Source organism: Psychrobacter sp. PAMC 21119 (genome assembly GCF_000247495.1).
Lineage (GTDB): Bacteria > Pseudomonadota > Gammaproteobacteria > Pseudomonadales > Moraxellaceae > Psychrobacter > Psychrobacter glaciei.
This window is the reverse complement of the sequence record NZ_AHVZ01000031.1, coordinates 1-47,033: the sequence shown is the minus strand read 5'-3', so window position 1 is coordinate 47,033 and position 47,033 is coordinate 1. Positions and strand designations below refer to the sequence as shown.

At 44.8% G+C, this 47,033-nt stretch carries 35 protein-coding genes; 17 read left to right on the top strand and 18 right to left on the bottom strand.

The window, feature by feature from the left end; all coding sequences use genetic code 11:
* Nucleotides 1-165: 165 nt before the first annotated feature.
* Nucleotides 166-1,305, bottom strand: a complete 1,140-nt coding sequence (locus RH96_RS11095; protein ID WP_010200936.1) for an alkene reductase — start codon at nucleotides 1,303-1,305, stop codon at nucleotides 166-168.
* A gap of 173 nt (nucleotides 1,306-1,478) precedes the next feature.
* On the opposite strand from RH96_RS11095, the gene RH96_RS11090 reads away from it, so the two are divergent.
* The gene (locus tag RH96_RS11090) at nucleotides 1,479-2,363 is read left to right on the top strand and encodes a LysR family transcriptional regulator (RefSeq protein WP_010200935.1); all 885 of its coding nucleotides are present in this window, start codon (nucleotides 1,479-1,481) and stop codon (nucleotides 2,361-2,363) included.
* A 201-nt stretch (nucleotides 2,364-2,564) separates the two neighbouring features.
* Here the strand turns inward: RH96_RS11090 and cobA are convergent, their stop codons facing one another.
* The 5 genes from cobA to RH96_RS11065 all read right to left on the bottom strand — a co-directional run bounded on the left by cobA (nucleotide 2,565) and on the right by RH96_RS11065 (nucleotide 12,129).
* Nucleotides 2,565-3,497, bottom strand: a complete 933-nt coding sequence (cobA, locus tag RH96_RS11085) for a uroporphyrinogen-III C-methyltransferase (RefSeq protein WP_010200934.1) — start codon at nucleotides 3,495-3,497, stop codon at nucleotides 2,565-2,567.
* Between the two features lie 137 nt (nucleotides 3,498-3,634).
* On the bottom strand, nucleotides 3,635-7,006 hold the full coding sequence (locus RH96_RS11080) for a molybdopterin-dependent oxidoreductase (RefSeq protein WP_010200933.1): 3,372 nt from the start codon (nucleotides 7,004-7,006) through the stop codon (nucleotides 3,635-3,637).
* Entirely contained in the window at nucleotides 7,003-8,463 is a 1,461-nt protein-coding gene (locus RH96_RS11075) for an NAD(P)/FAD-dependent oxidoreductase (RefSeq protein ID WP_010200932.1), read from the bottom strand. Before RH96_RS11075 ends, RH96_RS11080 begins: the two co-directional genes overlap by 4 nt.
* A gap of 76 nt (nucleotides 8,464-8,539) precedes the next feature.
* Nucleotides 8,540-10,615: a bifunctional protein-serine/threonine kinase/phosphatase gene (locus tag RH96_RS11070; protein ID WP_010200931.1), complete on the bottom strand. Its 2,076-nt coding sequence runs from the start codon at nucleotides 10,613-10,615 to the stop codon at nucleotides 8,540-8,542.
* A 2-nt stretch (nucleotides 10,616-10,617) separates the two neighbouring features.
* Nucleotides 10,618-12,129: a NarK family nitrate/nitrite MFS transporter gene (locus tag RH96_RS11065; RefSeq protein WP_010200930.1), complete on the bottom strand. Its 1,512-nt coding sequence runs from the start codon at nucleotides 12,127-12,129 to the stop codon at nucleotides 10,618-10,620.
* 594 nt (nucleotides 12,130-12,723) lie between these two features.
* On the opposite strand from RH96_RS11065, the gene nirB reads away from it, so the two are divergent.
* From nirB to RH96_RS11020, 9 genes are all read left to right on the top strand, one after another.
* Complete coding sequence (nirB, locus tag RH96_RS11060; RefSeq protein ID WP_010200929.1) at nucleotides 12,724-15,333, top strand: nitrite reductase large subunit NirB; 2,610 nt, start codon at nucleotides 12,724-12,726, stop codon at nucleotides 15,331-15,333.
* A 162-nt stretch (nucleotides 15,334-15,495) separates the two neighbouring features.
* Nucleotides 15,496-15,855: a nitrite reductase small subunit NirD gene (gene nirD / locus RH96_RS11055; protein WP_010200928.1), complete on the top strand. Its 360-nt coding sequence runs from the start codon at nucleotides 15,496-15,498 to the stop codon at nucleotides 15,853-15,855.
* Nucleotides 15,856-16,591: 736 nt separating this feature from the next.
* Nucleotides 16,592-17,002 (top strand): hypothetical protein, encoded by a 411-nt coding sequence (locus RH96_RS11050; protein WP_010200927.1) that lies wholly within the window; start codon nucleotides 16,592-16,594, stop codon nucleotides 17,000-17,002.
* Nucleotides 17,003-17,180: 178 nt separating this feature from the next.
* Nucleotides 17,181-19,367, top strand: coding sequence for an FAD-dependent oxidoreductase (locus RH96_RS11045; protein ID WP_010200926.1), 2,187 nt, complete (start codon nucleotides 17,181-17,183; stop codon nucleotides 19,365-19,367).
* Nucleotides 19,368-19,418: 51 nt separating this feature from the next.
* Nucleotides 19,419-20,726, top strand: a complete 1,308-nt coding sequence (locus RH96_RS11040) for an ABC transporter substrate-binding protein (protein WP_010200925.1) — start codon at nucleotides 19,419-19,421, stop codon at nucleotides 20,724-20,726.
* Nucleotides 20,723-22,492: an ABC transporter permease gene (locus RH96_RS11035; protein WP_010200924.1), complete on the top strand. Its 1,770-nt coding sequence runs from the start codon at nucleotides 20,723-20,725 to the stop codon at nucleotides 22,490-22,492. Before RH96_RS11040 ends, RH96_RS11035 begins: the two co-directional genes overlap by 4 nt.
* An 86-nt stretch (nucleotides 22,493-22,578) precedes the next feature.
* Nucleotides 22,579-23,223 carry an ATP-binding cassette domain-containing protein gene (locus tag RH96_RS11030; RefSeq protein ID WP_010200922.1) on the top strand — a complete coding sequence of 215 codons (645 nt, stop codon included), beginning with the start codon at nucleotides 22,579-22,581 and terminating at the stop codon, nucleotides 23,221-23,223.
* A gap of 36 nt (nucleotides 23,224-23,259) precedes the next feature.
* Nucleotides 23,260-23,901, top strand: coding sequence for a CDP-alcohol phosphatidyltransferase family protein (locus RH96_RS11025; RefSeq protein ID WP_010200921.1), 642 nt, complete (start codon nucleotides 23,260-23,262; stop codon nucleotides 23,899-23,901).
* Nucleotides 23,902-23,925: 24 nt separating this feature from the next.
* A complete protein-coding gene (locus RH96_RS11020; RefSeq protein WP_010200920.1) occupies nucleotides 23,926-24,807 on the top strand; it encodes a sterol desaturase family protein in 882 nt (293 codons plus the stop codon).
* A 342-nt stretch (nucleotides 24,808-25,149) separates the two neighbouring features.
* Here RH96_RS11020 and RH96_RS11015 read toward each other — a convergent pair whose 3' ends face one another.
* Together RH96_RS11015 and RH96_RS11010 are read right to left on the bottom strand one after the other, a co-directional pair.
* Nucleotides 25,150-26,358, bottom strand: a complete 1,209-nt coding sequence (locus RH96_RS11015; RefSeq protein WP_010200919.1) for a phosphohydrolase — start codon at nucleotides 26,356-26,358, stop codon at nucleotides 25,150-25,152.
* Between the two features lie 245 nt (nucleotides 26,359-26,603).
* A complete protein-coding gene (locus RH96_RS11010) occupies nucleotides 26,604-28,058 on the bottom strand; it encodes a Do family serine endopeptidase (RefSeq protein WP_051000747.1) in 1,455 nt (484 codons plus the stop codon).
* 659 nt (nucleotides 28,059-28,717) lie between these two features.
* Between RH96_RS11010 and RH96_RS11005 the strand changes: the two genes are divergently transcribed.
* Entirely contained in the window at nucleotides 28,718-30,949 is a 2,232-nt protein-coding gene (locus RH96_RS11005; protein WP_010200916.1) for a cation:proton antiporter, read from the top strand.
* Between the two features lie 378 nt (nucleotides 30,950-31,327).
* Here the strand turns inward: RH96_RS11005 and tmk are convergent, their stop codons facing one another.
* Nucleotides 31,328-31,960 carry a dTMP kinase gene (gene tmk, locus RH96_RS11000; RefSeq protein ID WP_026037305.1) on the bottom strand — a complete coding sequence of 211 codons (633 nt, stop codon included), beginning with the start codon at nucleotides 31,958-31,960 and terminating at the stop codon, nucleotides 31,328-31,330.
* Nucleotides 31,961-32,125: 165 nt separating this feature from the next.
* On the bottom strand, nucleotides 32,126-33,421 hold the full coding sequence (gene mltG, locus RH96_RS10995) for an endolytic transglycosylase MltG (protein ID WP_010200914.1): 1,296 nt from the start codon (nucleotides 33,419-33,421) through the stop codon (nucleotides 32,126-32,128).
* A 169-nt stretch (nucleotides 33,422-33,590) separates the two neighbouring features.
* Between mltG and RH96_RS10990 the strand changes: the two genes are divergently transcribed.
* Entirely contained in the window at nucleotides 33,591-34,355 is a 765-nt protein-coding gene (locus tag RH96_RS10990) for a DpnI domain-containing protein (protein WP_010200913.1), read from the top strand.
* Here the strand turns inward: RH96_RS10990 and RH96_RS10985 are convergent.
* Entirely contained in the window at nucleotides 34,352-34,846 is a 495-nt protein-coding gene (locus tag RH96_RS10985; RefSeq protein WP_010200912.1) for a hypothetical protein, read from the bottom strand. The two genes, RH96_RS10990 and RH96_RS10985, sit on opposite strands and share 4 nt — an antisense overlap.
* 59 nt (nucleotides 34,847-34,905) lie before the next feature.
* Nucleotides 34,906-35,472: a hypothetical protein gene (locus RH96_RS10980; protein ID WP_010200911.1), complete on the bottom strand. Its 567-nt coding sequence runs from the start codon at nucleotides 35,470-35,472 to the stop codon at nucleotides 34,906-34,908.
* Nucleotides 35,473-35,627: 155 nt separating this feature from the next.
* On the opposite strand from RH96_RS10980, the gene RH96_RS10975 reads away from it, so the two are divergent.
* The gene (locus RH96_RS10975) at nucleotides 35,628-35,825 is read left to right on the top strand and encodes a DpnD/PcfM family protein (RefSeq protein WP_141629748.1); all 198 of its coding nucleotides are present in this window, start codon (nucleotides 35,628-35,630) and stop codon (nucleotides 35,823-35,825) included.
* On the opposite strand, the gene RH96_RS10970 is transcribed toward RH96_RS10975, so the two are convergent.
* On the bottom strand, nucleotides 35,822-36,820 hold the full coding sequence (locus RH96_RS10970; RefSeq protein WP_010200908.1) for an aminotransferase class IV: 999 nt from the start codon (nucleotides 36,818-36,820) through the stop codon (nucleotides 35,822-35,824). The genes RH96_RS10975 and RH96_RS10970 overlap by 4 nt on opposite strands.
* A gap of 15 nt (nucleotides 36,821-36,835) precedes the next feature.
* Nucleotides 36,836-37,510 carry a hypothetical protein gene (locus RH96_RS10965; RefSeq protein WP_010200905.1) on the bottom strand — a complete coding sequence of 225 codons (675 nt, stop codon included), beginning with the start codon at nucleotides 37,508-37,510 and terminating at the stop codon, nucleotides 36,836-36,838.
* A 376-nt stretch (nucleotides 37,511-37,886) separates the two neighbouring features.
* On the opposite strand from RH96_RS10965, the gene aroE reads away from it, so the two are divergent.
* A complete protein-coding gene (gene aroE, locus RH96_RS10960) occupies nucleotides 37,887-38,747 on the top strand; it encodes a shikimate dehydrogenase (RefSeq protein ID WP_026037303.1) in 861 nt (286 codons plus the stop codon).
* Nucleotides 38,748-38,828: 81 nt separating this feature from the next.
* Here aroE and RH96_RS10955 read toward each other — a convergent pair whose 3' ends face one another.
* Complete coding sequence (locus tag RH96_RS10955) at nucleotides 38,829-39,968, bottom strand: FUSC family protein (protein ID WP_010200903.1); 1,140 nt, start codon at nucleotides 39,966-39,968, stop codon at nucleotides 38,829-38,831.
* A 405-nt stretch (nucleotides 39,969-40,373) separates the two neighbouring features.
* Here RH96_RS10955 and RH96_RS10950 point away from each other — a divergent pair, with 405 nt between their 5' ends.
* Both RH96_RS10950 and RH96_RS10945 read left to right on the top strand, forming a co-directional pair.
* Nucleotides 40,374-42,194 carry an acyl-CoA dehydrogenase C-terminal domain-containing protein gene (locus RH96_RS10950; RefSeq protein ID WP_010200902.1) on the top strand — a complete coding sequence of 607 codons (1,821 nt, stop codon included), beginning with the start codon at nucleotides 40,374-40,376 and terminating at the stop codon, nucleotides 42,192-42,194.
* Between the two features lie 151 nt (nucleotides 42,195-42,345).
* Nucleotides 42,346-42,813, top strand: coding sequence for a hypothetical protein (locus RH96_RS10945; protein WP_227500964.1), 468 nt, complete (start codon nucleotides 42,346-42,348; stop codon nucleotides 42,811-42,813).
* A 54-nt stretch (nucleotides 42,814-42,867) separates the two neighbouring features.
* On the opposite strand, the gene RH96_RS10940 is transcribed toward RH96_RS10945, so the two are convergent.
* Both RH96_RS10940 and ybaK read right to left on the bottom strand, forming a co-directional pair.
* The gene (locus RH96_RS10940; protein ID WP_010200900.1) at nucleotides 42,868-43,242 is read right to left on the bottom strand and encodes a 5-carboxymethyl-2-hydroxymuconate Delta-isomerase; all 375 of its coding nucleotides are present in this window, start codon (nucleotides 43,240-43,242) and stop codon (nucleotides 42,868-42,870) included.
* A 70-nt stretch (nucleotides 43,243-43,312) separates the two neighbouring features.
* The gene (ybaK, locus tag RH96_RS10935; RefSeq protein WP_010200899.1) at nucleotides 43,313-43,801 is read right to left on the bottom strand and encodes a Cys-tRNA(Pro) deacylase; all 489 of its coding nucleotides are present in this window, start codon (nucleotides 43,799-43,801) and stop codon (nucleotides 43,313-43,315) included.
* Between the two features lie 293 nt (nucleotides 43,802-44,094).
* Here ybaK and plsB point away from each other — a divergent pair, with 293 nt between their 5' ends.
* Complete coding sequence (gene plsB / locus RH96_RS10930) at nucleotides 44,095-46,872, top strand: glycerol-3-phosphate 1-O-acyltransferase PlsB (protein WP_010200898.1); 2,778 nt, start codon at nucleotides 44,095-44,097, stop codon at nucleotides 46,870-46,872.
* Between the two features lie 99 nt (nucleotides 46,873-46,971).
* Here plsB and RH96_RS15385 read toward each other — a convergent pair whose 3' ends face one another.
* On the bottom strand, nucleotides 46,972-47,031 hold the full coding sequence (locus tag RH96_RS15385; RefSeq protein ID WP_413540231.1) for an IS3 family transposase: 60 nt from the start codon (nucleotides 47,029-47,031) through the stop codon (nucleotides 46,972-46,974).
* Between the last annotated feature and the right edge of the window lie 2 nt (nucleotides 47,032-47,033).

Genomic DNA, 47,033 nt, shown 5'->3' with positions numbered 1-47,033 from the left:
ATAAACCTAGCTAAGGTCTCGACATTATCGTCGGTTTACGCCTAGTTTGATGCGATTTTAGCGAGCAGCAGTCCTAATATTTGAATGTTTAACAGACCCTAAATTTATAAATAGAAATAAGGCCAAAAATGGCCTTATTTCTATTTATTACTATTGTTTTTTTAACTATGCTTGATAATAAGGATAATCACTGTAGCCAACGTCAGTGCCACCATACATAGTGGCAGGGTCTGCCTCATTCAATGGCCAGTTATTGGCGATACGCTCAGGTAGATCTGGATTAGCGATAAAAGGACGACCAAACGCGAATAAATCACCGTAGCCTTTTTCTAAAATGTTCACGGCTTTTTGTACCGTGTACTTGCCAGCATAAATAATACGGCCTGAAAATTCTTCTCTGACCGCTTGATAAAAAGTGTCTGGTAAATCAGGCGCATTATCCCAATCGGCTTCTGCAATTGACAAGTAAGCAATGCCCGCTTGTTCTAGCAATTTGACCGCTTCGACATACGTATGATGAGGGTCTGACTCTACCAAGCCTAAATACACGCGCGTCTCATCCGTACTCGCAAACAAAGGCGCAAAGCGTACACCTAAACGATCCGCACCAACCACATCACTGACAGCAGCGACGATTTCTTTTAAGAAACGTAGACGATTGGTCAACGACCCACCATATTGGTCATCACGTGTGTTGCTATGCTCAGAAATAAACTGATTGACCAAATAACCATTGGCACAATGCAGCTCTACCCCATCAAAACCCGCCTCCAATGCATTGCGTGCGGCTGCCGCATACATCATTACCAGCTCACCAACTTCATCAGTGCTGAGAGCACGTGGCTCACTTGGATCGGCCAATGCACCTTCACCTGGGCCTGTTTCAATAAATACTTTTACGTTGTCAGCAGCAATCGCTGATGGGCCTACAGGCTGAGCACCTTGTGGCTGCAAGCTGGTATGAGACACACGCCCAACATGCCATAACTGAGCAAAAATAATACCACCTTTAGCATGTACTGCTTGCGTAACTTTTTTCCAACCTTCAACTTGGGCTGGTGAATGGATACCAGGTGTCCAAGCATAACCTTGGCCTCTTGGCTCAATCTGCGTACCTTCCGTCACCATAAAGCCTGCTGTCGCACGCTGTGCATAATAGCTTGCCATTAAGTCATTAGGAATATTGTCAGGCTGCGTGCTACGAGAGCGTGTCAATGGCGGCATTACGATACGGTTTTCGAGCGTATAAGGCCCTAGTTCTACAGAGGAAAATAGTGTACTTGTATTTAGAATGGTTTGTGTCATAAATATCTCTTTTAAAGCAGCTGATGGCTTATTATTGAATGTATTTGGCCTGTTTTGATGCTTAATAACCAATCTAATGATTACTTAAGCAATGTTGGTCAGCATAGCGTTTTGAGGGTACAATTAGAAACAACCACTTATTGTTTAAGATACAACTATTAATGGTATGAGTTATGAATGGTATGAATCGGCTCGACATTAAGCAACTTAGAGTATTACAGGCGCTGCTTGATCTAAAAAACCTCTCACAAGTCGCGCGAAAAATGGGGCTGACCCAACAAGCCATCAGTGAGCAGCTGCGTAAGTTACGTGAGGTGTTTGATGATCGCTTATTTATTCGTCAAGGAAATAGCATGGTGGCAACGCCAAAGGCGCTATCGATGCAGCAACCCATTGATCATATATTAAAGCAGTTGGAAGATTTGTTAGAGCCAGAGATTTTTACGCCGCAAACATATAAAGGCGTCTTTACGATTAGTGCGACCGACTATGCGACACAGGCGCTGTTACCGCAGTTGTTTAATATTACGCGCCGCGACGCACCGGATTTGAAGCTGATCGTGCGCGACTTTGCCTCAGACAATATTAACCAACTTATTGCAGCAGGCGAGCTTGATTTATTGATTACCTTTCCTGAATTCATCCCTGACAACTTATCGTATGTCACTCTATTTGAAGAGCAACATTTATGCGTGACGGGTTGTGAAAACACTTTTGCCACAGAGCCATTAACACTGACGCAAGTGGCTGCACACCCACAGCTGGTGGTGTCGCCTTCGCGTGCTAATTTGCGCGGCTCTCATGACCAATGGTTTTCAGAAAAAGGTCTAAAACGAAATATTGTGATGTCAGTTCCTAGCTTTTCGGCTGTACCTAATATTTTGCACACAACAGATATGATTGCGTTTTATCCTTCGCGGTTATTGCCGAGCAGTAAGGTCAAAGAGCTTGAGGTTGAAGCATTGCCGCCTACTTTTAAAGTCATAGCGGCATGGCACCCACGTACTACCGACAGTGGCATACATCGTTGGTTAATTGAGCAATTACGAAATCTATAATAAGTAACGTTAGCGATAGCCAACTTTGAAACGACATCGAACATTCTTAATCTGGTATAAGTAGGATTCTGACTGAGTACACACTGACACAGATTACTGAATTGGCTCACATAACCAAATCACCTTAATAACAATCTATTAAAATAACAGTTTCTTAAAATAACGGCCTCTTGAAATAACAATCTCTTAAACTTATTTGTCCTACGTCATACTTTCCAAATTGGGTATTAAGTCGTTACTGCTTATAACTTTATTAACATCAACAAATGCACCTTTACCCACAGCACCAAGATTATAGTCTGCAAACTCATGATATAAAGTGACCACATCACCCATAATCAATAATGCAGGTGTTGGCAATTTCGCTATCGCTTGCTGATTAGCGATACTACCAAGCGTACCGATGAGCAGCTGCTGCGTGGGTAAGCTTGCATGACTAATCACGGCAAAAGGAGTCTCGCTGTCGCGCCCCGCTGCTATCAACCCTTCGGTCAACTCACCTAGCCGATGTAGTCCCATATAAAACACTACCGTTTGTTTGCTGTCCAAGTGTTCGTCATAGTCATTATTGGCTGCGCCTGACTTTTTGCACGCTGTCACAAACTTGACGGCTTGCGCATGATCACGGTGCGTTAGCGGAATCCCTGCACGGCTAGCAGCGGCGCTGGCGGCTGTGATGCCAGGAATGGATTCAAAACGAATGCCATGGCGCACAACTTCTTGCAGCTCTTCGCCGCCGCGCCCAAAAATAAAGGGGTCGCCGCCTTTTAGACGAACCACTGTTTTGCCTGCCAGCGCGTGTTTGACTAACAGCTCATTGATGCCTTCTTGCGGCAGAGCATGATTGGCACGGCGCTTACCGACGAATATTTTCTCTGCTGTCAGCGCGCACATATCTAAGATATCCTCTGAGACTAAGCTGTCATACAGCACTATGTCTGCGCGCTGCATGACTCGTAACGCTTTTAGAGTCAACAACTCAGGATCGCCAGAACCAGCACCAACTAAATGCACAGTGCCTACTTTCTCACCTTCTGCTATCGTTGGTGGTGTGTTTAGCACATTGACGTTGCATTTTTTATTGGACAAGTCATTCGAAGGTAGGGTTGCGATAAAAGCAGATGAATCAGTCATAATGGTCACTCCTAATAACACTACTAGCGCCGTGCAGATCAGCACTTCATAATGGAATACATAAGAACAAAAGATAGTACAAGATACGGTGCAAGCCTCATGCCATATCAATAACTTAACCCTCTTTCAACAGGCGTTTAGGACGCATATTCCTCAATAAGTGCATTAATTTGACTCACGCATGAGCCGCAATTGGTGCCCGCTCGGCACGCTTTACCAATGGCATGTGCGCTGGTACATTGCTGTTTAGTGATGGCATTGATAATAATGTTTTCTCCCACCGCCATGCACGAACACACCAGCGGGCCTGGATCGATATAACCTGTGGCTGGACGACCTGCCAGCAACCATTTATAGCGCTGCTGTGCCGGTATCGCATCGGTATTGGTAAAGCAGCTATCAAGCCAATGACTGCTTGGCAGCTGCGTCACTTGCGGCGCGAAATAAATAGCTAATAGTAGCCGCTCACTCGGTATAGTAGAGATAGAAGTGCTTGACAACGTGCTATCGACCTCTTCATTATTTACATCACTTGCCTCATTCGCCTCCGACTGAGTCAAAATAAAGCGTAGTTGTTGCTCCGGTTTACTAAGGGTAAAAGCACTATGAACCTCTACAGTATTGGCAGCGTCATCAGTCAGCCCTTTATCCGATACAGAGCTTTGATAGGTATCGATAAACTGCTGCCAAAACTCAGGATCAAGCAATTGCTTAGCGATGCTATCGACTGGGCTAGCAAGAGTCATTAGAACGCTGTTGGTTTGGCGGCTAATACTCCATGTCAGTGCTGGTAGTGTTTGAGTCGACTGCTCACTAGCCACATCAAAGCTCGAAAAGGCTGCTTGCAACTCATTGTCTGTCATTTGCTCTTTAAAGCTAGCCGCCATAGCACGAAAGTGCACTAGTATGGTGTCTTGTAAATCAGGATGCACCAAAATCTTGCCAAACGTCTGCATGGGTACAGCGCTGATACTAATCGCTGAGTTTTTTAGCTCAGGCTGTCCTGAATGGGGATCGACAACCATCGGAATGAGCGTACCTACTCTTGCACTGCTGGCAAAGGCGTTACTCCAGTGCATGGGCATAAATGCATCACCAACACGCATGCCATCACTGATGGCAACTTGTGCTATCACTTTTTGCTCTAACACTTCAATGTTTGTATTTGAATGATCTGTATGTGAGTCATATGTATTTGAATCAACAGCCGCCTTATCATGTGGCTGACGCTGTTTTTGCTGCTGCTTGTTTGGTAGGTTTTGCTCATAGCGAGGACGTAGCTGCACATAGTCGCCTTTTTCAACACAGAGTTGTTCGGCGTCATCGGGATGGAGGGTCAGCATCGGCGCAGACTCATGTTGGTTAAGCTGCGGCGCAAGTCCTGTGCGGGTCATGGTATGCCATTGATCACGTAATCTACCGGTAATAAGGCGTAGATGCACGGTTGATGAGTGACCGTTATGTTGCTTATCGCTCTTATTATCCTTTTCTCTATTATCGCTCGCTATATTATCGCTTTCTGTATTGTCATTAGCTTTCGGTCTTGAGCGACGCTGATGCCTATTAGGTAAGCTGGCACTATCCGAGGGTGTAATAGCGATAAAGTTTGAGTGCGCCATCGTGATTCGCTGGTCGCCCCATTGAAAGGGGGTCATTACCTCATAGTCAGCACGGTTTAGGATTGGCATTGGTAGGTCTTTAGCCAAATTCAGATAGCGCGGTTGATTGCTAATAGAGGGCACTTGGCTAGGATCGTTTTTATAAGCGGTCAATGCCACATGCTCATTGAATATCTCACTAGGATGCTGGTAATCAAACCCAGCTAGCCCCATGCGGGTGGCAACTTGAGACAGTATCCACCAGTCAGGCTTAGCGAGTCCTAATGCAGGCTTCAACGCCCGTTGTCTTGAGATTCGCCGCTCAGAATTGGTGACTGTGCCTGACTTTTCGCCCCAACCTTGTGCTGGCAATACAATGTCTGCGCACTTAACCGTATCGCTGTCTACCGAGCAGTCAGAGACAATGACCAAGTCACAAGCCGCTAATGCGCGGCGAAATTTATCCGCTTCAGGTAAGCTCACGACTGGATTGGTCGCCATAATCCAAATGGCTTTGATCCGCCCATCTAAGATAGCATCGGCAGCATCACAAGCTTGGATGCCAACCTCTGGCGCAATAGACTGCGGTGCCTGCCAAAAGTCAGCCACCAGTTGACGATGAATACTATTATTCAAGTCTAAATGTGCCGCCAGCAAATTAGCCAGCGCCCCGACTTCACGGCCACCCATAGCGTTTGGCTGACCAGTGAGTGAAAACGGACTGGCGCCTACTTTTCCTACGCGTCCGGTGTACAGATGACTATTGATAATGGCATTGACCTTGTCGGTGCCACTCTTTGATTGGTTAACGCCCATACTAAACGCGGTCACTGTCTTGTCATTGGCAGCGACTAGCTCATAAAACTGGCGTATGAGATCAGCGCTGATTTTGCATACTTGAGCGACTTTGTCGATGCTCCACGTCTTGGCAGCCTCCAAAGCGAGATCGACATCATTACATTGCTTGAGATAACGCTCATCGCAACAACCTTGCTGCTTAAGATAGTGCAACAATCCATTGTATAAATGCGTATCGGTGCCGGCGGCTATTGGTAAGTGCAAATCCGCGAACTCACAAGAATCCGTACGACGCGGATCAATGACGATAAGCTTTTTACTGGGATCAATTTTTTTGGCGGCTAAAAAACGTCCAAACAAAATAGGATGGCACCATGCCATGTTTGAGCCCACCAGCACTAATAAATCGCAGGACTCTAAATCCTCATAACTACCAGGCACCAAATCAGCGCCAAAGGCACGTTTGTGCCCTGCTACTGCGGAAGACATACATAGGCGTGAGTTGGAATCGATATTATTATTACCGATAAAGCCTTTGATAAACTTATTGGCGACGTAATAATCCTCAGTGAGCAGCTGTCCTGAGACATAAAACATAATACTGTCGCGACCATGCTTGGCGATCGTGTCGTTTAAGCGCGTGGCAATATCATCTAAGACGTTATTCCAATCGGTAGGCTTTATAAGTGGCTCATCAGATATGTCGATAGCGTTAAAATCATTACCCAATTGCATGGGTCGATGCTGTTGCATTACCGCTTGCTTGTTTTGATAGTAAGGCTCAGTTAAGCGTCGCTCACTGCTTAATGTTTGTGCCAGCGCACTGCCCTTTGAGCATAGTTTACCAAAGTTCGCCGGATGCTCAGGATCTCCTTTTACGCTCACTACCCCTGTCGCATCGACACTGGCTAGGACGCCACACCCTACCCCGCAGTAAGGACAAGTGGTGCGTATGGTGGACGTCGTTTCTTCAGTATAAGTGGCAATAAGAGCCGTTTTTGAAGGATTGAATATATCATCAGATTTGTTATTAGATTTGTGATCGGATCGGCGTATACCACTTTCTAATGCTTGACTAGCATGCGGTTTATTACTCAATATCACTTCATTCATGACGCCGCTCCTACTATGTCTGCTGCGCTTAATAAATCCAGATCGCTATCGATATCCATGTCTCCGTTAGCCTCACTATCTGTCGTTATTTTCTCCAAATCACAGTAAGCCTCACCAAATATTAAATCCGCTTTTATAGGCGCGATATCACTATTGCTGTTGATCAGCTGGCTATAAAAACTGCCCTCATTGACCTCACCGTAGAGTACAGCGCCGATCAGTTTATTGTTTCTAAGATAGAGGCAATGATAGTGATTTATACTGGTCTGCTGATAAGTGATGGTTTCGATAGCTGCCGCTTCCTCCTCATCAAAGTCGACTTGCCCTGCTGAAAAAGCACTGATGCCAGATACTTTTAGCTTTAAAGACAGCGGTTTGCTAGTAAAGGGGTGCCAATTATTTCTGGATGCTAAGCCATCGTTTGATATCCTCGCATCTTTTAGGACAGAAACTAAGGTATCAACTTGCTGATTGACAGGCGCCACCATACCGAACAGCTCACCGTCTAGCTCCACACATTCGCCAATAGCGTATACGTTGGCAGCGCTGGTATGCATATAATTATCGACGATGATGCCACGGTTGACCGTCAGCCCGCTGTCTTTTGCCAATGTGATATTAGGTACCACTCCCACTGCCATGACCACGAAATCTGCTGGCAACGTGCGCCCATCTTTTAGCAACAATCCGCATACTTCATGCTGGTTGTTGACCGCTATACATTCAGTGATCGCTGATACCTCAAGTCCGACATTTCGACAGCTGAGCTCTGCTTGCAATAGCTCAGCGGCGGGCAAATCAAGCTGTCGGTTCAGTACATAGCTGTCCACATGAACAACCGTCATATCTGCTCCTTGAGAAGCCAAAGCACACGCGGCCTCTAACCCCAATACCCCGCCCCCAATCACCAAACCTTTTTTTCCTTGATGTGCATATGCGGTTAGTGCATTTACATCGGCTACTTCTCGAAACACGTGTACGCCTTTTGCATCGTAATTAGGAAAAGGAATGATTCGAGCACTGGAGCCCGTCGCAATAACCAGCTTGCTATAATCGATCGTTTGTCCATTGCTCAGCTCAATGGACTGCTGTTTGATGTCTATTGTGTCAACCGAAATTCCAGCCAATACAGTGATACCCAGCTGTTGATACTCTGATTGCTCGTATAGATAAGTATCTTCAAATGTAGAATCTCCTGACAGTACAGGCGATAGCATAATTCGGTTATAGCCGACCTCTGGCTCTTTGCTGATAAGCGTAATTGGCAGATGAATGTGAGGGTTTTCCGGTCTGCCTTGCTGTTGGGTACGAGCCAACTCAATAGCAAAACGGCTGCCTGCCATGCCAGCACCAATAATGACGATACCAACACTCGAAGGTAGCGTCGACGCTATTTTAGGATTTTGGCTATTGACTACTGTTGACTGTGCATTAAGGTGTGGTACAAAAGGCGACATAAGAAGAGCATCCCTTAGCCGCAACGTGCAGCATTAAATAAATGGCGTGTCATATCATGTTTTTGTTGAAGCAAACTTATAGAAAATAAGCCAGCAGTGATAAGATGATGACAAACTGAATGAAGCAAATGCTGTGCCACACCAGTAATGGATGGCGTATGATAAGCGGCTCAGGGTCGCGGATGTTGCTGGTGTTATCGGGGTTAAAATCTTGTAAAAACTCACCAATTGCTTGGTATCTAGCTTGGGTGTTGGAATGCAGCGCACGCATTAACGCTTGCTGGCTAGCAGTGGGTACGCGGTGCTGACGTAATGATTGAGTAGGCAGCGTCAACGTATGACTTGCTTGATGTGAACTCATCAAATCTTGCGAACTAAACGGCAACTCATTGGTTAGTAGCTCATAACCGATTACGGCTATGGAAAATAAATCAGAATAAACTCCTTTTGGTGCATCGCTGTAATATTCTGGTGCAGCGTAGTGCAAATCACCGTTCGGTGGTCGAGTGCTGTCTTTGAGTATTAAAGAGCTGGCCGAACCAAAATCAATCAATTTGACCGCGCCTGAGGTGGTCAATAGGATATTTTCCGGCTTGATGTCTTGATGCAATAGATAGTTGCGATGCATCACCCGAACCGCCATGCCTATTTTGGTTAACAAATCATATGTCTGCCATACATCGCAAGGGGCATGGCGATCCATAAAATCTCTGAGGCTCTCGCCCTCAATATATTCGGTTAGATGGTATAAATAAGTACTACTCGCTGGTACGGGGTAATAACGTAGCAATCCTGAAGAACTAAGCGCTGAGCTCGCGCTTTGATTGGTTTTGATGCTGATAAGGCTGTTATCGCTCGATAAATCATTAGGGTCCGCTTGATTGTAAGCAGGCTCACCAGCACGGCTGTGCTTAGATAAGCTCAATCCTATTTTTCGCTCTTTTAAAAACTCGCGCAGATAGTACCCATCGGTAATCGTGTCAAGGCTTGGCGACTTTATGACAAAGGCATGATGGTTGCTATCTTCTACCAAATACACTTCACTACGAGCAGTACGGGCTATAATGTTCTTGACAGTAAAACCGTCAATCTGCGCACCAATCTCCAAACCCGTTGGCAACTGATAACGATGAATATCGTGAGAGCTAGCATTGTCATCTGTCTTGTAAATTTGTGCCTTAAACGTTTGTTTATGGAGCATTGGCGTATTCATACCGAGCATCATCATACTTAAGTTGTCGTAACTGCCTTCGCTAAACGCTTGCTCGCATAAGCTTTTACTGATATCTAAGCTTTCACCGACACCTAAGCTTTCACCGATACCAACATCACTTCTCTGTTGGTCAACAGCACTTTGATCAATCATAGTCGTCGATTGGACTAGCGCGCTTGCGGCGGCACACAGTTCAAACTGAAGCTCTGAGGCGGTAATAGATTCATAGACGCCATCAGTCATTAGCGCTAAGCACTCGTTTTGATGCAATGTAAATACCGATTGCTGTAACTGAATTCTTGTATCAGCGCCGACAGCAGCCGACAGCGCACCTTTATCTTGCCCACGATGGATGCGGTGATCTTTAGTGAGCACCGCCATGCTATCCATACCTATACGGTAAATACGTGAATCGCCCGTATGAAACAGATGGATACGGTCACCGATACACAGTAAGCCTGATAAGGTCGATAACAGCGGTGGTACTCGCTCGTAGACTTGCGGGAAGTAGAGCACATCATTGGTTTTGTTTACCGCCTCCTTAATCAATATGGCAATTTGATTATCATCAAAGCTTATCGGTGCCTTTTGACCATTGGCTTGTGACTCATTTTCTGTCCTCACCAGATTTTCAAGCGCTAAAGTAAGGTGATGCGTGATGGTATTGACGACCAATTGACTGGCTTGTTTAGGGAACTGACAGGCACTGACACCATCCGCCATCAGCACTAATAAAGGCGCATGAGGACACTGAACGCCGCCGTTGATGGTTGCTGTGGACTGTCCATACGGCAAGCATGTTGTTATCAGCAAGCTGTCTTGATTTTCGGACTTGCGCCCTTGCATGGTATAAAAATCAAGCAACCATAGTGCATTATCCGCACTATGGTGACTGGTTTTTTCAGTGGTCTTAAAGTCTTGTGTACTGCCCTTTTTCATACTTAGCTCACTTTAATTTGGGCAAAACTGCCATCTGGCATCTCTTCGATGATAACGCCTTCAGGTTCTTTTAAAAAGAATAGTGCTAAGAAGCCAACCACTGCGGTGGCGGCGATCACAAAGAAAAATACCTGATAGGAGACGAGACTCAGTACGGTTAAATAAACGACCGAACCAACATTGCCATAAGCACCAGTCATGCCAGCGAATTGTCCAGTCATACTGCGCTTAATGAGTGGAATGACCGCAAACACTGCGCCCTCGCCTGCCTGTACAAAGAATGAGCAAAACATCGTGATTAACAATGCCAACGCAATCGGCCATGTTGAATCAACGATTCCCATCAATAAATAACCGACGGCTAAACCCGCAGTCAAAATCAGCAGCGTAATCTTGCGTCCATACTTGTCACTGAGCCAACCGCCGCCCGGACGTGACATCAAATTCATAAATGCATAGCTTGATGCCAATACCCCTGCCATCACAATCGATAGGCTAAATGTCTCTTGATAAAAAAGCGGCAACATAGACACCACCGCCAGCTCTGAGCCAAAGGTCGCAAAGTAGAGAATATTTAAGATACCGACTTGCTTAAAATCATACTGATGTGCTTTTGGAACTGGCGTAGTAAATATCTCTTTATTAAAGCGATAACTACTCACAAATTCATAAATATATAAAACGACCAGTCCGATATAGAGGATAGTCACGCTGTCCTGACTAAGTAAACTGACGCCAGCGGGCGATAATTTCCATCCCAAAAGAGCCAAGGCCAAATACATTGGCAGCTTAAACGCCATCATCAGCCAAAAATCACCTGCTGAAGTCACCATCATGGCACCAGATTTTTTGGGTTTAAAATACGTCGCACCCTTTGGCGTATCTCGCACCATCTTATAAAAAATCACACTATAAAGCATCATGACCACCCCTGAAGTAGCCGTCGCATAACGCCAGCCCTCATCACCACCAACTATAGCGGCAGCGATGATAGCCACTGTCGGTAATAGCAAGGCAGCAGCAGCGGAACCAAAATTGCCCCAACCGCCATAAATACCTTCAGCCGTACCCAGCTCATTTGCAGGGAACCAATCACTCATTAGACGAATACCCACCACAAAACCTGCACCCACAAAACCCAGTAAGAACCGAGACAACGCTAGCGTGTTGTAGTCTTGCGCAAAGGCAAAAGTAAAACAGGGAATGGCGCCAATCGCCAAAATGGCGGTATAGACGAGGCGCGGGCCAAAACGATCGGTTAGCATACCGATAATGACTCGAGCTGGAATCGTCAAGGCGACGTTTAGTATCAATAAGGTTTTGATTTGATCTTTAGTAAGATTAAGCGTCTCCCCAATCGCGGATAAAAAAGGCGCGTGGTTAAACCACACAAAAAAGGTCAGAAAAAAAGCCATCCAACCAAGATGGAGAATTTTATTTTTACCTGTAAAAGATAAGATATTAAGCTTGTTTTTAGTTGGCGCAGCGGGGTTCGATGGTGGCGATGACGACATAAGCGATTTCCTTAAATGGCAAACTTTAGGGCCAACATAAAAAGTTATAAGAACAAGTTATGTTAAACAGAATGATCAGTTAGAACAGTTAAGGGGGTGCAATGGCTGTGCCATTTGCCGTCATAAAAATCATTGTGGAGGCAAACCATTGTCTTTGGTGAAAGCGTCAATGCTTTGTAATGGCAGACTTACAGGCGACTATCACAAGCCGATTCATCTCTTAAAAAACATGATGCCCTTCTATCATTGAGAAACATAAAAAAATGCTACTCATTATGAATGTAATCAAATTGGTGCATGACTCTGTCCACTTTAGTGCATCAATACTTATCACCTCATTGCCAAATGATCGATTAATGTTTTATTTACCATCATCGTTAACCTCCTCATAAATGCCTTGCGACCTTGTAAATACGCGATGAGGGTCATACATATTCGTCTGAATTTTTTAGCAATCCCCTTTAATACAAAGCGCTATATAACAGTGCTTGGCACAGTTATTGAAGGTGTAATTGGTGTAGGCACTAAATATTGCTAACCATCATAACGTTTAGATCACGATATTTAGACAACCCCATTACTAAGGATAAGCGCATGAGCAGCACTATAGTGAGTACAACAAATAAAGCTAAGTTAGTGGTGATTGGTAACGGTATGGTCGGGCACCATTTCGTTGAGCGAGCCATAGAGCAAGGGCTACATGAGAGATTTGAGATTCATGTGTTTGCAGAAGAAGACCGTCCGGCTTATGATCGTGTGTATTTATCGAGCTATTTTGAGCATAAAGATATCAGTAAGCTAAATTTGGTTGATTTGAGCGCCTATGCCGCCGCCCAAATTCAATTGCATCTGAATCAGCGCATTGTAGATATCGATGCGACCAATCAATACATCATCACTGAAGCTGGCGAGCAGATTGAATATGGTGAGCTGGTGCTGGCGACAGGCTCCTATCCGTTTGTACCACCCATTCCAGGGCGTGAACATCCGCATTGCCACGTATACCGAACCATTGCCGATTTAGATGACATTCTTGCCATTGCTGAGCGCCCAACAGTCAGAAAGGGTGTGGTCGTGGGTGGTGGACTGCTGGGACTTGAGGCAGCAAAAGCACTGGTCACTTTAGGGTTAGAGACTTATGTTGTAGAGTTCGCCCCACAACTGATGGGTGTTCAGCTTGATGCTGCTGGCGGTGAGATTTTAAAACGAAAAATTGAAGCCCTCGGGGTCAAAGTATTAACTGGCAAGAATACCCAAGCCATTATTGACAATACCGATGCCCTGTCAAAAAACAGAAATAACACCAGTGAAGATCAATGCCATTTAACCATGCAATTCACCGATGATACCTCGCTTGATACCGATATGATCGTTTTTAGTGCGGGTATTCGTCCGCAAGATGGCATTATCAAAAACAATCCTGAGTGCGGCATTGAGATAGGTGCACGAGGTGGTATTTTAATTGACGAACAATGCCGCACCAATGCCGCGCATGTCTATGCTATCGGCGAATGCGCGGTGTGGGATAACAAGATATTTGGCTTAGTAGCACCAGGCTACAGCATGGCGAGTATCTGCGCGGCACAAATCACAGGAGATCATTCGCAAACCTTTACGGGCGCTGATATGAGCACCAAGCTCAAACTGATGGGCGTCGATGTTGGTAGTATTGGCGACGCCCATGGCAACAGCGCGAACAGCTTGAGCTATTTGTACCAAAACCCTGCTGAGGGCATTTATAAGAAATTGGTCACAACGCCTGATAATAAACGCTTGCTTGGCGCGGTATTGGTCGGTGATACCGAAGACTATAATAATCTATTACAGCTATATCTCAACGACATCGACCTACCTGCCCACCCTGAAAGCCTCATACTACCCAACGTTGAAAAACCGAAAATGGGTATAGAAAATTTACCAGATAGTGCAACGATTTGCTCATGCTACAACGTCACCAAAGGGGCTATTTGCGCGGCGGTTGAGAACGGTGCGTACTCCATTGCCGAAGTGAAGTCTTGTACCAGTGCAGGTACAGGATGTGGTGGCTGTGCGCCTATGGTGAAAGACACTTTAAGCTACCAGTTAACGACCCTTGGGTTTGAGGTCAATAACGACTTATGTGAGCACTTTGCTTATACTCGTCAAGAGCTCTATAGCTTGATTCGTGTCCATGGCATCAGAACCTTTGATGCTCTGTTGGATGAGCATGGTAACGGTCATGGCTGTGAGATTTGCAAACCTACGGTAGCCTCCATCTTGGCCTCATGCTGGAATGATTATGTGCTCAAGCCTGAATTGACACCGTTGCAAGATAGCAATGACTATTATCTGGGCAACATCCAAAAAGACGGCACCTATTCTGTCGTACCTCGTGTGCCAGGTGGTGAAATCACCGCCGATAAGCTAATTATCCTCGGACAAGTCGCCAAAGAGTTTAATTTGTATACCAAAATCACAGGTGGTCAACGCGTGGATCTATTTGGTGCACGTTTAGACCAGCTGCCTGATATCTGGACACAATTGGTGCAAGCTGGCTTTGAGACTGGTCACGCTTATGGTAAGTCGTTGCGTACTGTTAAATCGTGCGTGGGTAATAACTGGTGTCGCTACGGTGTCGATGACAGTGTCGGATTGGCACTCACCTTAGAAGATCGTTATAAAGGAGTACGTTCACCGCATAAGATAAAGATGGGCGTGTCCGGATGTACACGCGAGTGTGCAGAGGCACAAAGCAAGGACTTTGGCATTATCGCCACCGAAAATGGTTGGAATTTATTTGTCTGTGGTAATGGTGGTATGACCCCGCGTCATGGTGAGTTGTTTGCCACCGATCTTGATAGCGACACGGTCATCAAATACATCGACCGTATTATTATGTTTTATATAAAAACAGCAGATAAACTCCAACGAACTTCAAAATGGCGCGAGAGCTTAGAAGGTGGATTGGAATATCTACAAGCAGTCATTATTGAAGACAGCTTAGGCATCGCTGACGAGCTAGAAGCGCAGATGCAACTGCTAATCGACAACTATGTGTGTGAGTGGAAAGCCACCATCACCGATAGCGAAAAGCTCAAACGTTTCCGTCATTTCGTCAATAGTGAGCAAGGAGATGACAATGTGGTCTTTGTCACCGAGCGCGAGCAAATTCGCCCCGCAACCGATACTGAAAAAACTCAAATCCTAGTGACTGAGCTGGCTTAATCAACGCCCAAGATAGTCGGTTTAAGATAATGAAGAGACAATTAATAAACTAGGAAGGCGAATGACAGCACTATCAATAGTCGATCGAGCCAGCCTAACACCGTCTCTGATTTATCTAGGACTGCCTATACTCTCCGATAATATACGAATAAGGATAACCCAATGACTCAATATACGGTTTGTAGATTAGAAGACATTCTCCCTGAGACTGGTGTTTGTGCGCTCATAGATGGCAAACAAGTGGCTATCTTTCGCACCAAAGAAACTAAGCTGTTCGCGCTTGATAATTATGACCCTTTTAGTCAGGCCAATGTATTGTCTAGAGGTTTAATCGGTGGCACTACCATTACCAACGCGGCTGGCCTTAGTGAAGCAGTACTGTATGTAGCCTCGCCTATTTATAAGCAGCGCTTTAATCTGGTAACAGGCCAATGTTTAGATGATGAAAGTATCATACTCAACACTTATAAGGTTGATCATGATGGGAGCGATGTGACGGTCAAATATAATTTTCAGGGTTAGCTAGGTTAGCGCCGTAGCACTTTTATGGTGAGCCAGCTATATATCTTATCGTTCTCTCGATAGTCTTAAACAGCCTTTAGATCTAAGATTTAAAGGCTGTTTTGTTGTTTGTTATGTTTCGGGTCTGTTTGATGATTCAAATATTAGGACTGCTGATCGCTAAAATCGCATCAAACATTTTATCGAATCAGGCGTAAACCGACGATAATGTCGAGACCTTAACTAGGGCGTGTCATCAATTAGCACATGGATACATTTAGTGGTCTTAAGATGGTTAAATTGCCGTCAGACAAGAAAAATAGCGCCGATAATATCGGGATATTAATCAGCTGTTTGACGATGTTTGGTAAAATTTAGCCATTTTTAGCCCGTTTAGATAGGATCAATTGAATTGAGGACACGCCCTATATAGTCAATCCACTATAAAAGCGTTACAGCGTTAACCTCGCTTGAGGTATTAAATATACATCTACACTCGGTTGCCTTGTACCACTTTTAAATTGAACCGACTATATTATATAGATAAATTAAAACAAGCGTTCAAAAACCATCACAATGCGCCCTCGCATTATTTTGTAACATCTTACAGCTATAATTGAGCAATCACTCAACATAAAGCAAACACTTCTTACTCATGTCTGTCACATAAAAACCTTCTAATAACAGGCGTAAAAACCTCACTTTAACCCACCCTATTTTGAACTCGCTTTCAAACTTTATTAAAAAGAAATAACTTATGCCAAAACATTTTCCTTTGTCTTTACTGTTGCTTCGAATAGGCATTTTCATTGTCTTCTTATTTTGGACATTAGATAAGATTTTTCACCCCGATCACGCGGCAAATGTTTTCTCAAAATTTTACGGTCTCGAAGCGATGGGTGAGACCATATTTATTGCTATCGGTGTCGCTCAGTTGATTCTTATTCTAATGTTTGCTGTTGGTCTATTCAAAACCTGGACTTATGGTGCAATTTTATTGCTCCATGCCATGTCAACTTTTTCGACTTTTGGACTATACCTCACGCCTTTTGACAATTTGTTATTCTTTGCTGCTTGGCCGATGTTGGCAGCATGCATCGCCTTATTTTTGATGAGAGATTGGGATACTTTAAGCTTAGGCAAAAAGACGTCACCGACTTTATCCTAAGAAAGTTGATAATCAGTCTGAATATCACTATAGTTTACTAAAAACGAATATATCGCTACGAACAACGAAAAAGTAGATTATAGTAGGACTGATGACATCGCTATGTGTTTGTATATAAGACTTTTTTAGATCCTATCACTCACACACCCCTTTGCATTATTATTTAGCTGGATAATCCATGATTAAGAAAATAGTTTTAATATTAGCCGTATTGATGTTAGTCATTGGCTTTTTTTACTTTGACCTCAACCAATTATTGACACTTGAGGGTTTAAAGGGCTCGATGGATCAATTCGACCAATATAAAGCGCAGTCACCATGGTTGGTTATTGGTGGCTTCTTTTTAGTCTATATATTAGTCACGGCATTATCTTTACCTGGCGCTGCCATTATGACTTTGGCAGCTGGGGCGTTGTTTGGCTTGGTTCAAGGCTTATTGGTCGCCTCGTTTGCCTCAAGTATTGGTGCCACACTGGCCTTTTTGACCTCACGCTATTTACTGCGCGATTCCATCAAGCAGCGTTTCCCAGAGCGTCTCGACTCTATTGACGCAGGCGTAAAAAAAGAAGGGGCCTTTTATCTATTCACCTTACGCCTCGTTCCAATCTTCCCATTTTTCTTAATCAATCTGTTGATGGGTGTCACCGCGATTAAGGCAAGAACCTTCTATTGGGTCAGCCAAGTAGGTATGCTCGCTGGTACTTTCGTCTATGTCAATGCAGGTACGCAGTTGGCACAAATCGAGAGCTTGTCAGGCATCTTATCTTTCAATTTGATTGCCTCATTCGCGCTACTAGGGTTTTTCCCGTTGATAGCTAAAGGCATCTTAAATACGATAAAAAAACGCCGCGTCTATAAAAATTACACCAAACCAAATAAATTCGATCGCAATATGATTGTCATTGGTGCAGGTGCTGGCGGTCTAGTCACCAGTTATATCGCGGCCACCGTCAAAGCAAAAGTCACGCTGATTGAAGCGGGTGAGATGGGCGGCGACTGCTTAAACTACGGCTGCGTACCCAGTAAAGCCCTTATCAAAAGCGCGAAAGTCGCAGAACAGATGCGCAATGGCGAACGCTATGGTCTCAATAATATTCAACCAGAATTTTCATTCAAAAATATCATGACACGCATCCATAAAGTCATCGCTGACATCGCGCCAAATGACAGCGTCGAGCGTTATACGGAATTGGGTGTCGAAGTGTTAAAAGGTTATGCTAAATTTATCGACCCATGGACGGTAGAAATTGCGCTAAACGATGGCGGCACGCAGCGACTCACCGCACGTTCCATTGTTGTCGCCACTGGTGCACGTCCATTTATTCCAGACTTACCAGGTTTGGAAGAGACGGGTTATGTGACGAGCGATACGCTATGGAATAAGTTTACTGAATTGGAAGAAGCACCGAAAAATCTCGTCGTACTTGGCGGCGGGCCTATCGGCTCTGAGCTCGCACAAGCCTTTGCGCGCTTGGGTTCCAATGTGACTCAAATCGAAAGAGGCGCGCGTCTGATGAAAAAAGAAGACGTGGAAGTTTCAGAATTTGCGCAGCAAGTGCTCGTCGAGAGTGGCGTGAATGTCTTGACCTCGCATCAAGCGATTCGCTGTGAGACTCGCGATGGTAAAAAATTCATTATCGTTGAGCAATTAGACGACGATACAGATAAGCAAGACAGTCAAAATAAGCAAGAGATTGCTATTGAATATGATGAGTTGCTTTGTGCCGTTGGGCGTAGTGCTCGCCTCGAAGGCTACGGCCTCGAAGCGTTGGGCATCGAAACGGATCGTACTATCAATACCGATGATTACCTAGAAACTCTTTATCCTAATATCTACGCCGCAGGTGATGTCGTCGGCCCTTATCAATTTACCCATGTGGCTTCCCATCAGGCATGGTTCGCCGCGGTAAACGGTTTGTTTGGACATCTAAAGAAATTCAAGGTCGATTATCGCGTGATTCCGTGGACAACCTTTATCGATCCAGAAGTCGCACGTGTTGGCTTAAATGAGCAAGAGGCCATCGAAAAAGGCATCGATTTTGAGATTACCCGCTACGACTTTAAAGACTTAGATCGTGCGGTGACTGAGAGCGCCAATGTCGGCTTTATCAAAATCATTACGCCTAAAGGCAAAGATAAAATACTTGGCGTGACCATCGTCGCTGAGCATGCTGGTGATATAATGCCTGAGTTTATACTGGCCATGAAGCATGGTTTAGGGCTAAATAAAATACTCGGCACCATTCACATGTACCCGACATGGGCGGAAGGCAATAAATACGCGGCTGGTGAATGGAAACGCAATCATGCGCCTGAAAAAGTATTAAACTTGCTTGAAAAGTACCATACATGGCGTCGAGGTTAGTTGGGTTTTTATCAACTGTGCTGAGAATATATCATCATAACGGAAACTCAAATGCACGTTATCAAGTCCTTGCAAGCCTCATCAACCTTAAAAAACCTAAGCCGCTATAGCATCTATGCTATGGCGCTTGGCATTTGTATGGGTATTTCTGCCAGCACCGCCTCTACTACCAATGTATCAGATGATAAGAGTCTGTCGCACTGGCAACAAGTGCAAGAGAGTGGCAAAAACCAAGACGTTTATTTCTATGCGTGGGGCGGCGACCCACAGATCAACGCCTATCTACAGTGGGCAGCCGAGCAAGTAGATGATAAATATAATATCAATTTAGTCCATGTGAAATTAAGCGACACCAGTGAAGCGGTCAGTCGCGTGCTGGCGGAAAAATCAGCCAATAACAATGATGAAGGCAGTGTAGATCTCATCTGGATTAATGGCGCAAACTTTGCCACCATGAGTGAAAACTCATTATTGCTCAAGCAATGGGCGAATAAGTTACCTAACTTTGCCCTTACTGATCCAGACAACAACCCTACGGTGAACTTTGATTTTGGTGTACCCACCAATGGCATGGAAGCACCATGGGGACAAGCCTCGCTGACTTTCTATTACGACCGTTTATCGACTGATAAGCCACCGACAACTCTGAATGAGCTGGTCGATTGGATAGCACAAAATCCTGGACGTTTTAGCTACCCAAAGCCACCAGACTTTTTAGGAATGAGCTTTTTAAAATACGCCTTAGTCATGCTGCACGAACAACATGATGCTCAAACAGGTGAAAATACTAAGGCGCAGCTCAACCTGCCAGCCACTGAGCAAAATACCGATCTGGTATTAGATCCGCTATGGACATTTTTGGATGACTTGCATCCAACACTATGGCGCAAAGGCGAGCAATTTGTACAAACGGGCGCGCAGATGCGGCGTTTGGTCGATGATACCGAGCTGAGCTTGGCCTTTACTTTTTCTGCACCTGAAGTGCCAGCAGCCGTGCAGCGTTATGATTTACCCGAGAGTATTCGTAGCTATGCAATGAGTGATGGCAGCTTAAGTAACACGCATTTTGTGGCCATTCCTTATAATGCCAGCCATCCGCAAGCGGCGCAGTTAGTCGCAAACTTTTTGATGAGTCCAGAAGCACAGGCCGAAAAACAAACGCCTTCTATATGGGGTGATAAAACGGTACTCGTCCAGTCTACACTCGACCCTGAACAACAAGCTTTATTTAAAAACAAACAACCACACCCTAGCGCCCTGCCCTTTGATAGCATCAAACGCACTGTCAGTGAACCACATCCAAGCTGGGTTGATGCCATTATGCAAGGCTGGCAGACACGTTATGGGGTCAGCCCATGAGTGACGTTTCTAACGATAAAACCACTGATGCAAGCGCTAGAATGCCTGCATCTTATAGAACAGACCTCTTTACGCGTATCGTATCTTTTAGTCCAAAATTTTTGTTGCTGCTGCTGATATTGCCAGTACTCGGTGGTTTGGTCAGCGTACTGCTGCCTGCGTTTAGTTGGCTGCCTGCACTTGAGCAAACAACTTTTAGCCTACAAGGCTTTAACGATCTTTGGCAGACACCTGGTCTGACTCAAATGGCTGCGCTAAGCATCGCTACTGGATTGCTAAGCACGCTACTCGCTTTTGTCATGACCTTGATGATATTGGCAGCGTTTTTTAATAGCATTTGGCTCACTCGTATTGAGCGTTTGCTGAGTCCAATTTTGGTTATTCCTCATGCAGCGGCAGCCATTGCGGTGGGGTTTTTAATTGCGCCTTCTGGCATGTTTTCACGGCTCATCTCACCGTGGTTAAGCGGTTGGGAGTTGGCACCGGATGGTATGTTTCCACATGACCCTTATGGCATTAGTATCATTTTGGGTTTAACCTTAAAAGAGCTGCCGTTTTTATTATTAATGGCATTAGGTGCATTGGCACAACCAGAGCTGGGTAAAAAGCTGCATCAGCAATATAAAGTCGCGCTCAATCTCGGCTATTATCCCATCACTGCTTTTTTTAAAGCCGTCCTCCCTATCCTATACCCCGTATTACGTCTGCCTATTTTAGCCGTCCTTGCCTATGCCAGTGCCAGTGTTGAGATGCCATTGATATTGGGTCCAAATACACCGCCCACACTCGCGGTCACGATTATGCAATGGTTTAATGATGTTGATCTAAACCTACGTATACGGGCTTCGGCAGGCGCGTTATTACAGCTGGCTTTGACGGGCGGATTAATCGCTTTGTGGCTTGCTGCTGAGAGAGCCATAAAAATTTGCTGTAATCAGTCATTGATTAATGGCAAGCGCAACTATGCCGATGCCTTAATGCAAAAAATGACCGCAGTTTTGACCACTGTGGTCATTGGTTTTATATTACTGGCACTCATGGGTCTGTTTATGTGGTCAGTGGCGGGCTTTTGGCGCTTTCCAGCCGTATTGCCCGAGCAGTTTGTGTTGTTACATTTTCAAAGCGCCTTTATGCAAATGGGCACGCCACTATTTAACACCCTTACGATCGGTATCGTAAGTACCTTATTTGCTATCGTCCTTGCTTTATTATGCTTAGAAGCCGAACAACTAAGTAGCAAGCCTCTTTCAAAATTTACCAGTTTAATCATTTATTTACCGCTGTTAGTACCCAGCATTGCCTTTTTATTTGGCTTGGTATGGTTGCAACAATTGGTCAATAATCAAACAGCATTTTTTAATGTGGCGTTTACGCATTTATTGTTCGTGCTGCCCTATGTGTTTTTATCGCTTGCTAGCAGTTATCGACGTCTAGACCCTCGTTTTGCTCATGTGGCAGCCAGTCTTGGCGCGACGCCAGCCAAGGTATTTTTGCAGGTCAAACTACCGCAGCTGTTTGCGCCTCTTTTAATTGCTATCGCGCTTGGTCTAGCGATTAGCTTTGGACAATACTTACCGACGTTATTAGCGGGCGGCGGACGTATCGCCACTATCACCACAGAAGCTGTGACTCTCGCCAATGGTGCCAGTAGGCGCACCAGTGCGGTGTATGCCATCATTCAAATGGCGTTACCGTTAATTGGTTTTATATTGGCGTGGGTATTGCCAAAATATTTCTTTAAAAGTGGTAGAAATAGCAGTCGTTAAAATGGTTTATTTCAAATAAAAACAGTTTCAAAAAACGCTGGTTTTGAACAACAACTCACTATAAAAACGCAGATAAAGGGTTCTTGATGCCATCATCTTTACAGATAAAAAATTTGCAATTGTATCGAAAAGACGCGCTATTACTGAGCTTAGATGAGCAGATTGCAGGCGGTGAGATACTCACCATTATGGGCCCATCTGGCAGTGGTAAATCAAGCTTATTAAATTGGCTGACAGGCACATTACCACACGGCTTTACCGCGACTGGTGATGTCTGGTTAAATGAGCAAAACGTAAGCCATCTACCGACACACTTACGTCATATCGGCGTGCTCTATCAAGATGCGCTACTGTTTTCGCATTTATCAGTCGCAGGTAATATTGCCTTTGCGATGCCCAAAGACAATAAGCAGCGTAATAAAGGACAGCGTCTCGAAAAAATAGAACACGCCCTTGAGCAAGTGGGTTTAGCAGGTATGAGCAATCGCCATCCTGACAATCTGTCTGGCGGTCAGCAAGCACGTGTTGCCCTACTACGCACTCTATTGAGTGAGCCAAAAGCCATCCTACTCGATGAACCTTTTAGCAAGCTCGACACCCAGCTTAGAGCCGAGACCCAACAGTTAGTATTCAATCAAATCCGTACCCGCAAACTTCCGGCTATCATGGTCACCCACGATCATAGTGATGCTGAAGCAGCTGAAGGTAAAGTCATTACTCTTAGTTATTAACTTTAGTTTTTAGCGGTAACATAAAAAGGTGATTGCATGCTAGATAAGTTTATTACACCCGTCATCAAGCCTATATTAACGCCCATAGTCATCATGTTACATAAGCGCGGTGTTATTGCTGATCAATTAACAGTGGTCGGTTTTATTATCGGCATGCTAGCTTTACCACTACTGGCTAATCAGCTCTGGTTTGGCGCACTTATCGCTATTGCTCTGAATCGTATTTTTGATGGCTTAGATGGCGCACTCGCACGTCATGCCAATCAAAGCTCAAGCGCAGGAGGCTACTTAGACATTACCCTCGACTTTTTATTTTATGCTGCCGTGCCGCTTGGCTTTATCTTGGCAAATCCTGAACAAAACGCTATTGCAGGGGCATTATTACTCGCCGCCTTTATTGGCACTGGCTCTAGCTTTTTAGCGTTTGCCATTGCTGCTGAAAAATTTGCATTAGACAAACCGCAGTTTAAATACAAAAGCTTTTATTATTTGAATGGTCTCACAGAAGGCACTGAAACCATCGCATTGTTTGTCGCCTTTTGTATTTGGCCACAGCAGTTTGTTTTACTGGCCAGTATCTTTGCGGCTGCCTGCGCCATTACTATTTTTACCCGTATATATGGCGGTTACCAAACCCTCAAACGTCTAGAAGCAGACAGCCATTCAAACAGCATATAAACAGAATAAGCAAAGAGGTAGCCAATGACAAATGAGATATGGTGGCGACTGGGCTTCTTTTTCAGCATATTAATGATCATGATGCTGATTGAATGGCGCATGCCAGCACGTAAAGCCCCGATCAAAAGCAACAAGCGCTGGTTGGCTAACTTTGGCTTGGTGCTAGCATCATCAATTGTGGCGCGTTTGGCCGTACCAATAGGTCTAACGGCGGTTGCGCTGTATAATCAGCAGCACGGAATTGGCTTGTTCAATATGCTCGATTTATCCATTTTAGTGTCTATCGTATTGAGCTTGCTCGTGCTCGACATCATTATTTATTGGCAGCATCGATTGTTCCACCGAGTGCCTATTCTATGGCGCTTGCATAAAGTCCATCATGCTGATGCGCACGTAGATACCAGCACAGGGCTTAGGTTTCATCCTATTGAAATAGTCTTAAGTATATTGGTTAAACTCTTCGTCGTCAGTGCGCTGGGTGTGCCTGCCGTAGCCATACTAATATTTGAAATCGCCTTAAATGGCTTGGCGATGTTTAATCATGCCAATATTCGCTTGCCGCCTGCCATTGAAAAGCCTGCGCGTTTAATATTAATGACGCAAATTTTACATCGTATCCATCATAGCCAACGCGTGTCTGAAACCAATTCAAACTATGGGTTTAGCGTGATTTGGTGGGATAAGATCTTTGGTAGCTACAAGAGTGACGCTCAGAAGCCGGACAATGAGCTCGATATTGGGCTAAAAGAATATCCATCACCCAAACAAAACGCCTCGCTATGGGGATTGTTAGCGATGCCTTTCAGAGATAAATCACTTAAAAGTAAGTCACTTAAAAATAATTCACTTAAAAGTAAATCACTTAAAAATAATTCACTTAAAAGTAATTCACTTAAAAGTAAATGATTTACTTTATCAGTCGTTAGTGATCGTGGTAACGTCAATGACGAGGCAATATAATCAGTCTTTAATACCGTATTTATCAGACGTCAAATTTTAGAAGCGGTCTTTGTTGCCGCCCAAAAAATCACGGGAAATACACCAACTATCTGGCTAACACGCCAATAGATAGTATCTTTCAAACATATGCGTGGCGAAATTGTCTAACCTAGAACGACTAGGCGTCAAAAATTTCACTGCGTATTGTCTAAAAAATAGCCACTGCCAGTTCCACATTTGAATGTTCAACAGACCCTAATAGTTAGTTTAGCGTAATTATGAAACTGGGATAAATGCTTTTGAGTCGTTTTAACGAATCGTCAACACATCGATAGTCGGACGATACAAGCGAAAAGGCAATCCTCGAGTACCCACTCCGCTACTGACAAATATCTGCGCGCTACCATGCTGATATAAACCGCGCTGCTTACCCATCCGGCTGCTATCCAATAACGACGATTGATTGTCTATACGGCGAATATCTTGCTTTTTTTGCGCCTTTAATATGTTTTTCTGTATCGCTTTAGCAGCCCCCGTTATCAATAGTGGTCGCGGCTGTAGCGATTTTGGTAAGTCGCTAATACTATCAAATCGTGACGCAAGGATAATGACAGGTTTAGTCGCCTGCGCGATTTCGGCACTGAGCGCCACTTTACTGGGTACCTGCAAAGTTTTGGCATCGCTCGATTGTTTTGGAACATCTTGCCAACCACAAAGCACCGCCACGACTGGATTATCCTTTGGGTTTGTTTGTGTACGGGTATTCGGGTGACCTTTAATGGAGCTTGTTTGATTTGCTCTTGATCGACCGTTGCCAGTTTGGGCACATTTAAGCGGCAACGACGTACATTGCTGTCCAATATAATTGATATCAAGCACATCAAAGGCACTGGCCAAGGTATCTTTCAGTAGTGGCTGACCTTGCTTGGTAGTATTAATCGACTGATAACGCAAATCCGAGGTACTCATCACCGTATAAACGGGTTTGTTTACTCCCTTAAACAGCATCAACTGCCCCACCAAATCTGCACTCGGGTAATAGAGCCAGTCACCTGTAATCAGCACTGCATCTGCTGACAGCGCATTGATGGTAGCGACAAGCTTGCGAATATGACGCGGCTTGCCACTATATAAGCCAATACGCAAATCTGCTAATACCGCTACTGTGAGCGGGGCTGACAAGTCTAAATCAACCGCATGATGCTGTACGCGCAAACAGTTGGGCTGCACAACGACAGTATAAAAGTACAGACCCATCGCGATGGTAGCCATCAATACAACGCTCGGTGACAATTGTGCCAGTAAAGGCGTCACCTCTTGTACTCGCCCAATTACCAACAGTAACGCCCAAACTGGCATGGTATAAGCAGCATAATATAGCGTCAATTTTGACCAAATACGCAAAAAGCGTTTTGTGGGATTGGCATTGAACGTCTGTAATCCTGACCACAAGATGATATACGCTAGCAATGCTGCCGCTGTCGTGATGCTGAGCGTATAAAAAGCGTGGTCAGTCATAATTACCTAGCTGTATATAGAGGTATGAATAGTCGTTTGTGCAGTGGTCAATTAATGTTGTTCAATCAAATCAGCGCCCAACTCAATGTCGCTTAATCAAAGTTAAATCGAGCAATAGCATATCATCAAAATCAATCGATAAAAAAATCAGCCATTATAGAGGTCGCGCTCTATGATAGACAAGTATAATTATCAACGCTTAGTGAGATACTTCATTTAAGCATAGTGGATTGACTATATGGTGGCTATTCAATGCGCAGGCCGATAATACCGGGGATGCCTTGGCGCATGACTTCAATCGTTACTACCCCTTTTTTGGGAAGTGAGGAGATAGCGCTGGAGAAATCCGTGACCTTCGCAATCGGCTTTTGGTGAAAGTTGGTAACGATATCGCCAGCGAAAATACCTGAACGAGCGGCTAAGCCAGTCGGGTCGACGGTCGTGACCAATATGCCTGTTTTGTTGTCAACAGCTAGCTCTGCCTGCTCATCTGGAGTCAAATTGCGCAGACGTAAGCCCAGTTGTATCTCATCGTCTTGCTGTGAGCCGCTTTGCGCTCGGACATCATTTGGCGCATACGTTAGCGTGCCTTTTACCGTCATTTGCTTGCCATCACGCTGAATCTGAGCACTGAACGGATCATTGGGTCGTGCCCGATTGAGCAGATTCAATAAATCTGCGGCGCGCATAATCTGCACATCATTATATTGCAAAATAATATCGCCTGATTGCAGACCTGATTTTTGTGCTGGTGAGTCTGGTGAGACACGTGTAAGCAGAGCGCCTTGTGGACGAGCCAAGTTATACGCTTCGGCCAGATTGCGATCGATGTCTTGAGGATAAATACCCATATAGGCACGCGCGACTTCACCATTGGTTTTTAGCTGCTCGTAGATATCCATCGCCGCGTCAATGGGGATAGAAAACGACAAGCCCATATAACCGCCCGTCCCACTAAAGATACGTGAGTTGATACCGATAACTTCACCGCGCTGATTGAATAAAGGTCCACCTGAGTTACCCGGATTTAATGCCACGTCGGTTTGAATAAAAGGCACACTGGTCTCACGTGAAAAACTGCGTGACTTGGCACTCACGATACCTGCGGATGCCGAATAATCAAAGCCAAATGGCGAGCCAATCGCCAATACCGGCTCACCTACTTTTAGACTGTTTGAATCGCCAATCGGTAAGGCTGGGAACTGATTACCCACAACTTTGAGCACGGCCACATCTGAGCGCTCATCGCTACCCACCAAGGTCACATCCAGCTCGGTTCTGTCATTAAGAGTCACGGTGATTTTATCTGCTCCAGCAACCACATGATGATTGGTCAACATATAACCATCAGTGGTGACAAAAAAGGCAGTGCCATAAGCGTGTTCAATCGCGGGCTTCGCTGCTTGATCTGGGATACGCAAGCGATCCCCGAAGAACTGACGTAGCAGCTCGGCGGTTTGTGCTTTGGCAAGCTCGTCTTCACTGACCGTTTTGGTGACATTGACCCGTGCCACCGCTGGCGTCACTTGCTGTACTAAGTCAGAGAAGTCAGCAGTGGTGACCGCTGCTTGTGCCTGAGGCATAGTGGCTGCATTAATACCTATCGCCATTACCGTGCCGATAGCCAGTGCCAAACTGCTACGTTGCAACCAACGCTGCATACGAATAGTGGGTTGCGCTTGAAACATATTGATAGGCATATTGTCTCCATATGAGTGGTTATTATTGTTAGCAACAATATTATCGCTATTATCGCCATAATAGATAGCAAGCTTGTATAAATTTATAGGCATAATCTATAGCAATAATTTATAAGGAACAGTTTATAAGCAACCATCTTGAACGCTGGTCAGCTTATTACTATTACTTGCCTGCCAGTTTGTATCGTAGCGATGGGTAAGGATAATGACGTGAATATAAGCCATTTTGATACCGCGTCGTCTTATCCCCTCGATTTCGTAATCTTTTATAGCGCGTTCACCTAATCATGTGTCAGCGCAGAACGATGGCGCGCGGCTATCACGTCAGACAGACCCTTGACATATATAAAATAAAATCATGATATGATAACAAGCCTAATAAATTTTTTAGCAAACAATAGTTAGCCATATCAGGCAGCTAGGAACTATACACTAATCGAATTGGCTGTTAACGCCCTTATTTTCCATCTTTTGCGCTTCTAGAATTTTTTTATTTATCTAGAGACGCGTTTGTCTTTACTACTATATAGTATATATATCATCCATGATTCATGATGGCTATGGTTATTATTAATTTGCCGTTATAAAAGGTTTTGGCCGCTAACGATAACCCACTTTAATAGCTAGACAGCATCACAAGATTATAAAAGGATTAATTTATGGATACCGCCCTATTATTATCTGGCGTGGTTGGGATCGGCATTGCCGCCCAATGGTTGGCTTGGTACTTAAAGCAACCGTCCATTTTATTTTTGTTACTCATTGGCATTATTGTTGGACCCGTACTCGGCGTTTTCGACCCTGATTTAGTCTTGGGCGAGCTGATGTTCCCGTTCATCTCTTTGGGCGTGGCGATTATTTTGTTCGAAGGCTCACTGACCCTTGAGTTTGATGAAATCAAGCAACACGGCACGGTCGTACAGATGCTGGTGTCGGTCGGGGTGCTCATCACCATTGCTATCGTCGCGCTGTCGACTTATCTATTGTTCGATGTCGATCCATTGATTGCGCTGCTGTTCGGGGCGCTAGTATGTGTCACTGGTCCAACGGTGATTATGCCGTTGTTACGTAGTGTGCGCCCCAACAAGACCATTTCCAATATCCTCAAATGGGAAGGCATTATCATCGATCCCATTGGCGCTATCGCCGTGGTATTGGTGTATGAGTATATTATCTCTGGTGGTGAAGCCAGCAGCATATTGCTATTTGCCAAAATTGTCGTGCTTGCAACGGCTCTTGGTATGGCTGGCGCATGGGCATTGGCGTTCTTAATGCGCCGCCATATGGTGCCTGAGTTTTTACGCAATGTCTTTACCTTAGCTTTTGTTTTGGTTTTATTCTCTGTCTCCAACCATTTAGAGCATGAGTCTGGTCTGCTAACTGTCACCGTCTTGGGCGTCGCACTGGCGAACTGGCCCAAGTTCCCACGTGAGACTATTTTAGAATTCAATGAATCTTTAACCGTTCTACTCATCTCCGTCCTCTTTATTATTCTTGCGGCACGTGTGGAGCTGGCAAGCTTAATGAGTGTGGGCTTTGCAGGCTTGGTGCTACTCGCTATCGTGATGTTTGTGGCGCGTCCCTTATCGGTCTGGGCATCTTCTATTGGCTCAAACCTAAAGACCAATGAAAAGCTAATGATCAGCTGGATTGGACCACGTGGTATCGTCGCCGCTGCTATCTCATCGCTGTTTGCGATTCGCTTGCAAGAGTATGATATTCAGGGCGTTGAGCTGCTCGTCCCTTTAGTATTTATGGTCATCATCGGTACGGTCATGATTCAGGGCTTGGGTGCAAAAGTAGTGGGCAACTTACTTGGCGTGCGTGAGCCTGAGACCAATGGTATTCTTATCGTTGGCTCCAATCCAGTCGCGTTGCTAATCGCAACCTCCTTAAAAGACCAAGGCTTCGATGTCATCGTCGCTCATAATAACTATACCAATATCGCCCGTGCGCGTATGAGTGGTCTGCGCACCTATTTTGGCAACCCCATCTCCGATCATGCCGACCATCATCTTGACCTTATCGGTATTGGTCATCTATTCGCGATGAGTATGGATAAAGAGATGAATACCTTGTCTGAGATTCATTACCGCCATGAGTTCGGTGAGCGCAAGCTCTATCGCCTCAAGTTCAGCGATGAAAAAGTAAAAAGTGAGCGCGATGATAAGCAGTCAAACTTTCATTCGCAGTGGTTGTTTGGCAAAGACGTAACCTATACCAAACTTGCTAGTATGCTGTCCAAAAAAGCCCGTATTAAAATCACCAACATTACGGACAGCTATACGTTTGAGCAGTATAAAGCCGACAATAAACAATTTGTGCCGCTCTATACCCTAGACAAAGAAGGCAAGCTGCAAGTCATCACTGATAAGTTCGAAGGATCAGTACCACGTGATCGCAAGCTGATTTCTCTGGTCGTTGATGATGAAGTCCAGCCAAAGCCAGTGGACGTCACGCCAAAACAAGAGCAAGCCCGTGCTGCCGCAGATGCCAGTTTTGAAGCCAACTCTAAAGCGCCTGAAAAGCGTAAAGAAAAAGAGATGGTGGAAGATATCGCTGATACGCCAGAGCAAGAGCCATCCATAGCGGTTGATAAAGAGAGTGACGCAGCGAAAAAAACCGTAAAGGCTGAAATAGATAAACGTCAGGGAGCGGAAGCTAAAGATGTCTCTACTAGCACAGTCAACAAAGGGGTGATGGCAGATAACTCAACGGCAACGTCAAAAACCAGTAAATCGACTAATAGTAGTACAAACGGTAATGGTAGTGCGCCCAAGATAAAAAGTGGTGCGCTCGACCCTAACCGCCTACCCGACTCAGATCATGACAATACCACCAACAATGTGAAGGTGAAGGATTCGGTAAAAAAGGATGCGGATAAACCATAAACGCTATAGTCGATTCAATTTAAAAGTAGTACAAGGCAACCGAGTGTAGATGTATATGTGATACTTCAAGCGAGGTTAACACTGTAATACTTTTATAGTGGAATGACTATATTGTCTGAAAAGCTAATAAGCAAATTAAAAGCCCTCATACTGATTATGAGGGCTTTTTTATAGGGCACTAGTTGACGATGTTTGGCAAGATTTAGCCCATTTAGATGACTATAGTCAGTGCAAAGTAATATCGAACCATCACGCACTGCTGATATCAATTTCTTGCTTGCTGTGCCTGTGCAGACAGAGCAAGCAAGAAATTAATATCAACAGTATCGTAGCGTTTTTGGGGTATTTTGACTATATCGAGTGAATTGAAGACACGCCCTAGCTAAGATGAAATCTTGTCGCAACCGCTTGCCATACTCTAGCGCTGACCTCTCCAGCACTACCTGAGGCATCGATACGCTGGATACGCTCAGGGTGCTCGGCTGCGAGCGTACTAAAACCTGTATGCACCCACGTAAAAAACTCAGTCGCCTGCTGCTCAAAACGATCGGCAGCGCTACGTTTATTGGCGCGTGCCATGCCTTCTAATACGGGCAAATCCAACCATAAAGTCAGCTCGGGCAACTGGGTAACGAACTGAGTGATAAGGGACTCAATTTTGGCTCGTACAGTAGCGTCACCATGCGCACGCCCAAAGCCTTGATAAGCAATGGTAGAGTCGGTAAATCGATCACATATCACCCATGTTCCCTGCTGTAGTGCTGGCAAGATTACCTGCTGCATATGGTCGCAGCGCGCTGCAAACAATAACAACAGCTCTGTGTCGTCATTGATCTCCGTCGCCGGATCCAATAATATCTCGCGCAGACGCTCTGCAAACGGGCTACCACCTGGCTCACGGGTACGCAAATAGTCGATACCGCTATCTTGCAAGCGCGCACATAACTGCTCGATGGCAGTGGTTTTACCCACGCCTTCAGTGCCTTCAAAACTGATAAAGCGCCCTTGCATGGGCGTTGTATCCGTAATATCAGTCGTGGCTTGAGTTGAATTGGTTTGCAACAAGTTGGCTGGTATAGATGCTGACATGATATGACCTTATGTCATTGATGAGCACTATATGAATTTTTATAGCGCTCAGTAAATGATAGGTTTTATGGAAAGTAAAGCGATGGTTTACTGCGGCGGCGTTTGAGATTTTTTCTCACGCATGACGCTCAGGTATTCTTTTACCGCCTGATTGTGTTCAGCCAAGCTATTGGTGAATTTGTGCCCACCATTTCCTGTCGCCACAAAATACAGCGCTTCACTATCCGCTGGATGTAAGGTGGCTTCGATAGAGGCCGCAGACGGTAGCGCAATCGGTGTGGGCGGCAGACCATCGATTTGATAGGTGTTGTAGGATGTTTTTTCGTCGATGTCTTTACGGCGAATGTTGCCATCGTAGCGACTGCCCATGCCATAGATAATCGTCGGATCGGTCTGCATGCGCATCCTTTTATCCAAGCGATTTTTAAACACCGCTGATACTAAGGGACGCTCTTCTGCCACGCTGGTTTCTTTTTCGATAATAGAAGCCATTACCAGCGCTTCATAAGGACTCTTATAAGGCAGGTCAGGCGCACGATTTTCCCACGCTTTGGTCAACGCTTGCTGCTGACGCTTATACAAATCCGTCAATACCTGCTTGTCACTGGTGCCCTCGCCATAATAATAGGTGTCAGGCGCAAACCACCCTTCAAGATTATGATTGACGATAGGGTCATTACTGTTGGTCACGCTCTTTGGCAATATACCGACCAAGTCCAGTCCTTGAGCAATACTGGCGTTACTAGCATCACCGCTGCCCGCTATTAGCACTTCTTTTTTGATATTGTCATTATCACGTAGCGATTGATATAAGTCTTTGGACGTTTTACCTTCGATAATTTGCACTTTTACCATTGCCGCTTTGGCACCCTGCGCGAGCACTTGTAGCGCCTCAGCGATGGTTGGGTTCTCTGGTAATTGATAAATGCCTGCATGTAATGGTGCATCGACTTGCGACTTAATATAAAGCTTGGCGACACTAGCAGAAAACAGTGGTGTCTGCTGTTGCCACTGCGGCAGCAATCCGTAGTAGGTCTGACCTTGCTCGATCGTGACCATCTGCTGCGGCTGCTCAATCCGTCCAAACAGTGTCTGGTAGACTATAACTAAGAGAAACGCAGCAATCAGCCCCAGCACAAGCAATACTTGATAGCCACGCTGCATAAAGAACGATTGATTGTCCACTTTATATTGACGCGGCTTAGTCTTGCCACTGATGAGCGAGATATCCGTTGCCGGCGCTTCCTCGCCTGCGGCCTCATCCACGACTGGCTTGGCATCCGATGGCGCTCTAGCGATGCGCTCGTCAACAGCGCCCTCTTGCTCATTGGATGGAGTATCATTAGGACGTTCAGGAGGCGTTTCAGGTGTTGGATTGCTCATGGCAACTCGCAAGGCAGAGGTTTGCTAGAATTTAGCACTGAACCGTGCGCTTTTCAATGGTATTTGCTTAGCTTATGAATTAACTTAGTGTTTAGATTAAATTATATGGCTGAATATTCCTGCGCTTTTATTGATATTTTTGTTTTGTCTACTACAACGAAAACTTATTATGAATCTACATTTCAACCAACCTCTCGCTGCAAACTATCAATCTGAATCCCAAAGGATTCGTGTACTCAGTGAAGATTGGGTCGCAAACCAAAGCTATTGCCCTAATTGTAATGCCGAACCATTGGTTGAATTTACGAACGGCAAACCTGTCGCTGATTTTTATTGCTCAAACTGTCATGAGGAGTATGAGCTAAAAAGTAAAAAGGCAAAATTGAGCAACATTATTAATGATGGTGCTTATGACACTATGATTGAACGTATTAATAGTGACAATAATCCTAGCTTTTTCTTTTTGACCTACTCTCAAGAATATAGAGTGAATAACTTTTTAATCATTCCTAAGCAGTTCTTTCAGCCGGACATGATTATAAAACGCAAACCATTATCCGTTACTGCCAAACGCGCTGGTTGGGTTGGCTGTAATATTGACTTGCGTAAAGTGCCTGAGTCGGGGAAAGTGTTTTTGGTCAAAGACCAGCAAGTCATACCACGCGATAATGTCACCAAGCAATTTCAGAAAACCTTGTTTTTACGCGAGCAATCTATCACATCACGTGGCTGGACATTAGATGTTTGGCAGTGTATCGATAGGCTGGATGTGAATTTCTCTCTCAATCAGGTTTATGCTTTCGCTGACTTATTAAAACTCAAACATCCCGAAAACAACCATATAAAAGATAAAATCCGTCAACAATTACAAGTGTTACGTGATAGAGGCATTATTGAGTTTTTGGGTCGTGGACATTATCGAAAATTATATTAAATTTGATTATCATCCCAAAGTGGCAAATAAGCGCTTGCCACCAATCGTTCATAGAATTTGTGCGGAGGATAGTCCATTTCCAACTCATCATTTACTTTAAAAAAAGTGTCCATATTGTCTTTAATACATTTAGAAGATTTGTTTTTTACCTGTTTATTCCAGCCTATTAATAGTTCTAATGGCGTACGAGAAGCCTTGGTAAAAGCTTGTCTTTTTACGGTAAGCGCACACATCACAAGCTCATCATGAGGCAGTTTATCTACGCCTTGCTCTATGACTTCTTGGCGGATATGCGCATACTTAAATACCCCACCAAATGCTGTATATTTTTTATCTTTCTTAGAATAAACAATACTGAATGCTATCTTCGAATAACCAGCTAAGTGAACAATTTCATCAGGGTGTTTTTTTGCTTTACGACATATTTCATTAAATAGCATTAATCGGCGGATTTGTAGTGGGATACGTTTTTCTTCATAGGTAGTACGCATTTTTTATCTCCTGCTAAATAATCTTTAATCAGATACGATTGATTTCTACGTATTTTAAATTATATTAAACGTTTCTCATTGAAGCGTTCAGGTTTTGGCTGCCCTTTATTATCACGGTAGACGTCTGCGATTAACTCCTCTCTATCGTCCCATAAAGGTAAACGTGCCGTTGCAACGAGACGGTCATGAAACTTATGCGGTGGGTAGTCTGAGTCAATTTCATCATTAATCCGAAAAAACACTTCTTCACGATAATCGACGTAAGCGTGCATTCTATTTTTAACATAGTTATTCCAATACCAAACTAGCTGGATAGCTGTGCGCGCGGGCTGAGTAAACTGCTTTAAATTGACTGTTAGTGCACGCGTGACTGGTTCGTCGTTAGGAAAAACTCTAATACGTCGCTCGATAACTTCCTCTCTTGTTTCTGCGTACTCAAACACACCGCCAAACGCAATAAACTTTTTAAAGCCTTTCAAATACATAACACCGAGCGATAATTCCGTGAATCTTGATAAGTGAATAATTTCATCAGGTTGTTTTTTTGCTAATTTGCAAATCTCATCAAAAATTAATAGTCGACGGATTTGTAAAGGTATACGTTCATCTTCGTAGACGTAGTCCATGGATTTCTCTCCTTATCAAATCACTATCATTGATCGATTTTCCTTATCGCACAAGGCTACGTAACAAAAGACGATCACTTCTTTTTAAGCGCTTTTGCTAACCTAGGCTATATGAATAATAAAGAAATTTTGATAAAGATATATTGGGAACAGCGATGATGAAAACTGATAAGAAATTGAAGAGAGTTTTTCAGATAGAAATTGTCGAAACGTTGAGTAATATCGTGGAGGTTAACGCAGAGAACGAGCAAGACGCGCTATTAAAAGCACAAGATATGTATCGCAATGAAGAAGTCGTTTTATATCCTGATGATTTTCTTGACACCAAATTTAATATTTTTAAATACGGTTAAACTGATTCAAAACCCACCACTTCACCCGACAATAACGTCAAACTGCTCATTGGCATGATGCCGCGTAACGCATTGCAAAAGAACATCTGGCTCAAATGGGGTAAATCCTCATCTGATAACGACCTAATGATAACCGGCTGTTCTGCGCTGGATAACCCATCGATAAGCACTTGCCGCATTACGCCAGCGACACCCGATTGCGCCATCGACGGCGTATACCATTGACCAGCGCTTAGATAATTGTTGTTTTTAGGATGTGGAGAATTGGAAGATTTTGCGAATGGCGATTCTGATAATTGATAGAACACATTACTCATCGTCCCTTCAACCCACTGCCCGCTCATATCACGCAGCAGCCCCTCACCGATATTGGGTTCGGCACTCGCTGGTAAATGATTGGCTAATAAAAAGGGATTGGATGTTAATGTTTGGGCTTTAACGCGTTGTAGCTCAGCGCTTGCCAGTACATTATCCAGACGATTGAGACTTTTGAGTCCGGCAAGCGGTGGCGGTAGACAGGCGAGTTGTGAAGACAAGCAAATGGCTGAAGTCATTAATTGCAGAGGAACTAGGCATCCATTCGGTAGACGTAGCTGATCAGCAGTGGCGATAGGCATGGCGGAAGACTTGAGCCAGACCTCGCAAGCACTACCGGATGTACTTGGCGCATAACCATAACCACGGACATCTTGCGCCGCGCGGGTGACGATAAGCTTAAGCATACCTTGCTGCAATTGCTTGGCCTGTGTCTGCAAAGTGGCTAATAGCGCTTGGCTATCGATATCGAGCTGTAGAGCGTCGGCATGAGAGTCAAGGCGCTGCTGATGATAATCCGACCACAGTATCAACCCATCGATGACGCCCATAGTAGTAAAAAAGCCATCACCGTATGCCAGTCCGCGATTGTCTAATAGCATTGTTAACGCTGTCCCTGCTGCGTTATCGCTAGCCTCGCTTAGAGGTTGCAGACGTATCCAGCTGTTAGACGGCGGCATGATAGCTCCCACCATTTAGCTATTGTCTGTTTGAGCAGCAGCTTTATTAAGCACCAGCATACAACTATAAAACTCACATTTCGCCAGCTCTATTTTTTGCCCACCGATGGTTTTATCTTTAATAATTTGACCGTTCAGCATATCAGCGAGCACTTTGCCACCGTCATCACCCATCAGCTGACGCGCTAGCATATAGGATTTTTTGGCATGATTTTGACTGAGCTCTTTTTCTTTATCAGAGTCAGTTGGATTGGCATAATACCAGCCAAGTTCCAGATATTTTTCGGAATCGATAATATCTAAATAAGGCGCATCGGTATTCATAAAGCGATACTTAGAAGCTGGATTACTGGCATAGTCTAAGCTGTTTTCGTCGGTACTCACCACTTTACCAAAGGTCGCTTTGATGCCATCTAGCTCATCAACCGTGATCGGCTCTACTTGGTCAGCGCCCCATGCCAGCACATCGTATTTTACTGGTGTGCCTTGCTGAGCAGTCGCGCCATCTAAATCAGCCGTGTCAGTCGGAGCGGTCTGCGTAGAAGTATCTGTGGCGGTCTGCTCGCTAGTGGTTGCCGCGCCAGCCTCTGGATCTTGGGCGTCTTCTTTGGTGCTATCACAGCCACTCAACGTCACGCCAACTGCCATTATCATACTGACCATCAGGGTCTGTAGGTTATTATTCAACATGGACAATGTACTCACACTTTTAGATTGATCTCAAAATAGTATTAACGAGCTGGCAGATACGCCACTGATAATGAAGAATGTTTTATTAAAAAGCTTGGTGATAACCTAGCAGTTACTAGCGCATATTGATATCGATTTTTATGCTCACTAGTTTACCCAACTGCTGAACGCTTGACTACCCTTTACGTTACGGATACCGCTCCCAGACAGTACAGATTTGTTAAAGACCTCACGTTTTAAACCCCTATGTTCAATCGTGTATTTGTCGCCTGACCGCCCTATTTGTCAAACATAGCGTTATCCCTTATGATGAATGGGTTTGAACGGTTATCAATCTGACTCCTTCATGCCCTTACTGCCAGCGGACTATTTATTTATGACCCAGCACTTTATCGTTATTGGCAATCCGATTGCCCACAGCAAATCTCCTGAAATACATACGCTATTCGCCTCGCAAGCAGGCATTGATATTCGCTATCAACGCCAGTATTGCCCCGATGATGCAGCCAGCTTTGCCGCGGTCGTCGAGGCATTTTTTCATGGTGGCGGTGTGGGTGCCAATGTGACGGTTCCCTTTAAACAAGTCGCTTATGCGTGCTGTCAGTCGCGTGGTGGCCTATCAGAGCACGCCAAAGTCGCTGGTGCGGTCAATACGCTACTGCTCAATAAAACACTATTAAACAGTGGCACGCCAATATCAGAGGCGCTGTACGGCGATAATACCGATGGGCAAGGATTGGTCAATCATATCACTAGCTTAGGCTGGCCGCTGGATGGTGCTCGCGTTGCCATCATTGGCGCTGGTGGTGCCGCGCGCGGGGCAATATTACCTTTGATTCAATCCGGTATCGCAACACTCACAATTGCCAATCGCACAGTGGGCAAAGCCACCGACTTGGTCAACGAGCTTAGCGCTGCCAGTACGTCTATTAGTCAGCAGCAGATTACCACTTGTACGACTAGCGAGTTGAGCGGACAGTTTGACATTATTATTAATGCGACATCGATTGGTCTATCAGGCGAGACCTTGCCACTGAACGACGCGTTAAACACGCGATATGCCTACGATATGATGTATGGTCGCACTCTACCGTTTTTAGAGCATTTTTCGGCACGTGGGACGCAGACCTCAGACGGTTACGGCATGCTTATCGGACAAGCGGCGCTAAGCTTTGAGCGCTGGACGGGTCACAGCATCGATGTCGTACAAGCCACTAAAGCTCTCAACGCCAAATAAATCAGACCGTCATTTATATGCTGCTTTGAACCATAAAGGCGTATGAAGCCGAATCAGACAATTTTGTCATACGCCTTTCATTTATTCTTTCGTTGTTTGACCAAAACGCGCGAGCAGCCAAGCTTCTATTTGTCGTAGCGGCACACGCAAACGGCTTGAGTGTATGGCCAGACCACCGCTAAGCCCCACCACGCAACCAATCGTAGTATCAAGCATACGCACACGAATGATCTCCTCAGCGACAGGCGGTACCAGCGACATGCTGCCATATTCAGCGATAAATATCGTCAGCGGCGTGATAAATACCACTGCCAAGCCGTAATGGCGATCGACCAACGATTCGATACAGAGCATCATTATAAAAATAGCGATCGCAACGCCCCATATCGATAGACCCCACGACAGCATCCAACTCGCCACCGCCATTCCCACTAATGTACCGAGTAAGCGATGCATTTGTTTGATCCACATCGTGCGTAGCTGCATGCCTTGAATAATGATAAAACAGCTCACAGCCGCCCAGTAGGGATAAGGCATCTTTAGCAATATCGCGATGGCCAACGCCAAGCTCACAAAGCTGGCCACAATGAGACTGTCGCTAATCATGTCCGATTCATAGAGATAAACGGGCGCAGGCACAGTAGGACGCGTCGCTAATAAAAACAGACTATATAACAGCGCTAGTAACATCGACATACCACCACCTAACATCACTAGCCCTGTCGCTGATAGCACTTGCGCCAACGGCACAGGAATAAATAACGCGATCGCCCCTGCCATCATCACAAACAACCCTGCCGGTGGCGGCTGTCGATAGTAACGACCCAACATGACGATGGCAAAAGCAAGCAATGCAAATACAGGCAATCTGAGCACAGGTATCTGCTGAGCGATCAGTCCGAGTGCAAAGCTCAACACCATGGCAAATCCCCACGCCATGACCGTCACCAAACGATACGGTAGTGTGCCTGACAACGGCAAGTTGAGGATAATCATCGCCCCCAGCGAAGCCTTAATACCTGAAGACAAAGCATCAAAATATGCACCGACGAACACGGGGAAGCTAATGGCAATGGCAGCGATAATCGGCATATGCCATGGTCTTTTGCTGCGATTAACTGTTAACAAATGCGGCAGCTCACCCAACACTAACGACTTAATATAGGCAAACCGTTCTGCCAGCCAAGTTATCCAACTTGCATTACGCTTTGATGCGCTCATAAATCGATTTTCCTCTTGCCTCGATATTGCGCCGATTGATGGAACATTGTCTTTCTTACTTTAATTTGCACGATGTTTGAATGAAAATGACTCGTAATGCTATTATTTAAGCGTGAATATTTTACCAACACATAACTTAATTTAATATATAATAATACGAATTATGAATATTAGTTATAAGTTATATATTTGTCGTTATAGAAGTCTTATACTTGGATAACTATCATAATAGTTAACTTTTATTAAGTAACACTTAGCGACTGTCATCACAGACGATATTTTAATAAGTTTAACTCACCATCTACAATATCATTCATTTGTATCAAAATAAGCAAACATCCGCTCGAATAAACTCTGGTTTTCAATCCTAAGTCTACGACAGCGAATTAACCAAAGAGACCGACTATGTTAACTTACAAAGCACCTTTACGTGATATCAAGTTTTTAATAAATGATGTGTTCGACTATCAAACGCATTATAAAAGCTTAGACAATGGCGAAAACGCTGATCCTGAAACCGTTGATATGATTCTTCAAGGTATGGCAGATTTTGCCGAAAACGTCTTGGCACCTTTATATCAGCCAGCTGATGCAGAAGGCTGTCATTTTGAAAATGGCGTAGTCACAACCCCTAAAGGTTTCAAAGACGCTTATGACCAGTTTGTAGAAGGCGGTTGGCAAGGTATTTCTTATCCTGAACAATACGGTGGTATGAACTTACCGACTTCATTGAACCTAATCAAAGCTGAAATGATCGGTACGGCGAACTGGCCATGGGCAATGTATCCTGGTCTATCTACAGGCTGTATCAACACCATTATGCAGTATGGTACAGATGAGCAAAAAGAGACTTATCTACATAAATTGGTCGAAGGCTCTTGGGCAGGCACCATGTGTCTGACTGAACCACAATGTGGTACTGACTTGGGTCAAGTAAAGTCAAAAGCCATTCCACAAGATGACGGTAGCTACAAGCTGGGCGGCACCAAAATCTTTATCTCAAGTGGTGAGCATGACTTAACAGATAACATCATTCACATTGTGCTAGCACGTCTACCGGACGCACCAGAAGGCACACGTGGTATTTCATTATTTATCGTACCGAAATTTCTGCCAAATGCTGAAGGCGAAATTGGCGAGCGCAATGGCGTTTCTTGTGGTTCTATTGAACACAAAATGGGCATCAACTCATCAGCAACTTGTGTCCTAAACTTTGATGATGCGGTCGGTTACCTCATTGGTGAGCCAAACAAAGGCTTAAAAGCCATGTTTACCTTTATGAACACCGCTCGTATCGGTACTGGCATCCAAGGTTTGGCGCACACTGAGCTGTCTTTCCAAAACGCCCTACCTTATGCGAGAGATCGTCGCTCAATGCGTACGCTGTCAGGGACTAAAGATCCTGAGAAAGTAGCCGATGCGATCATTCATCATGCCGATGTCCGTCGTATGCTATTGACCCAAAAAGCCTTTGCTGAAGGTGGTCGTTCAATGATTTATCATTCAGCGCGCTATGCAGATAAAATGGCACAAGGCATCATCAATGGCGATGACGAAGAATTTGAAAAATGGGATGATAAGCTTGGCTTCTATACGCCTATCCTAAAAGGCTTCTTGACTGAGCTCGGTATTGAAGCCGCTAAACACGGTCAGCAAGTCTATGGCGGTCATGGCTATATCAAAGAATGGGGCATGGAGCTTATCGCTCGTGATGCTCGTATCGCGACCATGTACGAAGGTACGACTGGTATTCAGGCACTTGATTTGCTCGGCCGTAAGGTTATCTTGCAGTCTAAAGGTAAAATCATCCGCGATTACACCTCAAGCATCATGAAATGGTGTGGCGAGTATGCACTTGATAAAGACATGCGTAAATTCGTTTGGGCATTGACCAAGCTTTGTGCTGAGTGGAATACCTTAACGGTTCGCTTGATGCTAATGGCTCGTAAAGACCGTGAAATCATCTCAGCAGCATCAGACGATTTCTTGATGTACTCAGGCTATGTCATGATGGGTTATCACTGGGCACGTATGGCGGCTGTCGCTTATGACAAGCTTGAAAATGGCGGTACAGAATCACCAGAGTTCTACAAAGCCAAAATCCAAACTGCTGAGTTCTACTTCGATAAGCTATTGCCACGTACCTCAGGTCACGCCGAAGGTATGGTTGCACCAAGCAGCAGCATGACTGCCATGAAAATCGAAAACTTTGCTTTCTTAGATTAAGATTTAAGTTTAAAAACAAATTAATCAATCATTGATAAAAAAAGCGCCTATTATTTAGGCGCTTTTTTATGCTTAACTAAAAGTCAGAGAATACTAGATCTGGAAATAATAGATAGATAACAAACTCAGTTAGGAGGCGATGATGTTGTCCATGAATAACAAGAGCACTTTGTTAACCGCACGAGTGATAAAAACGCTGTTGCTGAGTGCCACATTAGTAGGCGTTAGCGCGAATAGTGCGTTGGCTAAAAGTAGCGACACCCCTATTCAGTTTGCTAAAGGTGCTATCAGTAGCACGGTAACTGGTCAGCTAAAGCCTAATGAAGATGAGCGCTGGTATCGTTTTCACGCCAACAGTTGGCAATATGCCATCATTAATATTGCACCACTTGCTGGTACGCCTGAGACTGCCAATGTCGGTGTGCTGCATATGCCCAATGGCACACAAGATGGCATCAAAGGCGGTATCATTTATCAAGGCTGCTTGCCTGCCACGGGGACTTATCGATTGCGCATTGCTCGTAATCTGATGGCCACCCAAGGTCAAACAGCAGGTTATAGCGTTGAAGTGATTGTCTTACCTAAGTATGCCAGCGAGTCACTGTGCGAGTATTTGTAGATTTATTAAAATACGAGTAACGGTAAGGCGCACGGCAAATATTGATTACTAATATCAGTCACCAAGCATTTTTTTATGATAGACCGCACTAATCTTTTCAACTTCCACGCATATCTGCAATGCTGAACGTCCCGATTGCGCGGTGCTCAATTGATTTTCTATCGTTGCGACCAATAGCTCTGCCAACTGATTGCGAACGGCAATATCGCGTCCTGTCATCATTTTTAGATGCGCGTAAATAAATCCATTGGCCTGCTCATCATCTTCCACACCCACCAGAAATGTTTGGATGGGTAGGATGCGTGCTTTGATATCAGTTTGTTGTTTGAACTGGCCACTGTCCCATAGCACTTTATTGAGCGACTTGAGCAATGATTCTTCATGAGCAATACTGACGTTAGGCGTCACTTGAATGGTTAAATGCGGCATAAGTCTATCCTTAAAGAAGTGTGAATAATGAGTGAGAATTTAGTGTCCATATCAAGTCTGAGTTTAACCATTAGTCATCGGTAATATCAGCAAAACAGGCATCAAGGGTGGCAGCCAATTGTGTCGGTGGTAATTCAATCTCTAACCCGCGGCGACCCCCGCTCACATAAATGGTTGGCTGCTGTTCAGCTGACATATCGATGACGGTCGTCAAGCGCTTCTTTTGTCCAAGGGGACTGACCCCGCCCAGTATATAACCTGTACTACGTTCGACTTGCTTAGGGTCTGCCATTTGTACTTTTTTGCAGGTCATCAATTTATGAGCCGATAAGGCTTTGGCCATTTTTTTGAAGCTCAGCATTTTGTCCACTGGCAAAATAGCCACTGCCAGTGAGCCGTTGTCAGTGGCTACCACCAAAGTCTTAAAAACTTGAGCTACTGGAATGCCCAGTTTTTCGGCAGCTTCCAATCCATAAGAAGCGGCATTACTGTCGTGAGTATATTCGTGCAGCTGATAATCAAGGCCGCGCTGTTTGGCAAGTTTGATAGCAGGAGTCATAGGTATTTAACTTATGGTTATGTAATTGAAATAAATGAGAGTAAAGATTGGGGCGTGTCCTCAATTCAACCGATAGCGATCTAAAGTTTGATATTTAGTAGTAGTTTACGCCACTATATCATTGCGCTAAAGCCTTTATACTTCAAATAACTAAGCATATCACCCAGTATTTAACGCTCGAAATGGTCACCAAATCGTATTAATATTAGCAGTATATACAGACACAATATATCGCTTTGATGGCTTTTATGGCATCATGAGGGCAATACAATTTACTAATTTTGATATCCATTATGATACCCAGTTTCTTAAAGAATAAGTTCCTAAAAAAACGGATTTTTAAAGCGCCAGTCGCGACCGATAGCCAGTCAGCAACAGGCAGCGATGCAGCAACCGATGACGCTGCAATTGCGACCAAGCCTTACTCGAATGCGCCCATCAATCAGCTATATCGCAAGGTATCGGGTCAACTGCTCGATATCGCTGTTAAGCCGAAGCTGTTGGGTGAGTTGCCAGAGTTTGATACTGACGATCAGACGCTAAGATTTTATGTGCTGCAAGATTATTCGCGCTCCAACAGTATTTTGATCGATTTGCAGACGCAAGAGCACAATCTGCCACCAGCATTGGTTGGGGTAAATGACGTCGCCCATAATATTAAAGAAAATGCGGCCATCATATTTTTGCATCATCCCCATGCCAAAGACAGTCAGCTATCGCCGCGCCTTTCTCGTTTGGTGTCTGCTGTTTTACAGTATCCAGAGCTAAAAGTGCGTTTGGTGCCGGTATCTATATTGTGGGGACGCGCACCTGAGAAAGAAGATTCCCTCTTTAAGCTTTTAACGGCTGATAACTGGGAAGATCCCAGCATTACCAAGCAGTTATTTAATATTGGGGTGATGGGACGCGATACCTTTGTCCAGTTCCATCCACCGCAAGACTTGCGTGCCCTTATTAATGACAATCTTAAAGGGCACGTAGAAGGTCCTGCTGTCTTTGATTCTATTGCCACTGATTCAGTCAATTCAACTACTGATGGCACCAATGAGGCGGATACCGTACCAAGTTATGCGTTGGTCGCAGCTGCCGATGGCAATCGTGAAATGGTGCGCATGCTGCAACAACAGCTCAAAATCTACCTAGACAAGCAGCGCGCCAGTATGCTCGGTCCTGATTTATCAGATCGACGCAACTTGGTCGATAAGCTGGTCTATTCACCAGCGATTAAGCATGCGATAGAAGCTGAGGCCGAAGCATCGGGGATCAATGTTCGTGACGCCCGCAGCCTCGCGAAGGGCTATGCCAATGAAATGGTAAATGATTACTCTTATCCTATCATTCGAGTATTCGACCGCTTCTTAACGTGGTTGTGGACACAGTTGTATGATGGCGTAGAAGTACACCATTTTGAACGAGTGCGCGAGTTGGCAACGGATCACGAAATCATCTACGTGCCTTGTCATCGTAGTCATGTTGACTATCTGCTACTGTCTTACGTTATCTACAAACGTGGTCTGAGCATCCCTTACGTTGCAGCAGGTGATAATTTAGATGTGCCCGTCTTAGGCCCACTATTACGCGGAGCGGTGGCGTTTTATATTCGTCGTAGCTTCCGTGGTAATGCGCTTTATACCGCTGTGTTGCGCGAATATATGCATACGCTTATTACTCGTAATACGCCAATCGAGTACTTCATCGAGGGCGGTCGCTCACGCTCAGGTCGTCTGCTACCACCAAAGATGGGCATGCTGGCAATGACAGTACACAGTCAGTTACGCCAAACCAATAAGCCAGTGGTATTCATTCCAACTTACATCGGCTATGAGCGGATTATGGAAGGCGGTACTTATGTGGGCGAACTAAAAGGCAAGCCAAAAGAGTCTGAATCTTTAATCGGCTTACTCAAAGTTGGTCGTAAAATTGAGCGCATCTTTGGCAATGTCCATCTAAGTTTTGGCAAACCGCTTCACCTTAGCGACTTTATGACAAAATTCGATGTGGCAGCCAATAGCTTACCGACCGATCGCACTGATACGCCACTCGATGTCAAAACCAGCGCCATGGTCGACAACATCGGTGTAAAAATCATGCAGCATATCAATAAAGCTGCGGTGGTCAATCCCGTATCGTTACTGTCATTAGTGCTCCTGTCTGCTCCCAAAGCGGCACTAGATGAAGATATCTGCCGTGAGCAAATCGCGCTCTATCAAGGTCTTGCTCAGCAGCTGGCTTATTCAGAGGATACAGTTATCACTGATATCAGCCCGCAGCAGATTATCGATTACGGGGTCAAACTCAAATTGATCGAACGTATTCCACATATTTTAGGCGACATCATTCAGGTCGCAGACAAGCAAGCAGCACTGCTTAGCTACTTCCGTAATAACATTTTGCATGTCTTTATTCTGCTATCATTCCTAGCCGCCTTAGTCGCGCGCAATGGACGTATCGAACGCAGTCGTTTGGATAATATTGCCGAGCAGTTATACCCATTTTTACAAAGTGAGCTGTTTTTATATTATCCAGCACATGGCTTAGCCGAAACGCTCAACAAAAAAGTAGATAATCTGCTCAGTCATGGACTGATCGTCGAGTTGGGTGATGGCGTACTTAGCGTCCCCGAGTCCAATAGCAAATGCTATCAGCAGCTACAAGTGCTTGCGACACCAGTTGAGCAAAGCCTTGAACGTTACTTTATGACGCTTGCCCTCCTTGCTCAACAAGGCTCTGGCAACTTGACTGAAAACGAAGTCGTTGATCTGTGCCACTTGCTCGGTCAGCGCTTGTCTGTGCTGTATGCGGATGACATTCCTGACTTCTTTGACCGCGCCTTATTTACTAGCTTTATTAGCGCCTTGACCCGCCTTGACTATCTACAAAAGGACGATGAAACGGGCATACTGACCTTTGACCACCGTATTCATGACATTGCGCATCATGCCAAATACGTGCTAACGCCTGATATGATGCAAATCTTGCAGCAAGTCGCCAGCTTAGACGAAGAGGAAATTACCCATGCGATTACTGAGATTAGTAATAAAAAGCAGCGTAAATTTGGGCGCAAGCGCTAATCTCTAGCTGGAATTGATTTATAACCAGTTATCTTAAGTAAATGAAGCACAAAAAAGACCTCTAACGATGAACTGACCCCCGAAACTTGGACGGTTTAATTAAAGATAGGACTGAGCTCTGTATTGTACAGGGCTCAGTCCTTTTAGTTTAAGCTGAATTC

Excerpts from the sequence above, each read along its gene's own strand:
- RH96_RS11095 (WP_010200936.1), bottom strand. The coding sequence starts at position 1,305 with ATGACACAAACCATTCTAAATACAAGTACACTATTTTCCTCTGTAGAA.
- RH96_RS11090 (WP_010200935.1), top strand. The coding sequence starts at position 1,479 with ATGAATGGTATGAATCGGCTCGACATTAAGCAACTTAGAGTATTACAG.
- cobA (WP_010200934.1), bottom strand. The coding sequence starts at position 3,497 with ATGACTGATTCATCTGCTTTTATCGCAACCCTACCTTCGAATGACTTG.
- RH96_RS11080 (WP_010200933.1), bottom strand. The coding sequence starts at position 7,006 with ATGAATGAAGTGATATTGAGTAATAAACCGCATGCTAGTCAAGCATTA.
- RH96_RS11075 (WP_010200932.1), bottom strand. The coding sequence starts at position 8,463 with ATGTCGCCTTTTGTACCACACCTTAATGCACAGTCAACAGTAGTCAAT.
- RH96_RS11070 (WP_010200931.1), bottom strand. The coding sequence starts at position 10,615 with ATGAAAAAGGGCAGTACACAAGACTTTAAGACCACTGAAAAAACCAGT.
- RH96_RS11065 (WP_010200930.1), bottom strand. The coding sequence starts at position 12,129 with ATGTCGTCATCGCCACCATCGAACCCCGCTGCGCCAACTAAAAACAAG.
- nirB (WP_010200929.1), top strand. The coding sequence starts at position 12,724 with ATGAGCAGCACTATAGTGAGTACAACAAATAAAGCTAAGTTAGTGGTG.
- nirD (WP_010200928.1), top strand. The coding sequence starts at position 15,496 with ATGACTCAATATACGGTTTGTAGATTAGAAGACATTCTCCCTGAGACT.
- RH96_RS11050 (WP_010200927.1), top strand. The coding sequence starts at position 16,592 with ATGCCAAAACATTTTCCTTTGTCTTTACTGTTGCTTCGAATAGGCATT.
- RH96_RS11045 (WP_010200926.1), top strand. The coding sequence starts at position 17,181 with ATGATTAAGAAAATAGTTTTAATATTAGCCGTATTGATGTTAGTCATT.
- RH96_RS11040 (WP_010200925.1), top strand. The coding sequence starts at position 19,419 with ATGCACGTTATCAAGTCCTTGCAAGCCTCATCAACCTTAAAAAACCTA.
- RH96_RS11035 (WP_010200924.1), top strand. The coding sequence starts at position 20,723 with ATGAGTGACGTTTCTAACGATAAAACCACTGATGCAAGCGCTAGAATG.
- RH96_RS11030 (WP_010200922.1), top strand. The coding sequence starts at position 22,579 with ATGCCATCATCTTTACAGATAAAAAATTTGCAATTGTATCGAAAAGAC.
- RH96_RS11025 (WP_010200921.1), top strand. The coding sequence starts at position 23,260 with ATGCTAGATAAGTTTATTACACCCGTCATCAAGCCTATATTAACGCCC.
- RH96_RS11020 (WP_010200920.1), top strand. The coding sequence starts at position 23,926 with ATGACAAATGAGATATGGTGGCGACTGGGCTTCTTTTTCAGCATATTA.
- RH96_RS11015 (WP_010200919.1), bottom strand. The coding sequence starts at position 26,358 with ATGACTGACCACGCTTTTTATACGCTCAGCATCACGACAGCGGCAGCA.
- RH96_RS11010 (WP_051000747.1), bottom strand. The coding sequence starts at position 28,058 with ATGCCTATCAATATGTTTCAAGCGCAACCCACTATTCGTATGCAGCGT.
- RH96_RS11005 (WP_010200916.1), top strand. The coding sequence starts at position 28,718 with ATGGATACCGCCCTATTATTATCTGGCGTGGTTGGGATCGGCATTGCC.
- tmk (WP_026037305.1), bottom strand. The coding sequence starts at position 31,960 with ATGCAAGGGCGCTTTATCAGTTTTGAAGGCACTGAAGGCGTGGGTAAA.
- mltG (WP_010200914.1), bottom strand. The coding sequence starts at position 33,421 with ATGAGCAATCCAACACCTGAAACGCCTCCTGAACGTCCTAATGATACT.
- RH96_RS10990 (WP_010200913.1), top strand. The coding sequence starts at position 33,591 with ATGAATCTACATTTCAACCAACCTCTCGCTGCAAACTATCAATCTGAA.
- RH96_RS10985 (WP_010200912.1), bottom strand. The coding sequence starts at position 34,846 with ATGCGTACTACCTATGAAGAAAAACGTATCCCACTACAAATCCGCCGA.
- RH96_RS10980 (WP_010200911.1), bottom strand. The coding sequence starts at position 35,472 with ATGGACTACGTCTACGAAGATGAACGTATACCTTTACAAATCCGTCGA.
- RH96_RS10975 (WP_141629748.1), top strand. The coding sequence starts at position 35,628 with ATGATGAAAACTGATAAGAAATTGAAGAGAGTTTTTCAGATAGAAATT.
- RH96_RS10970 (WP_010200908.1), bottom strand. The coding sequence starts at position 36,820 with ATGCCGCCGTCTAACAGCTGGATACGTCTGCAACCTCTAAGCGAGGCT.
- RH96_RS10965 (WP_010200905.1), bottom strand. The coding sequence starts at position 37,510 with ATGTTGAATAATAACCTACAGACCCTGATGGTCAGTATGATAATGGCA.
- aroE (WP_026037303.1), top strand. The coding sequence starts at position 37,887 with ATGACCCAGCACTTTATCGTTATTGGCAATCCGATTGCCCACAGCAAA.
- RH96_RS10955 (WP_010200903.1), bottom strand. The coding sequence starts at position 39,968 with ATGAGCGCATCAAAGCGTAATGCAAGTTGGATAACTTGGCTGGCAGAA.
- RH96_RS10950 (WP_010200902.1), top strand. The coding sequence starts at position 40,374 with ATGTTAACTTACAAAGCACCTTTACGTGATATCAAGTTTTTAATAAAT.
- RH96_RS10945 (WP_227500964.1), top strand. The coding sequence starts at position 42,346 with ATGAATAACAAGAGCACTTTGTTAACCGCACGAGTGATAAAAACGCTG.
- RH96_RS10940 (WP_010200900.1), bottom strand. The coding sequence starts at position 43,242 with ATGCCGCATTTAACCATTCAAGTGACGCCTAACGTCAGTATTGCTCAT.
- ybaK (WP_010200899.1), bottom strand. The coding sequence starts at position 43,801 with ATGACTCCTGCTATCAAACTTGCCAAACAGCGCGGCCTTGATTATCAG.
- plsB (WP_010200898.1), top strand. The coding sequence starts at position 44,095 with ATGATACCCAGTTTCTTAAAGAATAAGTTCCTAAAAAAACGGATTTTT.